Below are 41,562 nucleotides of genomic sequence, written 5' to 3'. Positions count from 1 at the left end.
GTGGATAGTAAAGTGAGAATGTACCTGCCAACGGCGGTGCTTCTCTTTGTAGTGTGTAACTGTTAATAAACAAAAAGCCCCGGCCGGATGGTCGGGGCTCCTTTACTGTGCTTGTGGTACTAACTGAATCTTGACGACTGTCTGCATAGCCCCGAACACCTTGCGTAGGGTATCGAGGGTCACATTCGAGGCGTTACGCTCCAGCTTGGAGATCTGGGCCTTCTGCACGCCTACCCGTTCGCCGAGTTCGGCTTGAGTGAGGTTATGCTGCTGGCGATACGCTTTGATGGCGCTCGGGATCATCGCAAGTTCGAGGGCCGCATCATACTCCGCCCGGTCGGGGGTGCCGGGTGCTCCGAAGAGTTCGTCCTCCAGATCACTGAAAGCGATTGTGCGGAGGTCAGAAATAGGAGCAGATGGAGCAGGAGGAGATGTCTGTTTCTTGTGTTTCTTTTGAGGTGAAACCATGGATGTTCAGGAAAAGGTGAGATGAGGCCTTTGTGATTGATAACAATCAAAACACAGCCAGAGTGACGATTTATGAACCGTCAGCAAAATACTGTGAGCGGATGCGTTCGGCCCTTTTCAGGTCAGCAGCCGGTGTTTTCTGGGTCTTCTTGTCAAGGCCATGTGTGCACACAATGAGCGTGTTGGCTTTGTTTCGTTTATCCCAGAAGGCAAAGAGGCGGTACGTGTGGTTGGGAGCATCAACCCGGAACTCGTAGAGATCGGTGCCGACTAGTTTCTTGAACCAGTCGCCAGTCTGGCCGTCCTGCGTTCTACGGATGGAAACCCCGAATTTAATCCGGACTTCCTTTTCTAGTTGGTGAAGGAAGGTGCGCGCGTCGTCCGTTAAGCGGACGCTGATGGTGTTGGCCATGGGGCGGAGGGTATAGATTTTTCAAGTTGAACATGACATTGTGCGCTTTAGATGAACTGATATGATCGATGTGATGACTGTTGGTTGACAGTACAAATATACGTAAAGTTTCCATATAAGGATACTGTATCTGCATTAGAATTACTGGCGCATTGTGTAGTTTTGGTGCAACTAGTTAGACTAATACTGATGGTTAAACTCTACTCTCTGCTGCTCTTTGGTAGCATTCTATCCCTTCACGAGGCTTGCGCTCAAACCAAGACCGCTACCGCTGTCACCACTCGGCAGGACACCATTTATTTCGATCACGACTGGGAGCAAACGATGGAGCCACAGGACCGGGTGTATGCACGCATCGCCCGACGTAATCCAGAAGGCAAGACGGTTGGTACTGTCCGAGACTACTTCTACCCTTCGTGGAAGAAGCAGTTCGAAGGCAAGGTGGCCAGTGAGAGCCCGGATGTGGCCACGGGTCTGTGCACCGGGTGGTATGAAAACGGCCAGCTGCATTTCAAGGGCACGTTTGCCCAGGGGCAGAAGGGCAGCGACTACCGAGAATGGAAAGAGGACGGTAAGGAAATCAAGCTGACGTATACTTGGCAGGAAGTGCTGAGTACAGACGGTGTGAAGCTGCATTCCTACTACAACAATGGCAGCTCACGGCAAGTCATTCCGATTGACCTGCCGGAGGGCACAGTCGGCGTAGTGTATAAGTTCGATATCCGGGACGAAGACCAGCCGCCCGTGAACTGGACAACGGCCATCACTCTGACGGCCGCCCTGGCTAGTGCCCCCACCGGGCTGGGCCCCGCGTTGATGTTGTCAGCTGGGGCAAAGGCACTCAGTACCGAGCGCCAACCGGCTGCTTCCGTCGCAACCAAGTGCCGGTTCTTTATCGTCGATGATGAGGAGTTGACCCAACCGTTCCTCACGTACGCAACAAAGGGTACTATGCCAGCTCCCGCACAGTGTTATCAGCAGGCCGTGAACCGGGCCCAGGAAACGCGGGAGCTACTGGTTCCTGCTGGTACCAAGCGGCTATACTTCGCAGCACAGAATGACAACCTGCGCACTTCTGCTAAGCTGAAGCTAACCGTGAGCGCATTGGTGGCTAGTCGGCAGTAGAAGGTATTAATGCAGTATTACTGGCAGATGCACTAAAAACGAGGACTCGACGGTTAGTACAGCCGCGAGAATCTGTTTATACATGTTACTAGAATAAATTCATGAGCTTAATAGCTAAGCCCGTTTCGGTATCCATTCCCGTAAGTGCCCTGCAACCCATCGTTTGCCATGTGATTGGTTTTAGCCAGGATCTAGATGGGCCGATGCCCAAGATTAGTCAAATGCGGTTCAAGGCAGATATAACGATCCTGCCTCACGAAAGATCGAAAGACACGGCATCAGTGGCATTCCTTATCATAGGCTATCACCTCGTTACTGACGGCCAGATGAAGGAGTTCTTTCATATCTCGACAACCACGGAGTTCATGCTGCTGGACTTGGAAGCCAAGCAAGTAAGCATGCCCAGCTTCCTCGATATAGAGATGGAACCGTTCAGCACTTGTGTAAGCTTGGCAATTGGGCTGACTCGTGGACATCTGCTGACCCGCTTTCAAGGTTCCCTTTGGCCTGCTTTCATCTTGCCAGCAATAAATCCAGATGCGCTAATTGCGGAAGTGAAGAGACGGGATACTCCATCTGAACAACCTAGCAAGAAAGCCCGTCCATCCAAAAGAAAGCCCGGTGGGCTCGCTGATGAAGTCATCAAACCAACGGATGATCTGACGTAATTACAGCTTATGAAATACCTATACCCTTTTGGATTGGTCTTATTTCTCTCCACCACTACTCAGGCCCAGGACTGGCTCACCTCGGAGAAGCCTAAGTTCTTGACTGATACTGCGCGCTTCATTACAGCCACTGTCGATACTGTTGCAGATGCTCCTGCTTTAGCTGGCTTTTCAGCCGAAATGGACAAGCGGTATGGCTTTCGTGGGTTACGTTTTGAGACTCCTGTTGCTCAGGTCAAGGGCCTAAAACTTGTAGGATCGAGAGACGGCATTTCCATCTATGAGAAAATAGCAGAGAACAAAATATTAGGTAATGCGAGGTTGAAGGCGATCCAGTATTGCTTTTATAAAGGACAACTCGCCAATATCTACATAACAGCAACTGGTTCAACCAATGCCCAGGAAGTGGTGAAGGTGCTGATGGAAGCGTACGGCATTCCTTATAGTCCCCAGAGTGATGATGAGAGTGATGATGAGAGTGATTTGGAGGAAGATCGTGATTATTTGTGGTCAGGAAACACGATGACCATCTTACTATCGGTTCATGCGTACGAGCCAGATTTTACTGTTCTGTTCTCCAGTATGCCGATGAGCGATAAGCAACGGCGTGATAAAGAGATGCGCGTGAAGCAGGCAGCAGAGAAGCTGTAGAAGCTGGTGAGATGAGCTAAAAACGGCAGCGTGCAGTGTACTTGGGATCATCAGCGCTTACGCCCAATGCGCTTAGGTACTTCAGGGGTGTTAGCGGTAGGAACCTCTGGCATCTGTTTGGGAGCGTACTTCTGATCGAAGAGCACTTGCAAATCTATGATCGGCAGGATGTAATTTCTATAATAGGTGGGGGCCAGGTAATTCACTAAGTAGCCTCTTGCTACACCATAGGCAACACCTAGCCCACTGGAGAAAAAATGCCATTTTTGCTCTTCAACATCCGGGATGTTGAACGGTGTTGAGCCTGTCCGACACTCAAACTCAGTGACCAAACTGATAGAGAAGGAGAGACACGTATTCGATTTGCGGCTGTTAGGCATGGCCACCGTCAGGCGGACATAAAACCGTGCAGGATTGTCGCCCCGCACAATGTCGAAGTCACACATTACAGGTTGGATAGCCGCATCGAAGCGAGGCTCGCCATAGTAAGCATTGATTTTGACGTCTCGAACCTCTGATACTAACAGTTGTAGAGTGTTGTGTGGCACTTGAGTAGGATGGGTAGCGTGTTGATCTTCTGTAGAAGCCATAGGAAAAGATGTTAGTAGTATCGGTAGGTAATGGAGTAAGACAACGGCTTCAGTAGCTTCTTTGGTATCGGCTGATCACTGTAAATAGAAAGCCCCGGCCAATTGGCCGGGGCTTTCTATTTACAGTGATCAGCCGATACTATATCTTTTGGCCTTTGTTCGATTTACGCTCTGTAGGGTCCCATAACACGCGCACATTCTCAACAGAGACTGTTCTACGTGCTTGGCAAAGGTCATACAGCTTCTGTAAATCGAGCCAGTACTCGGCTGTAGTATTGCGGAAAGCAGCTGCTAATCGCAGTGCCATTTCAGGGGTGATGCCCTGCCGCTTGTTGATGATAGCTGACAGTGTCTTGCGCGTAGTGCCAAGTCCATCGGCAATTTCTTCTATGGTGTGTCTCTGTCCTGTCTCCTTGTATAGTCCAGCGAGGGTTTCGCGGAGGAGATCACCAGGATGAGAAGGAGTGAACATAAACATGAACTCCTTTTGGTTAAAATTGGTGTTGATCAATGGTAGTCAATGTACTTCACATCAAAGGCGTTGCCATCTTTGAAACGAAAGATGATCTTCCAGTTAGCTTTGACTTTGACGGAATAAAAGTTCTTCAGCTTGCCTTTCAATCGGTGATAATCACTGTCTGGCATATTCATTTGCTCAGACATCGTTGCCGCATTCAACTGCGACAGTATTGAATTGATTCTAGGGATGTGATCCGCTGTCAATTTCGATGTATCGTTCTTATAATAGTACAATTTTAGGGCTTTGCCCTTTACTGATTGAATCATAGTAATGTTGAGTTAAGAATAACGGTCTCATAGGATATTGCTTTAGGCTCCTAATGTACGATGCTTTTGCAAATGTAACGTGTAACGTTCCACGTTCCAAATTTCTCTGAAAAATAAATTGATGTATGCAGCAATCAGGTCAATACACCCGCGTTGGCTTTCAAATAATCTACGACGGCCCTAGCCTACGCGAAGGCCTAATGGACACCCGTGACCTAGCCCCAGTCTTACTTGCTCTGAGCAACCTGGTCGAGCAGATCAACCACCGGCTCAGCCACGACAACCCACCGGTGCACCTGCACTTTCGGGCCGCCAAGCGGGGCTCCCTAACGATCAACCTGGACCTGCAGACTACAACCACCCCAGTAGATGCTACTCCTCTTTTCGCCGGCACTGACACGAGCACGCTCAGCCGCATCCTGGATATTCTCTGGGATGGTGGCCACACGCTGGGTCTATTTCAGCTGCTCAAGTTCCTCGGTGGCCAGGCACCTCAGGAGACAGAGCGCACCTCCATGAGCAGTGTGCAGGTAACGAATGCGTTCGGCAGTACGGTGCGTACGAGCCCGCTGGTATTGCAGCTGGCCACTGACGCTCGTGTCAAAACCGAGTTGCTTGACGGCGGTAGCTTCCCCGGTTTGGCAGAAGCCCGCCTCGAACTGGCGCACTACGTTGCTTATTATAACGGTGAGCGGCGCCGCTCCGCTCTCGCTTACCGCTCACCTGACTACTTCCAAACCCATCTCCAACCCACATCCGAAAAGTGTCCAGCTTAGCTAGAGCACCTCATATTGATACTTAGTGTTTGGTAATTATTTAGGCTAAATATACTAGCAAAGCCTACCTTTGGCCTATTGGCCAAAAGCTGAGAACCCTTGCCAAGAAGCGAGTACCCCTTATGGGAAGTAACTGACAACACTTGTGGATATAACTAATAAGCTTTGGAATTTCTGCCACATACTCCGTCACGATGGGATGGATTATGCCGATTATGTTGAGCAATTAACTTACCTTCTCTTTTTAAAAATGGCAGACGAAGGGTCCATTGAAGTCCCTGCCGACTGTCACTGGCGCGACATGCTGACTTTGAGCGGTAAGGCTCTAACTGATTATTATGACACAGCTCTTAATATTTTGCGTGGTGAGCCCGGTATACTAGGTCAAATTTTTCAAGAGCCCATTTCGAAAATTAAAAATGCAGCAAGCCTGAAAAAGATTGTCGAAGGGATAGAAGAAATTGGGTGGACAAAACTGGGTAAAGATGTACAAGGAGAAGCCTTTGAGGGCCTGTTAGAACGCACGGCTAACGAAGGTAAGAAAGGAGCTGGTCAATTCTTTACGCCGCGTCCTCTCATTCAGGCCATTGTAAATGTAATGCAGCCTAACCCACTAGAAGGGCGGCGAAGCAAGATTGCAGATGTAGCATGCGGAACTGCTGGATTTTTAACAGTGGCAGCAGAATGGAGTAGATTACACAGCGGTGCAGTCAAGCAGGCTGATAAAGACTACATTAGACGCAGTGCTTACTATGGACAGGAGCTGGTGGTGAGACCCTTTCGGCTAGGACTAATGAGCATGTTCCTGCACGACATAGAAGCCAATATTAGCCTTAAAGACTCTATCTACGATGGCGACTTACTAGGGGAAGAGTACGACTGCATCCTTACCAACCCTCCGTTTGGGTCTCGTGGATCCATCGGCATACCCAAACTAAGAAATTTTCCAGTAGAAACGAGTAATATACAAATAAACTTTATTCAACATATTTACGAGGTCCTATCCGAGCACGGCCGTGCAGCTATCGTCCTTCCTGACAGCGCTCTGACAGATGCCAAGGCCCGAGAGGTGTGGCAAATACTAATTACGGAGAATCTGTGCAGAGTTCACACTATACTTAAGCTTCCCAGAGGCACTTTTACACCGTATGCAAACGGCGTAAGAGCTTGCGTTGTCTTCCTACAGAAAGGGAGCGGAACTAAATCGCTATGGGTATACGATAGTCGCTCAAATGTTCCAGGTATCACTAAGAAATCACGTCCATTGGATTACGGCCAGCACTTTGCTGCCTTCGTTGAAGCATACGGTTCTGACCCCAATGGCAAAGGTAAGCGCACTCAGTCTGAACGGTTTCGCAAGTTTACATTAGCTGATATTGCGGCTAATAATTACAGTTTAGATTTTTCATGGATAGAAGACAATTCTCTCATTAATGACGGAGAACTGCAAAAACCCATCACGTACATTGAAGATACTTTGAGCGAATTGGATAGCTTGAACAGCATCATCGCCTCAATAAAGGACTTACTTGAAGGCAATTAATGGCGCTATATCCCACACACTGGCACAAGTTACCGCTCGCCGACCTGCTCATAGAGGATAAAGCAGGCGACTGGGGAAAAGATGCTAGGAAGCTAGCAAACTCTGAAGTGTGGACCTTGTGCCGCGTATTTAGAGCAACTGATATAGCTGATTGGCAACTATATAAAGGCAAGTATGCAACAACTAGGGCTATCGAGAAGCGTGTACTCGTCAACAAAAGCCTTCGCAGCGGTGACATACTGCTCGAAATTGCAGGCGGTTCACAAGAACAACAAGTTGGGCGTGTTTCCTTAGTTGATGAGCAGGCGCTGAATGCATCTGATCAGCCGTTACACTATTCCAATTTTTTTCGCGCCATTCGTGTCCCCCAAACCGTTTTACATCCCAAGTTCTTATACTATTTTTTCAAACATGCTTACCAAAACAATCTGTTAGAGCCGTTCCAAAAAGCTACTGTTTCTCTAAGAAACCTAAGCTTTGTTGAATTAAAATCTGCATTAGAAGTTCCTATTCCGCCTATGGCTGAGCAGGAACTTATCATTGCCAAAATAGAGAGAGTCGAAAAAGAACTGAATCTTGCTAAAAATAAGCTACAGAAAGTAGCCGCTCATCTAATCCGTTTTCGCCAATCTGTTTTGCAGGATGCAGTTACTAGTGAACTGCAGGAAGGCAGTGACGCGAACTTGACCAGTACAGGTGACATCTTCGAGTATGTCACGAGTGGAGCAAGAGACTGGTCGCGCTATTACGCACCTGAAGGAGCTTTTTTTCTTCGGATTGGCAATCTGGCCCGGACCTCGTTGCAACTGGAATTGGAGAACATTATCAAGGTTCAACTTCCGGACGAAGTCGATAGAGCGCGTACAGCTGTGCAAACTGGAGACCTTTTGATTTCTATCAGTGGTGAGCTAATCCTAATCGCGGTAGTACCTGATAATCTTGGCGAAGCATACATCAACCAGCACCTTGCTCTAGCCCGCCCCAAGAAGGAGTACTATCCCAAGTACTTAGCGTATGCCCTGCAGTCCAGTTACTGCCAAAGTCAACTTACCGATAAGCAGAGTGGTGACGCTATTATTGGACTTAGCCTCTCGGATATTAAGAGTATTAATATCCCTATTCCTTCTTACCACAAACAAGTAGCTGCTGCAGATAGAATCGATGCTCTTCTAGCTTACGCACGAGATGCTCAAGCTCAGCACGAGAAGGCAAAAGGAAATATTAAGCAGTCGGAAGAGGCATTACTGAACGCAGCCTTTGAAACTGATTTTGTTTCAAGACAGCAGCATCAATCAACCACCAGTGACATTGTAGCAGAGGTTGCAAGAGAGACAATTCTGACAAAGGAAATAAGAGAGTCGAATAAATTATTGCTTAAAAACTTACCTAAGTTAATCTCTTCAATGAAAGGCATCGAGCAAGAAGACATTAAAGAGCAAATTAAGAAATTTGCACTAGAAATGTACGAGTCAAAAAGTCATCTTAACAGAAGTGACATAGATGAACTTAGGTCTAAGATCAGTGGAAATGTACGCAATTTCGATTATGATGATTTTTCCTCGCTATTCCAAGAATTAGTTCAAGAACCATTAAATTCAGGGGAAGAAAAACCTTTCTTTTTATCTGTTATTAAAGACGGAAGTATTCACTTTGCACTCAATAAATAGAGGCATGAAACTGCAATACTTGAAGCTTATCAGTCGCTATAGGAGCTTAGAACCATTTGAGCAAGCTTTCCCAAAGCATAAACTACTAAAGGAAAACTTAGACCCTATTGGCCTTGTCGGGCTGAATGGCAGCGGCAAGTCTAATTTTCTCGAACTTATCGCAGATATATTCTTTGAAGTAGAGGAATATTTTTTAAGCGAAAATAGACTATACAAGCATTTTAAGCCAAATTATTTTGCATATGCCGACAACAAAAAGCAGGATTACGTGCTTTTTGAAATAAGGTACAAAATAACGGTTGAAGGCAAAGAGCATGAAGTTACGATATCTAGAAATGAAAATGATAAGAAAAACATCTTATTCTACAAGAAAGAACAGGTGCACGATTTGTTCAATAGTTTGGAAAATGTAATAATTCCTCTTGAAGAGGCGAGAAAATATATTCCCCTAGTCATTGCCTATACTTCTGGCCTTAATGACCTTTTGACGCTTCCTTTTGTTGACTTACAGGATTATTATGCTCGACAGGTGGCAAAAGCAGCTAGGGAAGAAGACCAAATAGAAGTTGAGCCATCCATTCCAAGTAATTTGACGGAAAATGAAAAAATTCCCTCTCCTAACCTATTGCTACTAAACTATGATTCAAACGCTGCAATTGTCGTGTCAAACTTTTTATTATTACCTAATAATAAATTAAAATCTTTCAGAGATACTGTGCGCATAAAGCGTATGAACAGCTTCAGAATAAACATAAAGTTAGACAATATGGCTGGCGCTGGCGCTGTTGAAGTAACCAGTGAGCTAAAAAGTTTTATAAAAGCTTTACAGGATTGCGCCTCAATAACCGAGATAAACAAGTCACCTAAGGGTGATACGTATATTTTGGATTTCATTGTAAATGACGCCACAAAAAAACTTTTCGAAGAAAAATTCCGAACAGCGCAAAAACTCTTTGATGCGTTGACGAAACTCAATTTATTGAATACACTATGTGTTCCAAGCAGCTATAGAAATACGTTGCGCAAGCGAAGAGGCAAAGGCCAGCTTTTACGCTTTCCTCAGATAGCATCCTTGGACAAGATTTTCAGTATTGAGAAAATCGAGCTGGTTATCACAGAGCCGCTAGTTAGAACAGAGTATGAAAAGCTAAGTGACGGCGAGCACCAATTCATTCATATCGTAGGCGGAATCTTATTATTTGATGAGAAATATCCAGCAAGAGATTTGCTCTACTTGCTAGATGAGCCTGACACACATTTCAATCCGGTTTGGCGTAGTACGCTGTTCTATGAGCTTGACAAAAGCCTTGTAAACAAGAAGATTGAGTTCGTCTTAACCACTCATTCACCATTCATTCTATCTGACATTCATGGTTATAATGTATTCAAATTCGAGCGAAAGGGTCCAGTTGTCAGCTTTGAGCGGTCTTCAAAAGAGACTTACGGTGCCACATTTAACAATGTCATCGATGAGGTTTTCCAGCAAGTTTCATCAGAAGTTGACCATTTTGAACAACAAATTGCGAAACGTTCATTCAATGATATAATAGCGTTATCAGACGAAATTGAGAAGGTCAATTCAGCAGACCAATGGGAACAAAAATGCAACGAATTTGAACAAAGAATTAGAATGCTAGGAGATTCTACGCAAAAGATATTTATTATCCAAGCTTACGAAAAGAAAGCATCTATGTTCAAGAAATAGTATCATGCTTTATTTTGTAAAACCTATCGAATCAGATATTGGCAAGCTGCATCAACTACTTGTGCACTTCTTTCAATATGTGCAAGATAATTCGCCAAGTAAATTCGATAAAAGTTCGCAGTTCCCAGAATGGTACTCGTATACCTCAAACTCATTGCAAGTATTAGAAAAAAGTCTTAAAGAATTTGTCGAAGATTTTGATATTTCAGAAAAAAATGATATTATATATGCTTTTACTTTAGCTAATAAAATTGAGCTATTCTTTGAGTCAATGACTGATGAGCAAGGGAATATGCTTAATATTCCCATAGCCAAAGATTTTCCTAAGCGTGAGTTGTTTTTGAATAATTTATTTTTACACTTGTACAAAAGCCAGCTGTCATCAAAAACAAGCACATTCTTTGAAAAAATTGGAGATGTAAGTTTCGGGGAATATTTCACAGAAATTAAGAATTCAGAATTTTCTACGAAGGGCTCACTATTGGTTTGCCCTTTCTGCGGTATTCATGATTATAAATTAATAGAATCAGAGGGTCGCCCACCATTCGATCACATTCTACCTAAGGGAGATTCCTTATTCGTTTTCTCTTCAATAAATCTAAAAAACTTAATACCTATTTGCGATGCTTGTAATACTATAAAGGATACTCGACCCTTACTTTATCTAGACAAAAGCAGGAAAGTGAGAACCCTAGCGTTCTATCCCTATTCCACTGGTGATGACCCTTACAGTTTTTTCGTTTTTTCCTTAACATGCACATTGCCTCCTGCAGGAGTCCAAGGCCAATGGACTGTTAATATGTCTTGCAATCATCCATCGGACCCAAATTTTTCAACTAGAGCAACTACTTGGCTTAACGTTTTCAATATATTGAGCAGGTACTCTGAATACATTTCAAATAAAAGCAACTACTATATAGGCCAGTTATCGAAAAAGATAAAGGGCCAAACTTTACAACAAGCAGAAGATATTGTCGACGGTTACATCTCAAATGAGTGTAACATTACACCTTTTGCTTTAAGAAACGCGACAGGTATTTTGTTGGAAAACATTTTTCATAAATGGATACTACAAGACCAAAGCTTTTTATCTAATCTAGTGTTGACTACTTCCTCTCCTTTAGCCACTAATCCTAACCCACTTATAAACAGCACAGATTATGATTGACAGTATATGACCTGTTTTAACAGAGTGAAAAGGTTAGGAAATTTGGCGGTGGTCTAATAAATGGTGCACCGTCGATTATGCTCGTTAATGACGAGTTGAATGCGGACGTGGTGCATGGCTAGGGAGAGGCTGAAGGAGCAGGACTTGCGCACGAGCACGGCGTAGCGCTGGCGCAAGGAGCAGTTAATGGCTTCGACGATGCTGGTCTGCCCACTGGCTTTGGCGCTGGGTTAATGGGCGCGTTTGGGCAGCACGTCCTGGTAGGCTTCCCACTCGTCGGTGTAGTACCACGTGCCGGTGTGGTAGTGCTTAGGCAGGGCCCGCCACAGGCGCCGAGCCGTGGCGCGGCCGCGTGAGCCAAGCACTCAGACCACGATGAGGCGCGAGTGCCGCTCGACGGCCAGCCACAGTCATTTTTTGTGCTGTTTGCGGACCACAAACGTCCACAGCTCATTCGCTTCCAGTTCCTTCATCCGCCGCGGCAACGGGGTGCTGGGGGGGGCTTGACCTGCGCTTTTTTTGCCAACTTGGCTACGGTCATGCGGTCTATCCCAGTCAGGCGCACGCGGCCCGTTGCGAGACACTTTCGAGCAGTTTCTTCTCTACGTGCGCTTACTGCGCTGCTTTGCGCGGGGCCGCCGGCGCAAACACGGCTTGGTGGCGACAGAACGTGTACAAGCACTTGGCTTTGTCATTGCTCGTCCCGTTCTTGCGCAGGGCGCTGCTGCCACATTTAGCGTGCATCAACGTCATCTGCATCATCTGCATCATACCACCAGTATACACGAAAACCACCTTTTAGACCGCCGCCTCACAGACGAATCTTCGGCCGGTCAAAGAACTCCTCTACCCGCCACAGACTCTGTATCTGCTGCCGTTGCACTGGTAGGAAACCAGCTGCAGGATTCTGAGCATACAGAGTGAGCAGGTTGCGCGTGAACAGCTCATTCTCACGCACAGCCTTTATAGTAACTGTGTCGTCGTATGCCACCACGCATACTTGATTATAGACCTGCTCCCACTTACCTTCTGGAACCTGCCAGGCAATGACCTTTTCCCCAGTACGGAGAAGTGGCTCCATTGAGTCCCCTTCCACTTCGAAGACTAGCGCGCCGGTATAGCGCGCTGCATCCTCCTCGCTATTCACATATAAGCGTAGCGTCTCGAAGTTGTCGGGATGCTGAACTCCCATACCCAGTTCTATAAAGGAAGCGCGGGCACGGAAGGAAACAAAGGGAAGGTCAACGGCAACCATGTCGGCCAGGAAGCCCACCGCTTGCACATTGTTTTGATTTTGCTGATGCTTCTTGAATGCTGCTACAGCAGCATGGCGAGAGTCACTAGTGTTACTGCCTGTCAAGATTTCCTCAACAGTAGAGCCAAGAGCTTCCGCGAGTAAGCTAAGCGTAGATTGACGGGCTCCGTTCTTGCCTTTCTCAATATTTGAGATGGCCGAACGTGTCAAGCCAACTCTCTCTCCCAGTTCAGCCTGTGTGAGTCCTGCTTGCTCTCTTAGCTCTTTGAGAAACATGTTCTTAGCAAAATGTTGATAAAAACTTGCCCTTGCTAAAGAAACTTGCTTTTCTTGTAGAGAAATGCTGTCGTTGCTCTTGCTTGTCAAGAATTTCTTGCGTATGTTTGGTTTGTCAAGTGAATGACGGGCAAAAGTAAGTAATTCTAGACACCATGCAAGACAGAGCACAGAAACTCTCGGATCTACTCCCGCGTGGCTCCCAAAGCCAGATCGCCGAAAAACTCAACATGAGCCGGCAGGCCGTCGGGGACGCCCTTAAGCGTTGCAAACCCGGTAATCCAGTCGTGATCGAGGCCATGCGCATTGCCCGCGAGTGCGGCGCGCTGGACACGGCGAAAGACCTGGCTACCCTTAACGCGGCCGCCTAATGAACGCGGCCCCCATCCCCTTCGCCTTCAATGGCGTGATCATCCGCCGCGACGACTCCGGCCGGGTGAGTATGACCGACTTGTGGAAGGCCGCCAAAAGCCCGCGCAAGAAGAAGCCGGCCGAGTGGCTGGCGCGCGAATCCACCCAGGAACTGCTGGAAGTGGCCCGGAATCTAATTACCCCACAAATGGGGCAATTAGAATTGATCGCCTCCCAGGCCGGCCGCTACGGTGGTACCTACGCCCAGCAGACGTTGGCGCTCTCCTACGCCAAGTGGTTGTCCCCGGAACTGCACCTAGCCGTCAACCAAGTCTTCTTCGAGCGCCAGGCCGAGCAGAAGAACCCCGACAAGATCCTGGACCGGGCCGAGGCGGCCTACCGCCGGCGCGGCTTCACGGAGGCACAGATCCGGGCCCGCTTCCTGGGCAAGGCCACTCGGGGGCGTCTGGTGTCGGTACTGGCCCGCCACGGCGTGCAGAAGCACGGCTACCGGCTCTGCACCAACGCTACCTATAAGCCGCTGTGGGGTGGGGAGGCTGCTGACATCCGGGTGCGCAAGAACCTGCCGGAGAAGGCCAACCCCCGCGAGCACATGAGCGAGAAGGAGCTGGTGGGCCTTCACCTGGCCGAGCTGTTGGCGGCCGAAGGCATCGAGCGGGTGCAGGCCCGCGGCAATCAGCAGTGCGCCGATGAGTGCAAGCGGGCGGCGCAGTCGGTGGCCCGCATGATCACTTCCCACGAGGAAGGCAGCCGCCCCCGCTCTTCGGGCTCCCCACAATAGACGAAGGGTGCCATCCCGACTGGACGTCACCCCTCTCGCTGCCTTCGCCTGAAGGAAGCATGCGGCAAAGGTGGCCGGTGCCGGCGAGCACACCTAGCACTGGCTACTGATTTCATCAAAGCATAACGCAGGCTCTGCCTCCTTCTCTCCCCTATCAACCTCCAATCGCATCCCATGAAAACGATTCATCAGCAATTGCAAAAGCTGGGCGAGCAGACCCATGCGGCCCACGAGGCCAACTTCTTCCCCCGTGAAATCGCCCGGGCCCAGCAGGTACTGCGCATGCTCCTGGACTTGCACGAGGATATCTGCCATGCCCAGGACGAGGGCATCTACGAGGTAACGATCCGCAGCCAGACCCGCGAAGTCACAGTGCGCGTGGATGAGGAAGCCGCCCATCAGGTAGCCGAAGACCTCTACACGCTGGTCGGTAAGCGCTGTGATCAGCAATCGACCGTGATCGTCCGCACCCACGAGGCCCTGCACAAGGAAGGAGAAAGCCTGCGGCGCATCCAGATGCTGAATCTGCTGCTGACGCCGGTCGGCCACACGGGCCTGCCGATGACCGAAGCCGTCATGCGCCCGCTCATCCCGGCCGAAGAAGCGCTGGCCGAACCCAAAGGCCGCCGCCGGGCTACGGCCGTCGGCCAGATTCCGGAAGAGCGCCAGCGCATCAGCTGATCAGCGCGAGTTCGAATCCGCTCGTCACTTCTATCCCATCTACCTCATCGACTCCATCCAACGCATGAAAAAGCCCCAGTTCACCGCCGTCGAGCTCCTGCAGCACCAGCAAACCAAAGGCTTTCACAGCCACCACGTGCACACCTCCGCCGACCAACTGGCCGATTACCGGGCCCGATACGCCCAGAAGCTCGAACTACACAAAGCCCTGTTTGAGTGCATCAACCCCGGAGAGCTCGTTATCCGCACCCAGCACCAGAAGGTGCGCCTGATGGCCGATACCGGCCTGATGGAGAAGATTATCCTGGCTGCCATTGAAGAGGTAGAGCAGGACCTGAGCCGCCTGGAGATGTGGATTCTGGAGCAGGCTGCCTACGTGGAGCGTGGCGTCGATGAGTGCGGCATCGAAGTCAGCCCGGAGGAGTGGGCCGCCGTGGCGCTGGTCAAGCAGCCGGTTTCGCTTCCCCAGGCTGCTTAACAGCCGGGCCCGATGAATTACCTCAGTCTGATCAATCAGTTCTGGGCCAAGGATCTGGAGCATTCCTTCACCCCCAATGACATCGCCGTGTACTTCAGACTACTGGAGCGCAGCAACGCATTAGGGTGGAAGAATCCCTTCAACTTCTCAGTAGACGAACTGCTGATGAAGCTGCGACTCAAGACCAAGGACCCATTCACTACGGCCCGCAACCGCTTAAAGCAAGCCGGCCTGATTGACTTTCGGAACGGGGACGGCCGGGGGCGCACGACGACCTACTATCTGCTGGATGCGGAAGAGCAGCAACAGGAAGAAGAAACCGAAAGGGGTAAGAAAAACACCCCCCTTATGCCACCCCTTTCCCCTACCCTTTCGCCACCCCTTTCCCCCCCTGGAACCCCGCTACTACATAAAACTAAACTAAACGAAACAAAAGAAAAGACAGCTAACGCTGTCACGGCGAGTGAGCGTGATCCAAGTTTTGATTTGGAAGAAGGTGAGGGTCATCCACCCAGAGACTCCTGTCGGGATCGAATCGGGGAAGAGCAGACAACCAGCCTGGAGCAGGAGCCCTCCTGGGATCGAACCGGGGAAGAACAGGCTGCCAGCCCGGAACCCGTTTCCTCCCCACCGCCCCGAAAGCCCCCGACTACCTCTGGCAAACGACCCAGCAAGGGCCGCGCCGCCCGGTCGGTGCCAACCACGGCCCCACCACCACTCCACTCCCGCTGGCCGGAACTCGTGGCTGAGCTCGACGACGACGGCCGGACCACCTGGGAGAAGTTCGTGACCTGGGAACAGGACAACCCCTTGCCCAAGGTCTTCTCGATGGCCGAACCCCTGCTACCGGCCCAGCTGGTCAAGCTGACCCGCCAGCACGGCAGCGGTGAAATCACCGGCGTGCTGCTGGACATGCAAAATCGCCGGACTCTACTCACTGACTACGAATCAGCCAACCTCACCGTGCAAAGCTGGCTGCGTAACCGCAGGAAGCGCGAAACGGCCGCAAGCTAGCCACTACCCCGCCCAAAGGCCTCTGAGGCTCACAGCGGGCAGAAAAGTAGCCTCTACGGCCCTGTCCATCTTTCCACCTCATCCCCAACCGCCCGTGAACTACGAAATCGTCCGCGGCGCCCTCACCAACCGGGGGCTCGTGCAACCCAAATCCCAGATCGAGCTGACCCCCACCGACGAGGAGTTCTACCTGAGCCTGTTCGGCTTCGATAACTCCATCTACGAGCACCTGGAAGTCAACCGCGACCCCACAACCGGCAAGAGCACCGTCTCAGGCTTTGCCGGCAGCTACTTCGCCGAGTTCCTGTACTTCGACATCGACCGGGACGGCGACCTGCCCGGCAGCCTGGAAGCGACTCGGGACCTACTGCGGCGCCTCTACAACCGCTTCCAGCTCTCGCCTAAGCAGCTGTTCCTGTGCTTTTCGGGCAGCAAGGGCTTTCACGTCGGCCTGCACCAAAGCCTGTTCGGCGGGTTCGCTCCCTCTCCCCAACTGCCCCTGCAGCTCAACGTGCTCGCTGCAAGACTGCTGGCCGAGTGCCACGAGCTCACGCTCTCGGAGCTCCAGACGAAGGCCTACGAAGCCAAGCAGGCCGGCAGCCAGTTCGCCGACGTGGATCTGGGCATCTACAACAACAACCGCCTGTTTCGGGTCATCAACTCCCGCAACAAGAAGGGCCGCTACAAAGTCGGTCTGACCAGCCAGGAGCTGCTGACGCTCCCACTGGAGCATATCCTCTCGCTGGCGGATGCTCCCCGGCCCGACTACAAGCCCGAAGCCAAGCTCACGGCCCAAACCCCCATTCCCGACCTCGCTGCTTTGTGGGAGTATGCCCGCACGCTGGACGTGGCGGCCTTCACCAAGGCCACCGTGGGCAGTAAGTCAGCCGGCCGCGGCAGCGGGCCCATTGACCGGGACTTCTTCGCGCCCCCTACCCCGGGTAATCGCAACAACGACCTGTTCCGCCAGGCCTGCCACCTGTTCGACCACTCGGAGCTCTACGAAAGCCACGTGCTGCAGCTGGTGCAAAGTGTGAACCTCTCCGGTTCCGACCCTCTGCCGGAAGACGAGGTGCGCCAGATCGTCAAGTCGGCCTTCACCCGCACGACCCGCACCAAGGGCCAGGCCGCCGCCACAGTACTCACGCCCGAAGCCGCCAGCGGCGACAAGGTGGAAATCTGGTCGGACTGGACGGAGGAGTGGCTGGACTACTACACCCAGGCCCCCAGCCCGATGACCTGCCTGCTGCCGGAAATCGACGAGGACCAGGAGATGAGCCTGAAGGGCAAGCTGGCCGTGCTCATCGGCTCCGGGGGAACGCGCAAGAGCTACTTCCTGCAGAACATCATCGCCCAGAACGTGCTGGGCTACGGCAACCGGTTCCTGTACTCCAGCATGGAGATGGGCAAGCCCGAAACCGTCAACCGCTTCTTGGACATGTACTTCGAAGCCGAAGACGGGATATCGGCCAGCCGGCACCTGCAGACCATGGCCCGCGGCAACAAAGAGCAGACCCGGGAGCTGCTACGGATGGGTTCGCAAACCGTAGCCGACCAGCTGATCCTGACCAGCAACGGCGGCAAGACCACCCAGGACTACGAGCGGGACATCCAGCGGACGATCGAACTCTACGGCTCGCTGGACGGGCTGGCCATTGACGGGCTGTCGGCCATGGGAGGAAAGGGCGAAGAGACCGAGCGCTACAGCCGCGCTACGCTGGAGCTGAAGGAGCTGGCCAAACGCTACAACCTCTTCATCCTGCTGATCTGCCACACCACCAAAGCCTGCGCGGCCCACACCCGCGACGCCAGACCGTTCGTGCGGGGCTCGGAGAAGATTCTCGACAACTCCGACTTCAGCATTTGCTTTGCCAACATCATCGATACGATCCGCAGCACCCCGGAAAACATCCAGTACTGCTCCCACCTGGCCCACGTCAAGTACTACAACAAGCGGGGCTCGGGCAAGATGCTCAACCAGCTGCTGGAGTTCGACGGCTTGCGCAAGTCCTTCGCCCCCTCGCCGGCGCCGCTGATCAACTACCCCGACCACGACGCCTTCCTCCGGGAATACAACAAGAAAGCTCGCCAGGCGGCCAAGGACGACGATCCCTTCTAGGCCTTCACAGCACCCAGGTAGTCCACGAGCGTGGACCACTTCCCAACTTCCATCATACCTCATTCTACCCATGCGCCACCGCATCCTCGAACCCCTGACGGCCACCGACAACCTGGCCTTACTCTTCAACGCCTACCTGCGCGGACTCTCCACCTTCGACATGGTTACGGTCCCCCGCGAGTCCATGCGGGCCTGCAACGCCCTGTTTACCCAGCAGGAAGCAGGCAAACTCCCCAAGTACCCCATCTCCGACCAGGCCCGCCGCTACTACGAGATGACAGTGCTCAGCAACTCCCTGCACGGGCTGCACCGCAGCGTGACCGGGGCCCTGCAGCTGCTGACCACCTTCCTCACCACCTACGAGCTGGATCTGACCCGCTACGCGGCCGAGAACCGCATGCGCACCATTGACGAGTTCGGCAGTGACGACGAATCCGACTGGGAGCCCGACGGCTTCGACGAGGAAGGACAAGTCTGGAAGGTCGCCTACAAGGACGATCCGGAGAGCCTAGCCCCCTACACCCTGCACCACGACCTGGCGCAATTCTTTGCCAGCAGCGACGAACAGGGGGAACGCATCGGCACGAGCCGCGCGCAGGACTACGCCGTCTACACCCACGCCGTGGCCACGCAGACCGAGCTCTCGCTACGCAAATTCTTCTCCCAGGTCGTGGGCAAGGACATCACGATCACCCAGGTGCAGCCCGACGGCGAACTGGTGCCGATGTCGCTGGCCGACCAGATCGAGGACGAGCTCAACGAGGACATCGTCAACGACAACCTGACGGCCGAGTTCAACGCCGTGCTCACCAAGTGCGAGGAGCTGGCCCAGATCTACCACACCATGCCCCAGGATTCTCTGCCTCTTTACCTGCAGCTGCACGGCTGGCTCAACACGATCGTGCACGAAATCCCCCGCTTCGAAGCCCCCCGAGGCTTTGCCGGCCTGGCAGAGTAATTCCCTTCACTACAAAACACAACCCTTCCCATGAGCAAGATCAATCACCTCGAAACCGTCTACGGCCACCTCGCCATCCGCGCCAACTACTTCGTCAACCGCCTGCTGCGCCTGGACCAGTACGAGTTCACCCCGGAGACCTTCGACCACTATACCAAAAGCGTCGGGCAGGCCACCATCCTGCAGGCGGAAATCGACGACCACTGCGACAGCCTGGACCACATTGCCCAGGCCTGCCGGCACGGCCTAGACGGAACCGAGCCGGAGCATTACCAGGAGTTCGGCTACGAGTTCACGGAAGAGATGGAAGTGCCCGAGCTACCCTACGACCCCTACACGGATATCCTGGGGTATCTGACCGGCGGCGCCAACATCTCCTGCCGGACCCTAAGCCCAGCGCTGCTACGCTTTATCGAACTACTACCGGAAGTAGCCGCCGATCGGGCCGAACGCGACGTAGAGGCCAAAGATGGGGTATTGCTCTACCTCAACGACGATGGGACCAGCCGGCCCATGACCCGCAGTGAGCTGCTGCGGAAGGGTAACCGTACCGTTATGGAAGCGGCCGAGCAGAGCTTGTTTGCCACCACCTACGCGGAGGATATGGCGCGCGTGCAGCATCTGGCCAGCACCCGGGGGAGCTTGCAGGAGATGTTGGACCTGTTATAGTCCTCATAGTCCTCAGGGCGTCTAGGGCCTGGAAGGCTTCACGAAAATCAGCGTGCTTACCGTGATGTTGGCGGTAGGTGCCCCCGCAATAGTGCCCTGTAGGATATACCCGCTTTGGTACAGCTTGGTCAGCACATCATAGTACGATCTGTTGACGCTGGCCGCGCGATCATCGGTTACCCCGGATTCGAATTCCATCACTTCTGGCTTATCCGTGCCGCGCTCGATGATCAGGTGAACCGAGCCGACCTTTTCCAATATGCGAACCATCACGATAGGTGGATCAGCCACTGCCGCTACTGCGAGCTGGCCGCTTAACACGAGTAAGCAGCTCGCCAATAAGACTAGTTTTTTCATAGGTCCCGAAGGTACTCGCCCTCCCGAGACTCCACAACTTCCCATTTATGCCTCAGCCCACGTCTTCTACCACGCCGGTAGCTCAGGCCGGCCATATCACCATCTACCGAGACGGCCGGGTACGGCTGACAAAAGCCGCGGCCGCGCACTTCAACATCGGGCCCGTGGCTGAACTCCGCCCCGGCTCGGCCACGGAGCCCTGGTGGCTGGACCTGCGGCCGGACGCCCCCCAGCCCGTGAGTGAGAACCGCGCCACCTGGCAGTTTCGTAGCGGCTACCGGCTGGAGCGGGTGTTCCCCCACAACTCCCCCAAACAGAAGATCGTGTTGGTGCCGGCCGATGCCCCCTCGCCCACGCCGGGCCTGTTTGCCCTCCGGCCCGCTGCCTGAGTCGGCGGGGAAATACTAGCGGAGCGGTTGTACGGAAGTAAGCCTCTGCAGACTGGTAACCGCCTGAGGCTCTTCGCACCTTCGTGTACTTCCTTCCAGTACTTCTCGAACGGTTGCCATGAAGCTCTACTCCCATCCTACCGGTCCACGCCCCCAGGCTTTCTACCTGGAAGTGCCCACGCCCGCCTCCGCCTACCGCCTGCAGCAGCAACTGCTTCAGGCCTACAACGAGCAGCTGTACGGGTGGTGGCATCCGGACGACCTCTACCTGGCCTGCTTCGGCGATTACGGCACGCGCCAAACTCGCAAAGGCACCCCGCCCCCGCAGGCCGTGGTGAACAAACGCACCCAGGCGCTGGAAGACCGGGTCGGCTACGAGGTGCCGGAGCTGATCGGCCGGATGACCCTGGAAGAATTGGAGCAAGCCGCCTCGGTACTGCTCACCGAAACGCTACCGGGCTTTATCACCCATGTGCTGGGCCAGGAGCGCACGCTGCAATACCGCCTGGATGATCCGTCATGGAATAGACTGCAGGACGAGGGCCACGCCCGGGCCGCCGGCTTAGGCAAGAGCAAACCAATGACTGGAAGGCTGCCTGTACCGACTCTGCCGGAAGTCACGCCAGTCAGCACCCAACCGGTAGCCAATCGCCCGATGCCGCTACCACCTACCCCTGTGCTGCGGCCTGCCCCGGTTTCCTCCGACACACCCACCCTGGTGCGCCTGCGGGTAAACCGGGCACAGGAGCGCCGCCGGCTGAAGCGCAAGCGTCGGTAGTCTCCGCTTCTTCCTCTCCCTCCTTCTCTGGAATTGCTTTCCGCCATGCCTGCCCCTCGTACTCCCTCCGCTACTGCTGGCCGCCCGTCTTCCTACTCTGCCGAGCTGGCCGAAACCATCTGTGACCGTTTGGCCGAGGGCGAGTCGTTGCGGGCCATCTGCGCCAGTGAGGGGATGCCGCACAAGAAGACGGTGCTTCGCTGGCTGCGCAACGACGAAGCATTTCGCGCCCAGTACGCGCAGGCGCGGGAGGAGCAGGCGGAGCACCTGCTGGATGAAATCTTTGCTATTGCCGACGATACGACCAACGACACCGAGCACGGCGACGCGGGGCCTAAGGCCAACACCGAATGGATTGCCCGGTCCCGCCTCCGTGTCGATACCCGCAAGTGGGCCATGAGCAAGCTGGCCCCGAAGAAGTACGGCGACAAGCTGGACGTAACCAGTGCCGGGGAGAAAGTGGCCCCGCAGTTCTATATCCTGCCCGATGGTAGCCGAATCGAGTTCTAGCGCAGTCAACACCCTGTTCGACGTGAGTGACTTCCCCAAAGCCGGGGAGTTCATCAACGCCTGCCTGTCGCAGAAGTACTTCGTCATCTGCTACGGCGGTGCTATTCGGGGCGGCAAGACCTTCAACAGCCTAGGCGGGCTGGTGCTGCTGCACCGGATGTTCCCCGGCTCCCGGTCCGTTATCGTGCGCGATACCCTGGAGACGCTGAAGAAGAACACGCTGCCCTCCGTCACCAAAGCCTTTCCCTCCAACTTCATCAAGGACTTCAACGGCACGGACTACCAATGGCGGTTTACCAACGGCAGCAACTGCATGTTCATGTCGGAAAATGCCGAGCGCGACCCGGATATGGACCGCTGGAACGGCTTGGAGTACAACTTCATCCTGCTGGAGCAAGCCGAGGAACTGCGGGAGAAGACGTTCTTCAAAGCCATTGAGCGGGCCGGCTCCTACGTGTTGCCTAGAGGGCAGAAACAGCCCCGGCCCATCATCCTGATTACGGTCAACCCCACCGATACGTGGGTCAGGAAGCAGTTCTACGAGCCCTACATGAACGGCACCCTCCCGGAGGGGTGGCTCTACATCCCGGCCCGGATTGATGACAACCCCCACATCCCCGACAGCTACAAAGAGTCGCTGCTGCAGATGAAGCTGGTGAACCCAATTCACTACGAACGCTTCGTCAGCGGCAACTGGGACGTGAAGGAGGCAACGGGCAACGAGTTCTACGCCGCCTTCTCCCGCACGAAGCACGTCCAGCCCACCGCGTACCTGCCGGGCCTGCCGATTCTTAGCAGCTGGGATGCCAACGCGCTGCCGTACTCCCATACCCTGCTGTGCCAGCCCGAGCGAGTAGGCGAAGGGTTGGTACTGCGGTTCTTTCATGAGTACGCCCTCACGCCTCCCAAGTCCGGTATTGCCAATACGGGCAAGCAGTTTCTACTGGACCGCACCGCCAACGGCTGGCAGAGCAGCGCGCTGTTCCTGACGGGTGACGCCACGCTGCGCAACGCCAAGATCGGCGAGCAACGCGGCGAGAGCCTGTTCAACGACGTGCAGGCGGCGGTACTACCGGCCCTGCACAGCGGATCTGCCGACCTGTGGCCCCGCAAAAACGCGGGCGTGATGCGCCGCGGGGACTTTCTCAACTACCTGCTCCGGGGCGGGGTACCCGGCGTATCGGTGCAGATCGACCCGTCGCTCGTGCGGCTCATTGAGGACCTGGAGCAGGTGCAGAAAGGCGTGGATGGGAAGGTGAAGCCCAAAGTGAAGGACAAGGAGTTGGGGGCTACCTACGAGCGGCTTGGTCATGGCGCGGACAATTTTGACTATGTCTGCCTCAGCCACCCCCTGATAGCCGCAGCATACGAAGCATTTAAAAATGGCCGGGACGATTAAGGCCCGGCTATCCACTCTTTCTCCATCAAACGATGATTGACCACTCCGAATCTACCGACCCGCATTCCATTGTTATTCCCGCCGCGACTACGGATGAGATGCTGCATGCGCTCAGCGCCTCACTCATCATGCAACAGGCCACGGTTAACCTCATGGCGGGGCTGCTGGTGCAAGTGTACTGCCAGGTGACCCAGGTGCCCATCGAAGCCGGGGAGGCCCTGCGCGAGCGGCTCTTTTCTATGGGCGTCGCTTCGGCTAATGAAGGCTTTATCGGGTCTCTACAGGAACGCCAGCAGCAGGTGAAAGACATGCTGTTTCACTAATCCTTCTTTTCTACTCTTCCCCCTCCCTACCATGAGTGACGTCGGCGTTGTTTATAAATTGGATATGACCGAGGCGTTCGCCGCCCTGGATAAGCTGGCGGCCCGCGACGAAGCGTTCCGGGAAAGCGTGGTACGGGGCGAACAGGAACGCCGAAAAAGTATGGTCGATGCGGCGCGTGCCAGTATCGAGGCCCAGCAAACCGAGGCCACTGCGCTGCTTGCTGCCAACCAAAAAAGGCAACAGGCAGTGCAATTGGTCAAGGCGCTCACTGCTGCCCAGAATGAGCTGATAGCCGCGCAGCTCAATGCGCGTAACTCCTCCGAGCGAGAGGCAGCTAACAAAGCCCTCAATGACAATATCCGGCAGGTCAAAGCAGCCCGCGCCGAAGTCAAGCAGCTGGACGAGCTCGTGGCTCAGGCTACGGAGCAGGCCCGACAGGAAACGGAGAAGCTGACGGCTGCCAAGCGGCAGGCAGCGGATGCAACCAAGGCAGAGGCCGCCGCCGGCAAGCAAGCCGCCGCCGCGGCAAAAGAGCAGGAGAAAGCTGCAGCAGCAGCAGCGAAAGAGGCGGATAAACAAGCCCGGGCCGCCAGTGTACTTGGCCGCCTGGAGGCGCAACTGCTCGATTTGACGGAGCGCCGGGCCAAAGCGCTGTCGGGTAGTGAAGCGAAAGGTTATAACAAGCAGATAACGGATGTGACCAACCAGATCAAGGGGTTAAAGTCCGCTGGTGGGACTAACGTCACGGGGGGCTTCTTTTCCTCGTTGTTAGGCCAGGTCACGGGCGTAGCCGGCGGGCTGTTTACCTTGGACAAGCTCTTTCAGGGATTCAAAGACGGCCTACGCAATGCAGCCGACATTGCCGGCGTCAAGGGTACGTTCAATGCCTTGGCCGGCGGGGCTGCCGCGGGAGCCTCCGAAGTACGCTTTCTGCGCAAGGAGACGGATGAGTTGGGCCTGGACTTTATATCTACGGCCAATTCCTACAAGCTGCTCTACGCCGCCGGGAAGGAAGCAAATCTGGCTACTTCAGACACTCGCAGCATCTTCGAAGGGATTGTGGCCGAGGGCAAAGTGCTGGGCATCAGCAACGACAAAGTAGCTTCTTCCCTGCGCGCCGTTAGTCAGATGCTGGGCAAAGGAACTGTCAATGCCGAAGAGTTCCGGGGGCAGTTGGGGGACGTGTTGCCGGATGCGGCAGCCATTGCCGCGCGCGCGCTGGGTGTTACGACTGAGCAGTTCGATGTGATGCTGCGCAAGGGCCAGATCGTTTCTAGGGACTTCCTGCCCAAGTTCGCGGCCGAGATGAAGAAGACTTATGGCGGAGCCAGCAAGGACGCTGCCATAGAACTGCAAGCCAACCTCAACCGGATTGAGAATGTGTACGTGAGTGTCAGTTCGACTGTCGTCGGGGCTTCCGCGCCACTGATTCGCGCGTTTGCCAACCTGTTGGAAGGCAACAAAGGGCAGGCCGAAATAGCCGAGCAGGCATCGGCTGCTTATGAACGGCAGAGCGCTGCTATTCAGAGTCTCAATAGTACCATTCCGCAGCTGGTGAAGCGTGGGGAGGAGCTCAGTGAGCGCACCAACCTCAATAAGGAAGAACAGGCTGAACTGGCAAAAATTATCGCGACGGTGGCTGACGCCATCCCCGGTGCCGTGACGAAGTTCGATGAGTACGGGAAGGCCCTGGGAATCAATACCGATGCCGTCGCGGCTTTCCTGCAAAACAACCAGAAGATCACCAACCGCGCCCGGGAAGTTGCCCTTCGGGAGAACCGTAAATTTCTAGATAGTCTGCTCAACCAGCAACAAGGCGTGGTGGACCAACTCAACGACGTCGTAATGGTCGAAGGGGTGGCTCGCTTGCAAAAGGCTGAAACGCTGGCCGTCGAGGGGGTATCGGTTGAGTACAAAACGCCTTTTGGTACGCAGGAGGAATCCGACGCCAAGACCAAGGAGTTGAACCAGCTCAACCTGGAGCTACTGACCAAAATCGCCGATACACGCGCCCTGTTGGATAGTTATGCAACGGGCGGGAAAGTGAATAAAGGCGACGCAGGTACAGTCAGAAACCTGTCGATCATTCTGGAGCTGCAAACCAAGATCAAGGACCTGACCGCCAAACGGGACGCCGTCACACCGGGGGCCATTACCAAGGATAACCCCAACGGTGGTGGAGTGTCAAAGATCCAGGAGTACAACCAGCAGCTGGAGGAGCTGCAGAAGCAGTTGGACGCGCTGCTGGGCAAATCAGAGAAGGGATTGAAGGATCTGCTCAGCAAACGCACCGCTGCGTTAAAAGCCCTGTTGGAAGAGCAGAAACGCCTGCGGGGTGAATTTGAACGGGCGGAACTACAGAGCCTCAAGGATGCCGGCCAGGCCCGCGCGCAGGAGCAATTACGGCAGGACTACAACGCCGTTGCGCAGATCGAAAAGAACCTCAAAGAGCGGGAGGCAGCTTACCGCAAAGTAGGCGGCACCGGCAGTCAGGCTGACGGACTGATCGATTCGAAGGATCAGGAGCGATTGGACGGACTGCGCATGCTGGCTGTGCAGCGCTTCCAAGAGGAAATCGAACGTATCAACCGGGAGAACAGCCGGCGCATCCTGGAACTGCAGAAGGATTCGGATGCAAAGGAACTGGCCCAGTTGCGCGCCAAGTTTGCGGAGCAGATTCGGGAGGTCGAGCAGTCGGGTACCGGCCTGCAGGCTGCCCTGGACAAAGCCTTGCTGAATGGCAACCAGGTGCAAATTGACGCGCTGGCCAGCGCAAAAGCAAGCAGTGATCAGCTCCTGGACTCTTTGCGGGAAGCGCAGGCCGAGCAGGAACGGTTGCTGCTTCGGGCGCAGGCGCTGAAGGATATCGATATGCGGCAGCAGCTCAAAGTAGATGGGGTCAATGCCGGGGTACCTATGGTCGAGCAAGCAGTGAACGTGACAGCCGACGATACCAGTGCGGCCCAGGCCAACGCGGCTGAGCGGCTGAGCTTCGTGCAACGCTTGATGGACAAGCTGTATACGTTGGAAGTAGATGGCGAGAAGAAGCGCCAGAAGGCTATCCTGCAGGCGCAGATCGACGGCAATCAAGAGCGCATGCTCCAGTATGAAAATGATTATAGCGAACAGGCTATTGGCATAAAGTCCAGCTTGGCGGCGATGCAACAGGGGCTGTACGACCAGCTCAATGCCATCGGGGAGGTTGAAACCAAGAAGATGAAGAAGCTGGATCTACTGGAATTGTTGGGCGTTGCTCCCGCTGATCGGGAAGAGGTCAAGGTTGCTATAGCCAATGTAGCTGACGCAGTTACTTCGGGGCTGACGCAGATCTACCAAACGCAACAGCAGCAAGCCGAGAACCGCGCCAATAGTGCCACTACGGCCATTTCCGAACTCAGCTCCCAATTACAGGCTGAAGTAGCCCTGCGCAAGGAAGGCAGTGCCAGTAATATCGCCACCCTTCGTGAGCAGATACAGGAGCAGAAGAAAGTGAGAGCTGAAGCGGTCAAAGAGCAGCGCAAAGCGGCTCAGGCGCAGGTGGTGATTGATACCCTCACACAAGGCAGCAGCGTCGCTACAGCAGCAGCTCAAGCGCTGGCGGCGCTCACTCCTCTAGGGCCCTTTGGCTTCCTGTTGGGTATTGCGGCGGCTACCACCATCGTAGGGGCCTTCACGGCAGCGAAAGTAAAAGCATTCCAGGCGGCCGGTAAATCTGGTAACGACGGTGGTGGGGGCTTCTTCAAAGGCGGGTACACCGGCGACGGCGACAAACACACAGAGTCAAACAAACTGGGTGATCGGGGCTATACCTACCACAAAAAGGAGTTCGTCATGAACAACGAACTCACCAGCCAGTACCGCTACGCCCTGCTGGAGCCCCTGCATCTGGGGCGGCCTCAGGATATTGACTGGCAGGCTCCACAAATGAAGGCACTCCTTCCGGATCTGGAATTGCCGAAGAAGCTGCAACAGGAGCGGCAAGCAGCTATCGAGCAACGACTTACTGTACAATTCGCGCCCATGCAGGCGCAATTTCAAGCCATGCAGCAGGAGCTGGCAGCTATCAAGAAGCATGTTGGCGTTACAGCCGCACGCCCCGACGTAGTAGCCATGCCCGACGGGTCTACTATGCAGATAGACCCAGTTACGGGGAGTAGCGTGCGCCGCTACACGGAGGGTGCGAAAGTGCCGGGAGTTGCGTAAAGGGCTTGCGACGTGTAAAAAGCCGGCAAACTTCCGGCCGGGAGTAAAGTCGCCTTTTAGGTGGGTTTTTCCTACTTCGAACCGCTTTATCACAATACAGCTCTGGAATCCTTTCTTACCTTTGAGGCATTACGCATACGGTGGAGTTCACTCCCCACCTTGCCACCTTACTGGGTACCGTAAAAAGAAACGCCGGCCTGTTGCGAGCAGGACGGCGTTTTGAAGAAGTAGGTGGGGAAACACCTAATCTTCTACCCTATGAAGAAGCGGCGTAAAATCGCAGGGACCGGCACAGCCCGGCCCTGCGTCCTGCTAGAGCTTGCGAAAGCAGCTGTATCAGGCATTATGCGTGCAGTGGCCACCGTTTGGATAAACGACCACTGGTAAGAGAGTAAGCGGGGGCGTCCTTCGGGGCGTTCCCGCTTATTTGTTTCCGATTGCCACTTGCTACCGGATTAAAGCATGTAGAGCTTTAAACGTGTTGCAAAGGTCAGAAAGTTGCGGAATAAGTCAATAGTCTTTGACCATTATTTTATCTGAACGGGGTTCTGAGAACCTTAACGACGTTACAAAGTCACTATCAGCAGCGGTAGTCGGGTTAAAAAGACACATTGCGACTTTATTAGTGTGTCCCCACCCTATGTTGACCACACTGGAGACAGACAGCCCTATTTCTGAGTAGAATGCAAAAACCCGCTTGGAGGCCAAGTAGGCTTTCTTTGCCCAGCAGCGTTACCTATTAATCGGCTGCTAGTGCGGGGTATGCGGTAATCTGCCTTAAATAATAGATGGGTCTCTCATCTCCCATCGGAAGCAAGAACGCTGCCCGCTTACCGTAGGAGTAAACCCGGAGGGAAGCCTCCTCAAAATTGACTTGCAAACTGGCAACAGGACAACCTATCAGTTATCTTGAAGAAGGTAGGTACAAAAACGTCCCACTCGTTGCCGGGTGGGACGTTGTGTTGCAAGAGGTGCCGCTCTATTCATCCGGCCACACACCTGTAAACCGGATAAGCGAGGCAAACCTACCGAATCCAGCTGGAAATAATCATCGTTCAGTAGGTTGCCGACATGGGATTCGGGTTGTATAGCACAGGGGATTTCCGGATTTCTGGAGGATTTCCATCGGAAATCCGGTGAAAACCCTCCAGAAATCCAGGTGGATTTCCAAAATAGCAGCGAGGAAATCCACCTGGATTTCCTCAGGCCTCTACTCGTTTCAGCAGCCGCTGGACGGACATGGAAAAGAACTCCTTTCCACGTCGGGTGCGGTAGCCGGACTCGTTCAGCTCCCCGGCAATCTGCTGCAGCGTGTGGCCCTGCGCCTGCAGCAGCGAGGCCAGCCGGGCGGCCTGGCGATTTGCCTGATGGGTACGAGCATTCTGCTGGCGCACCTCCTTCCCCCTGGCCACCGCCTCGGCCGTCAGGTTGGCCGGCGTACCGAGTTTGGCCCCGCGGGCTTTCTTGGCCGCCAGCGCATCCTTGGTGCGTTTACTAATGGTCTCCCGCTCGTGCTGGGCGATGACGGCGAACAGGCCCACCGTGAGCGTATTGGCATCGGGCATGTCGCAGCACACGAAGTCCACGCCCGAGTCGCGCAGGGCGAAGATGAAGCCGGCGTTACGGGAGAGGCGGTCGAGCTTGGCGATGAGCAGCGTCCCCCCTACCCGGCGGGCCTCGGCCATGGCGGCCGCCAGTTGGGGCCGCTGGTTCTTCTTGCCGCTCTCCACTTCTACGAACTCTTCTCCCAACTGCCCCCCTCCTACCGCGAAGCTGTGCACGGCCGCGCGCTGGGCTTCCAGGCCCAGGCCGGACTGGCCCTGCTTGAGGGTCGAGACCCGGTAGTAGGGAATATACTTCTTCATAGTGGGGGCGGTAGGGAGAAAACGGACCACAAGATACCCTTTATAACGTTTTCTAAACGAGCGTTTGGAAAACGTTATAAACCCCAAAGACGAGGTGCCTCTACGGGCTGGTGAAGGAACTCAACCCGCAGCTGGAGCAGGAAGCGCAGCGCCAGGTGGCCCAGCAGCGCATCCACCAGGCCGGGCAGCAGCACAGCCGCGGCGGTGGAATGGGCATGTGATTAGCCTTTGCTATGGATTGAACATGCCCCAGCTTAAGTATGCCCGAATAGAGAATATATAGCTTCCCCATAGGAGAATGGGTAGCACACAGAGCAGGAATTTTATCGTGGGAGCAGTTGGGAAGGTTGGTAGAGTTGAATTCGTCCGCAGCAGTGCCCTTCCCGTCCAATAGCTACTAAGCAGAACAAGAGTTGCTGGCAGAACTGCTAGAAGTAAAGGCCAACTGAGTTTCGCATCTTCAACAATCCCGGCTATGAAGACCAAACTATAAGGCAACAGTAGCAAGCAGCCTACTGAGCCCAAGTACAGGCCTGCTTTCATGTGATAAACCAGTACAGGAACTGCTATCACAAACAGCATCATTGCGCCAACCAGCGCCAGAATGGGTACATAGCTTGCAAACCCAGCTGAGACGCCATAGTAGAGCATTATGAGGTAGAAAGTCAAAAGCCCCGCTAGCAAATACCCGATATAAATTCTCATTTCTCTTACTATAAAATTTATAGTACCTGTCGCAGAAATATTCTATGTGAATAGCGAGAATGAAGCAGGCCTAAATTTACTCTTATTCCAAGGCAGCGGGTATAACTTGCTTATGTTAAGGGACGATTCCCAGACAAGCGCAGGACTATTTGCACTTCTCCACTGCCCCTAAAATCCTGTTTAACTAGGCCCGGGAAAGGCCGTGGTTGCGAGTTTACGAAACTCATCCCCTCGGCCCGTTTCGTAAACGTTGAATCGTAGACGAGTTTCTTAAACTCGCCGAGCGCTGCAGCGCCCTACTGGCACCTGGTGCGGGGCAGTTGCTCGCCGTTTAAGAAAGGGAGCGTTACTTTACTGCCATGGACCACTTAGAAGCATTCTTACAGTCTTTCGTAACCAAACGAAGCAAAGAACGCTGGTTGCTGGCGCTGGCGAAGGTCAAGAAAAACGAAAACTTGCTGCGAGGAATGGATGCTCTTTACCGAGACTTGGACGAGCAATTTTGCATTCCTGTACCAAACGGAAGCCAACAACAGGAAATCGATTTTGTGCGGCAAGCACTCCGCAAATACAAGCTCACGAACTGCTATGTGCTGTCCGCTGATGACAGTTTTCATCAGCAAACTTTGCCTATTGAGGAGGCACTGCAGCGCATACTAGGCACTAATTCAACCTCTATTCTTTCCTTTATCCCCGGAAGGGTAGCCTTGTTTGAAGGCCATTCGACCGGAGACAGATACTTGTGTGTTCGAGAAGTATAGGGCACAGCCCACGTGTGCAGTGAAACGGTGGTTTAAAAAAGGCAGGGCTTTACATGCCTATCCCACCGTCACAGTTGTGCTACTGTCCGGTCTAGTGGATGCGTTGTTAGACCATTTGACACTGCCCCTCCTCTCCAGTTGTGGGGTAGGTGGTAGCAAAGGGCTATCGCAACGGCTCTTGTAGTAACTCAGTGTTACTCATGTTATGCGTGTTATAATGACTTATAAAAAGTGGTTTTTCACGATTAGCGTAGTCCTTGCATTTTTAGGAATAACCCCCCTGGATTGCGATCTGCCTTCACTTTTTCGGTTTTGAGCTTGTATATGAACTTGAACAACTCATCCACCAGCTTGCTTGAACTCAGTATCTGTTGCACAAGTTCGGGTTGTGCTATACCAAGCGTATCCAGGTGCTGATGGGCTAGTTGGGTGCGTGTGTCGTCGTGGGTGTCGGTAAACGGAATCGGGAGTTGCTGAGGCTGTTGCTTCCGCACGTAGAAGCGTACGCCAGTGAAGGCCCTCCCCTTCTTTTGCAGCTGGTAGTCAATCTGCAGGTCGGTATGCTCGTTGATCTGGCGCACGGCAATGTCCAGCACCCGGGCCTTGAGTTGGCTGATATTCTGAAACTGCTCCGGTTCTTTGCCGGTAGGATCCTTGAGCTTCAGCATTAACTTGAACTCATCCAGCTCATATGCTTTGGTTTCCCCAATATCCTTCCACTGCGAGGCCAGTTGGTAGATGCGTTTAGCATACTTGCTGGTCAGCTTGAGCGCCGAGTGCAGTTGATACGACGTGAAGTTGTCCTTCAATTCGTAGAGGTAAGGCCGTATATGGCGGGATAACTCAATCTCTAGGTACCCTTTGCCCTTGATGTACTCTACTTTCTGAAACATCCATATCTGTTTGTACACCTGGGCATTCTCTACCTCGAACATGCGGGAGCCCATGTCGGCTGTTGCTTCACGCAGTTGCTGGTAATTCCAGGTTCTGCCCGTCAGGTTCTCAATATCCTTTACGTAGATACAGTACTGTGTATCGAGGCTGTCGTCTTTCTTGAGCTTGGAGAGTACGTAGAACAGGATATCCAGCTGGCAGGCAGAATAGTCGTAGCGCGCCGTGGTGATGGCGTTGTGCTGACGAATGGCCAGCGAGGTCAGCGGAGTAGTATCTTGTTGCATAGGGCTAACGAATGGTTAAATATATCAAAAGAGATGGTATAAAAACCACTGATACTTTTAGACGTGGTTTTACGCTTATAAAACGTGGTGGATAGGCTTATAAAACGTGGTTTTACGCTTATAAAACGTGCGTTTACGCTTATAAAACGTGGTATAAAACTTATAAAACGTGGTTTTATACTCTTATATGCTTCTGTATATCAACGAGTTACGATCCCTGCAAATAGACAAATACTACAAGTTTTCACAATATTGATGTTAGTCTCTGACAAAAGCTTTCAAGATGTTGGTTCGACTTATAAAACGTGGTTTTTCAAAACGAGCAAAAAGCACCAAACCCGAGAGTAGATATGCGCGATTGTAAGTAGTGATTGCACTTTTATAAGTATTAGATGACTTATTAGTAGTTAATCTCACGTTTTATAAGTGAACTCTCTTAAAACCACGTTTTATAAGTACCTGACTTATCCTCCTGCCTCCAGTTTACCTACTGGAATGGCCAGAATGAGGTGACGTATCCCGTAGAGTATCAGTAACTGCAAAACCAATGCTACCAGATGAAGCAACACTAGTTTCGGTTGACGTTGTGCGAGTTTCACAATGGACAAGACCAGATTGGTAAGGACGATGGCCACAGAGATAGAACCAGCAAGTGCTACCAACACCAGTAATGAACCGAGGCCCTGAAGTCCAAGAAGACCAATAAGGATAGCTACTCCGAATGTGATGATAATAGCTAACAGAAAGTAAGCATTAAGCCTAAGCGGGGCGATATAAGCAGGGTTGATACGCATCGTACTAAGTAATCAAGTCAAGCATAAAGTAACTCAAGTATACAGACTAGAAGTTGAGCGATCAGGTTAAAGTAGATACGGTATGCTAAGCTTTCCATACTTCTTTGTGTAACATAAGTAATACTAGTAACACTCATAACAATAGTAACAGTGGGCTATCGCCATAACATGAATAACATGCAAATTCTGTTGTAGTATTGCTGCATGAGCAAGATCATCGCTTTTACCAACCAGAAAGGAGGCGTAGGCAAGACCACCTCTACTGCCAACATTGGCGCCGGGCTGGCCCGGGCAGGCTACAAAGTACTGCTTGTGGACCTAGACCCCCAGATCAATCTGACGAGTGGCTTGGGGCTAACTGAAGCCGAGTTCAACGTCTACGGGGCCCTGCTGCAGGAATACAAAGTAAAGGCCTATCCTATCCAGGACAACCTCGCATTGATTGCCGGCTCACCTGCCCTCTCTAGCTTCGAAAAGGTGAAGGGCGATGAGCTTGACCGTGAGTTTCTGCTTAAAGACTTGCTGGAGCCTTTGCTCGAACGGTGCGACTACGTGCTGCTAGATTGTCCACCCGCGTTGGGCTTGATTACCCTCAATGCCTACGCGTGCGCCAACGCCCTCTACATTCCCTTAGAAGCGCAATTGTATGCCACGGACGGGTTAGAGAAAGTACTGGAGATGGTGACCCGGGTGCAGCGTCGTCTGAATCCTACGCTAGTGGTAGGTGGGATCTTCTTCACCCGCTTTGATCCGCGGAAGGTGCTACGGCGGGAAACGGCGGAAGTCGTACGTGACAAATACCCGGACCTGGTACTCACCAGCACGATTCGGGAAACCATCGCCTTGGGGGAGGCACCCCACTTGGGACAGGATATTTTCACCTATGCGCCCACCAGTGCCGGCGCCATGGACTATGGGCACTTGGTGCAGGAAATTCTGACTCGTTAAGCATTCGACTATGGCCAAATCCTTCAAGCAACTCGCCACTAAACCGGAAGCACCGAAGCGCACTTCCGAAAAAGATATCCTTGATTTTCTGGAGCAGGACCAGCCTGCTTTATCCTCGGCTCCGGTAGTCGAACCAGTACTTGGTAACAGTAGTAACACTAAAGAGAATACTCGGAAAGATGCAGGTAGTAACATCAGTAACACAGTACTGACTTCAGAGAAAGCGGTAGCCAATGTTACCGGTGTTACTGATGTTGCCGATGACGATGTCGATGTGCGGCAGACGTTTATTGTTGGGCAGCGCTACTTGGATCGACTCAAGGATTACGTACACACCAAGCGTATGTCCGGGCAGTACGAATACACCCAAAAGCAAGCCTTGCATGATGCCTTGGATAAGCTCTTCGACGGAGCTACCATAGAGTCGCGCCCGGCTCATATTCGGCAGCAAGAGGAAACGCGTAAGCAACGTATTCGGCGGGGAATCCCTAAATAAGGGAACGGTAAGCTGCAGTTATAAGGATCCGAGGCGGGGGTGAAGCCGTACATATCTTTTGGTACTTTTCTTTACTGCTATGTCCAGCTCTTATTTTCCTGGTCCCTCTAGTTCCCTTTCCCCCGCTGAGCAGCAAGGCTGGTTGGCGCGCATGGTGGAAGCAGAATGTATCGTCGGTATCACAGAAGCGGGCATCCCGCAAGTGAGTGCAGAGACGCTCGGATTGTGGCAGCGATATGTGCAAGGAGAATTGACATTAGAGCAGCTTAGGATTCTGCAAGGCCATCGCTTAAGAAGGGACTCGCATTAAAGAATATAGACCGCCGCATAGGTGTAGTATAGAGATAGCAACTAATACACTTCCTTCGGAAGAGACTAATACTACACAGCAAGTAAGCCCGTTATAATGAAGCGGCCAGATCACCCTAATGTATAACCCACTACACATTGGAAGAATAGCAGCCCCCACTATTTATTCTTACGCTAACGCATTACGCAATGGCATTTGCTATCATTCGTGTCACGAAAATCGCCAGCCGTGAACAGGCGCAGAGTGCCGCCCACCACAACTACCGGACGCAGGATACGCCTAACGCCGACCCTGCTTTGCGACACCTCAACCACGAGCTGATCAATCACGAGCAGCGCAGTTACTGGGACTTAGCCACGGAGCGTATCGCTGAGCTACAGCTGCCACGCCTGCGCAAGGATGCGGTCCGGATAGTGGAAGTCTTACTCACCGCCAGCGAGGAGAAGTTTCCCAAGGATGCGGTAACCGGCCAGCGAGCCGACATCTGGAACTCAAAATGGGTACAGGACAATCTGGACTTTTTACAGAAGCGCTACGGCGCTCAGAACGTCATCGGCTGCATGCTGCACCAGGACGAGAGCACTCCCCACCTGCATGCTATGGTCGTTCCGATTACTCAGGAGCAACGCCTACATAAGGGTGAAAAGGTAGGGGCTACCGAGCGGCTATCGGCCCGGGATTTGTTCAGCCCCGTCGCCCTGCGTCAACTGCAAACCGACTACGCCCAAGCTATGGCGCCCTATGGCCTGAAGCGTGGTGTGATGTATAGCACCGCCATTCATGAGGATGTGCGCCGCTACTACGGGGCCCAGAAAACCAGCCAGCAGGAACTGGCGGAATTGACTAAGCCTTTGACCCACGTCCCCTTCCAGCTGCCGGCCATGAAGGCACTGGAGCGAGTCAGCCCGCAGGCATATCTGGAGCGGGAGCAGGCCCGGTTGAACGAACATGCCGCCCAACAGGTGGCCGCTGTCAACGCGAAGCTGGCGCAGGTCTCGACCATCGCTACGGCCAACATACTGGCGCAGGAACGGGTGCGCATTCTGGAAAAGCAGCTGGCCACCAGCAAGGAGCACGAGCAGCGGCTGGCGACGGCACTGCGCCAGCAAAACCAAGCACTTGAGACCAAGACGGAAGAATTGACTGCCCTGCGGGGACGGTTCCACCGATTAATCGTGCAGACGGCGCAGGCAGACCCGTTGGCCGCCAATCTAGCGGAGTGGGCTGGCAAACAGAAGGAGCAAAGCCGGCAGCGCGCGGAAGACGTGGTGGTCACAACACTGCAGGGCCCCATCACGGCGGTCAAGGATGTAAAGCAGGCGCTCCAGCAGAATGGCTTCACGATCAATAGAGACCCAGATGGGCAGCTGCTCGTACGGGAAATGCTAACTGCGGTGCGGTTTCCGCTCACTGACCTGCATCCCAACGGCCAGCCCATACATGAGCAAGTAGAGCAGGCTATCGAGCGTACCCGGGCCGAGCAACAGCAGGAGAAGAGGATGCAGATTGCGAATGATCCACGCTCGCTCAAGGCAACGATTACGGTGGTGGATCCTGAGAAGGCAGAGCGCATCCGGGCCGCGTTCGAGGAGGCCGGAGCCAGCGTGTGGCAGGTGCGCGTACTGGAAGACAAACGCACGTCACTCGGCGTGGCCTACAGCTTCGACTGGAAAACGATTGAGCAGATCAGCGCGGCGCTGAACAAGGCACAACGCTCCGAGGGAGTTGTCGTGGAGGAAACCTACGGGAACCAGGCCACACGTACGGGGGCGGTGCGTACGCTGGAGCGAGACCGGCAGCCCCCGAGCCGGGAACAAGGTATCTCGATGTAAACGGGTTAGCGGGGGATACGGGGCCGGCGCTTCCGTTCGGCGGGCAGTTGTGCCGTTGGGCTGGCCGGTGCCAGAGCAGGCGGTACGGGTGGTGCATCCGGAATGGATACGCTTTCTTCTTCATATAGCCGCCCCTGCATCAGGCGGGACAGCTCATCCGACTCAGAAGAAGGGGCCTTGCTGCTGCCACGCAGGGTGCGCTGCTGACTGGCCCGCCAGCGCAGGATGCTGTCGGCCAATTCCTCCACGGCCTGGGCAACGCCTTTGGGGAGCGTACCGGTGGAGGTAACTGGCAATACGGTGGACAGTGCCGCGGCGAGTTCGGTGACGAGGGCTTGCTTGAGTGGTTTCACCTGCCTACCTACTGGCAAATTCAAAACAGGTTGCACCCAGGCAAAAAGCCAATCTCAACGGCTTGTTCGTTCCTACCTCATACACGCAGTTTTCAAGCTGTATCGAGGGCTCACAGTCTCACTGGTATAGCTGGTTGCCCCGCCTTGCACTGTCATCTGCCGGCAGCTGCTACGGGCTGCCTCGGTGGTATCTGTAGGGATATCACCGAGGCAAGTCACAGTACAATGCATTAGTCTTTTCCACCACCCAGCATACTGAGCTTGTAGCCCAGGCCAAAACCAATCCATGGCTTGTTCGCATATACCCAGCGTCCAGACCGACCAGTTACAGGGTGGTCTGCCCCGAAGAATAAACCGAAGCTTATGTCGCGATAGGAATACATCGTGGCCAGCGCCGTGGTAATGCCCATCTCGTCTGATTTAGTTTTGACTTCGTTCCGCGTGTTGGTAGAGTCGATGGAAATAATCGTAGGCGAGAGCATAAACCCAATCGTAAAGGCCGCGCTATTGTGGTTGCGCTCTTTATCGGCGTAGAAGCGGGTACGGCCCCACTTGCGCCCGATATACAGGCCGGCACTGATGTCGGATAGCAGTTGGTTGGAGACAATCTTGCTGGTGTTGCCGAAACGGTATTTGAACGGAACGGTGGCAGCCCCGATTTCCGTGGCAGCATAGGGAATGGAAACGTAGCTAACGGCTGTGTTTAACTGCTTGCGCTTGCCAACCGTCGTATAGTAGTAATACGTCTTCGTGCCAGTTGCGTCTGGGTGGTCACCCAACAAATCAGCTGCTTTCACGCAGGTAGCACAATTCTGTGCTGGATCAGGGTTACTAGTGATACCCCAAAAATCAATCATCAGGGTATCGCCTTGTGGCTTAACGTCAGCTCTGAGCTTTTTACTGTGGAGTACTCGATCTTCGTCAGTTCGCGTGGTAGCCCCTGTTTTAGGCTTTGTGACTGTGGCGTACTTTAAAGCAAGACTAGAGCCGTGCTTGGGCTGTTTCAGAATTTTATAATGAAAGCCGCTTTTAAGCTGAGCCTTGGCTTGGTAAGTGTTCAGGCAGGCACTTATCAAGAGAATCGAAAGTAGAGTTGTTTTCATAGCAACAAGAGGGTGGATTGATTTAACTAAATAGAATAAATTATATACAATATTATATCCGTGCTAGCCCGTATTTTTATGGCCATTTTCTGCGGGCTGGTACGGATGACTCCTAGTCGAAGAGTCAAGGATTCTTCAGACCAGCAGTTGTAGAGGCTGGAAAAGTAAGCGTCCCGACCAGATGGCCGGGACGCTTACTTTTATGATTATGAGCAGGGGATTTAGTGCACAACCTGTATAGTCGTGCGCACTGGTTTTTTCCCTGCTTCAGCAGGCGTCACAAGTTGGTACAGACCAGCCGGTAAGTCCTGTACATCCAAGGTCGTCGTCTTCTGGTTCGCGCGTACTTTCCGCGCTACATTTCCCCGGCCATCGAGCAGATAGATGAACCCGGTAGTGGAAGGGGTTGTAACCTCCACGTTGAGCGTTGCTGCCGCCGGGTTGGGGTAAGCAGGTGTAGTGGACGTAAAATATGGGTCTTCTCCACCACTACAGCCGCCGGGCGGGCAACCTGGTACATGCAGGTATTTATATGCTGTAGGGGAAACGTTGCCACAGGAGTTACTGGCTACCACGGTCGTGTGATACCAGGTTTCGCCGATCAAACCCAATACGAAAGTGGAGAAGCCAAAACCATCGTCGTTCACCGACATGATTCTATTGTCTGCAGGATTGCCATTTTGCAGATTCAGCGTGAAGAATTCGACACCGGGTGTGTTAAGAACCTTGATGTTGAAAGTGGCATTGCTGTTAGACGTGTTAGGCGTTTGTTGCACTAAGTAAAAAGTAGGTGCATCCGTCAAGGCCGGACAAGGCGGGCACACGTTGACCTTAACCGATGTGGTGTGGGTACTGCCATCTGGTAGCCGGACCGTTAATGTATAAGTAGTTGTGGTAGCAGGTTGGACGTTCCACTGCAGAGTAGTTGCTTGTACTGTAGCGTTTCCACTTTGGCGCCACGCATAGGTTGCTCCTGGAATCGCGCAGCCTTCGCCAAGTTGAACCCCCGTACTTGAGCAGGCCCGGTCGGGACCAGCGGTAGGTATCTTGTATAGTTCAACGTCGTCTACCAATATATAGGTATTGACAAGATTAGTACCTACTGGCTGAGCATAACCAGTTGGGTTGAACATGCCTATTGTAACCCTGTTTTCCGTGCCTGATGCCGTGAACTGTCCGCTAACTAAGCGCCAATCGTTGAGGCTTGTATTCGTTCTCGCAATAGGTCCACTTAGAACAGTTGGACCATTGATTGTGATAAAGTCTCTGAACCCATTATTTGCGGTCGGTTGACCATTGGAGAACAATAAACCAAATCCATTGCTCACGGCACTGTTAGCGGCAAGTGTGTTGCTGGATAGCTGCGCCTGAAACTGAGCATAATACCGGCTTCCTGCAGTAAGTGTCGGAATTGCGGCGTTTATGTATTCAGATACGTCATCAAAACCGGTATTGCCCCCCCTACGTGAGAACAGACCTACCGCGCCTACCCCTGAGAAGGGGCTAAAACTTGCGTAAGCACCTGTAGCTGGGCGTATGTTTGCTATGGTGCCATTGTTCGCGTAATATTCAGGGGTAGCTTGAGAATTAGAAGACCAAGATTGCAATTCTGAAGCGGCAATAGGAGCTTGGTCTCCAGGCCATCCTGGTACGCCTCCACCTAGGTTGTTCAACTGGGTTGGACCCGTGCTGCCAGTTGTCTGTGATTCAAAATCGCCGTTTGGGATGAGTTCGCATGGCCCTTTCATTATAGTTGTAGGACGAGTTACAACTAATGGAGGTACGCTTGGTTTACTAGCGCTTCGACGTTGCTGGAGAAGCTTTTTAGCCCAAGGTTCATCCTCCTGTGCATAGGCAGTATGCTGCCCCAGCACTAAGCTACTGGTCAATGCCAAAGCAGAAATAGCTTTGAAGAATAGAGAGTGTTTCATGATTATAGAATGGAAAGGAGTGGAGGATGCGTAAACCTACCCTTCCTTTATAGCCAACTCAAGGACTTATTGCGCTACATTGTGACATTCAGATAATATGGTATAAATCATGGCTTTCACGCGGGGTTGTTCTTCTGACCAAAGTGCTACTGAGAAGTCAGTAGCACTTCATAAGTCACTGCAATCCCAGGCCACGCGCCTCACCCGTACCGTTCACCTTCGTCGCGTAGGTGCACCGGTTCGTCGCCGAGCAGCTCTCACTACTGTGGTAGACCTCCGTGCGGCCGTTGTTGCAGATGTACACCTTCGGCCCTGCAGAAGCTCTCGGAGTTGTCCGACGTGCGGCCGGCCGGGCTGCAGCTGCTTGCGGTAGTGCAGCCCGGACCTCCACGGCGCTCACGTTCGTGTAGTCCGCTCCGCCGGCGGCCTCCACCAGCGACCAGTCCACCGACTCGGCCGTGACGTCCTGCTGCTGCTCGACCAGATACTCGGACTTGACGTAGCCCAAGTGCTCCTCGATCTGTACTTTGCTCCAGCCGTCGGGGCGCTCGGTGAGGACCGTTACCCGACTGGCACCGTCGATCTTGGCCAAGGCTAGTGCATAGGCAGACGGGAGTGCGCGTAGGGTAAGAGAGGAGGCGTTGACGTAACGGTAGGGCTGGGCTTGCTCCTGGAGTTCCACCTGAGCCGTGGTGTCGGCTTCTTGGGCGGAGAGAGCAAAGGGGAGCAGGCACAGGAGCCAGAGGAGTAGGTGTTTCTTCACGGAAGGATAGGGTTGTCTGAGCCCTAAGATAGAAGAAGCCCCGGCCGGATGGTCGGGGCATTGGGTTTTGAAGGAACATATCCATCCAGCAGTCAACTGGGCAGGATCACATGGCTATTTAGTACTGTACTCAGTTCGGCAAAAGCTTTATCCCACGTTTCACTCGAAACGCATTTAACCTCGACATAGCGTCCCCCTTTTAAGTATGCACGAATCACATATACTTGCCCGTCAGGAGTGATATATCCCTTATACTGGTCCCGATTGTCTTCCGTGATATCGATGGTATAGCGTGCGATAGAACTGATTTCTGCTGTGTTGAATATGGAAGCAGCATGCGTGCCCATCTGAATGAAGGGAGGTATGGAAGACGTGCTGGGAGCCGTTGGCGTTTTCATATA

43 protein-coding genes and 1 pseudogene are annotated in these 41,562 nt (G+C 53.3%); 26 read left to right on the top strand and 18 right to left on the bottom strand.

Annotated elements, in window-relative coordinates; translation table 11 throughout:
- Positions 1 to 102: 102 nt before the first annotated feature.
- On the bottom strand, positions 103 to 468 hold the full coding sequence (locus HSW_RS00205) for a helix-turn-helix domain-containing protein (protein WP_081768183.1): 366 nt from the start codon (positions 466 to 468) through the stop codon (positions 103 to 105).
- Between the two features lie 70 nt (positions 469 to 538).
- The gene (locus tag HSW_RS00200) at positions 539 to 880 is read right to left on the bottom strand and encodes a type II toxin-antitoxin system RelE/ParE family toxin (protein ID WP_044000287.1); all 342 of its coding nucleotides are present in this window, start codon (positions 878 to 880) and stop codon (positions 539 to 541) included.
- A gap of 189 nt (positions 881 to 1,069) precedes the next feature.
- On the opposite strand from HSW_RS00200, the gene HSW_RS00195 reads away from it, so the two are divergent.
- From HSW_RS00195 to HSW_RS00185, 3 genes are all read left to right on the top strand, one after another.
- Positions 1,070 to 2,005 (top strand): toxin-antitoxin system YwqK family antitoxin, encoded by a 936-nt coding sequence (locus HSW_RS00195; RefSeq protein ID WP_044000286.1) that lies wholly within the window; start codon positions 1,070 to 1,072, stop codon positions 2,003 to 2,005.
- Between the two features lie 101 nt (positions 2,006 to 2,106).
- The gene (locus tag HSW_RS00190; RefSeq protein ID WP_044000285.1) at positions 2,107 to 2,673 is read left to right on the top strand and encodes a hypothetical protein; all 567 of its coding nucleotides are present in this window, start codon (positions 2,107 to 2,109) and stop codon (positions 2,671 to 2,673) included.
- 9 nt (positions 2,674 to 2,682) lie between these two features.
- The gene (locus HSW_RS00185; protein WP_044000284.1) at positions 2,683 to 3,324 is read left to right on the top strand and encodes a hypothetical protein; all 642 of its coding nucleotides are present in this window, start codon (positions 2,683 to 2,685) and stop codon (positions 3,322 to 3,324) included.
- A gap of 50 nt (positions 3,325 to 3,374) precedes the next feature.
- Here HSW_RS00185 and HSW_RS00180 read toward each other — a convergent pair whose 3' ends face one another.
- The 3 genes from HSW_RS00180 to HSW_RS00170 form a co-directional block, all read right to left on the bottom strand.
- On the bottom strand, positions 3,375 to 3,914 hold the full coding sequence (locus HSW_RS00180; protein WP_044000283.1) for a hypothetical protein: 540 nt from the start codon (positions 3,912 to 3,914) through the stop codon (positions 3,375 to 3,377).
- A 139-nt stretch (positions 3,915 to 4,053) separates the two neighbouring features.
- A complete protein-coding gene (locus HSW_RS00175; protein WP_231501277.1) occupies positions 4,054 to 4,425 on the bottom strand; it encodes a HigA family addiction module antitoxin in 372 nt (123 codons plus the stop codon).
- Entirely contained in the window at positions 4,422 to 4,700 is a 279-nt protein-coding gene (locus HSW_RS00170; RefSeq protein ID WP_044000282.1) for a type II toxin-antitoxin system RelE/ParE family toxin, read from the bottom strand. Before HSW_RS00170 ends, HSW_RS00175 begins: the two co-directional genes overlap by 4 nt.
- Positions 4,701 to 4,825: 125 nt before the next feature.
- Between HSW_RS00170 and HSW_RS00165 the strand changes: the two genes are divergently transcribed.
- The 5 genes from HSW_RS00165 (at position 4,826) to HSW_RS23920 (ending at position 11,559) form a co-directional block, all read left to right on the top strand.
- Positions 4,826 to 5,476, top strand: coding sequence for an integrase core domain-containing protein (locus HSW_RS00165; RefSeq protein WP_044000281.1), 651 nt, complete (start codon positions 4,826 to 4,828; stop codon positions 5,474 to 5,476).
- 145 nt (positions 5,477 to 5,621) lie between these two features.
- Positions 5,622 to 7,019, top strand: a complete 1,398-nt coding sequence (locus tag HSW_RS00160) for a class I SAM-dependent DNA methyltransferase (protein WP_071883027.1) — start codon at positions 5,622 to 5,624, stop codon at positions 7,017 to 7,019.
- Positions 7,019 to 8,686: a restriction endonuclease subunit S gene (locus HSW_RS22270; RefSeq protein ID WP_052345926.1), complete on the top strand. Its 1,668-nt coding sequence runs from the start codon at positions 7,019 to 7,021 to the stop codon at positions 8,684 to 8,686. The genes HSW_RS00160 and HSW_RS22270 overlap by 1 nt, the downstream gene beginning before the upstream one ends.
- A gap of 4 nt (positions 8,687 to 8,690) precedes the next feature.
- Positions 8,691 to 10,391: a restriction system-associated AAA family ATPase gene (locus HSW_RS00150; protein WP_044000279.1), complete on the top strand. Its 1,701-nt coding sequence runs from the start codon at positions 8,691 to 8,693 to the stop codon at positions 10,389 to 10,391.
- A 4-nt stretch (positions 10,392 to 10,395) separates the two neighbouring features.
- Positions 10,396 to 11,559: a hypothetical protein gene (locus HSW_RS23920; RefSeq protein ID WP_155832728.1), complete on the top strand. Its 1,164-nt coding sequence runs from the start codon at positions 10,396 to 10,398 to the stop codon at positions 11,557 to 11,559.
- A 53-nt stretch (positions 11,560 to 11,612) separates the two neighbouring features.
- Here HSW_RS23920 and HSW_RS24905 read toward each other — a convergent pair whose 3' ends face one another.
- From HSW_RS24905 to HSW_RS22265, 4 genes are all read right to left on the bottom strand, one after another.
- Positions 11,613 to 11,735, bottom strand: coding sequence for a hypothetical protein (locus HSW_RS24905; protein ID WP_262489374.1), 123 nt, complete (start codon positions 11,733 to 11,735; stop codon positions 11,613 to 11,615).
- 54 nt (positions 11,736 to 11,789) lie between these two features.
- Positions 11,790 to 11,924 (bottom strand): hypothetical protein, encoded by a 135-nt coding sequence (locus HSW_RS24900; protein WP_262489373.1) that lies wholly within the window; start codon positions 11,922 to 11,924, stop codon positions 11,790 to 11,792.
- Positions 11,925 to 12,171: 247 nt separating this feature from the next.
- Positions 12,172 to 12,330: a hypothetical protein gene (locus HSW_RS23910; protein WP_155832726.1), complete on the bottom strand. Its 159-nt coding sequence runs from the start codon at positions 12,328 to 12,330 to the stop codon at positions 12,172 to 12,174.
- Positions 12,331 to 12,370: 40 nt separating this feature from the next.
- Positions 12,371 to 13,180: an XRE family transcriptional regulator gene (locus HSW_RS22265; RefSeq protein WP_155832725.1), complete on the bottom strand. Its 810-nt coding sequence runs from the start codon at positions 13,178 to 13,180 to the stop codon at positions 12,371 to 12,373.
- Positions 13,181 to 13,245: 65 nt separating this feature from the next.
- Between HSW_RS22265 and HSW_RS00135 the strand changes: the two genes are divergently transcribed.
- From HSW_RS00135 to HSW_RS00100, 8 genes are all read left to right on the top strand, one after another.
- On the top strand, positions 13,246 to 13,461 hold the full coding sequence (locus HSW_RS00135) for a helix-turn-helix domain-containing protein (protein ID WP_044000278.1): 216 nt from the start codon (positions 13,246 to 13,248) through the stop codon (positions 13,459 to 13,461).
- On the top strand, positions 13,461 to 14,243 hold the full coding sequence (locus HSW_RS22260; protein ID WP_052345924.1) for a KilA-N domain-containing protein: 783 nt from the start codon (positions 13,461 to 13,463) through the stop codon (positions 14,241 to 14,243). Before HSW_RS00135 ends, HSW_RS22260 begins: the two co-directional genes overlap by 1 nt.
- Positions 14,244 to 14,417: 174 nt before the next feature.
- Positions 14,418 to 14,924 (top strand): hypothetical protein, encoded by a 507-nt coding sequence (locus tag HSW_RS00125; protein WP_044000277.1) that lies wholly within the window; start codon positions 14,418 to 14,420, stop codon positions 14,922 to 14,924.
- Positions 14,925 to 14,988: 64 nt separating this feature from the next.
- Complete coding sequence (locus tag HSW_RS00120; protein ID WP_044000276.1) at positions 14,989 to 15,402, top strand: hypothetical protein; 414 nt, start codon at positions 14,989 to 14,991, stop codon at positions 15,400 to 15,402.
- Positions 15,403 to 15,414: 12 nt separating this feature from the next.
- Complete coding sequence (locus HSW_RS24480; protein ID WP_044000275.1) at positions 15,415 to 16,416, top strand: hypothetical protein; 1,002 nt, start codon at positions 15,415 to 15,417, stop codon at positions 16,414 to 16,416.
- Between the two features lie 94 nt (positions 16,417 to 16,510).
- Positions 16,511 to 18,535 carry a primase C-terminal domain-containing protein gene (locus HSW_RS00110; RefSeq protein ID WP_044000274.1) on the top strand — a complete coding sequence of 675 codons (2,025 nt, stop codon included), beginning with the start codon at positions 16,511 to 16,513 and terminating at the stop codon, positions 18,533 to 18,535.
- Between the two features lie 160 nt (positions 18,536 to 18,695).
- The gene (locus tag HSW_RS00105; protein ID WP_155832724.1) at positions 18,696 to 19,493 is read left to right on the top strand and encodes a hypothetical protein; all 798 of its coding nucleotides are present in this window, start codon (positions 18,696 to 18,698) and stop codon (positions 19,491 to 19,493) included.
- A gap of 30 nt (positions 19,494 to 19,523) precedes the next feature.
- Positions 19,524 to 20,162 (top strand): hypothetical protein, encoded by a 639-nt coding sequence (locus HSW_RS00100; protein ID WP_044000272.1) that lies wholly within the window; start codon positions 19,524 to 19,526, stop codon positions 20,160 to 20,162.
- 21 nt (positions 20,163 to 20,183) lie between these two features.
- Here the strand turns inward: HSW_RS00100 and HSW_RS00095 are convergent, their stop codons facing one another.
- A complete protein-coding gene (locus tag HSW_RS00095; RefSeq protein ID WP_044000271.1) occupies positions 20,184 to 20,519 on the bottom strand; it encodes a hypothetical protein in 336 nt (111 codons plus the stop codon).
- Positions 20,520 to 20,566: 47 nt separating this feature from the next.
- On the opposite strand from HSW_RS00095, the gene HSW_RS00090 reads away from it, so the two are divergent.
- The 6 genes from HSW_RS00090 to HSW_RS00065 all read left to right on the top strand — a co-directional run bounded on the left by HSW_RS00090 (position 20,567) and on the right by HSW_RS00065 (position 28,122).
- Positions 20,567 to 20,908 carry a hypothetical protein gene (locus tag HSW_RS00090; RefSeq protein ID WP_044000270.1) on the top strand — a complete coding sequence of 114 codons (342 nt, stop codon included), beginning with the start codon at positions 20,567 to 20,569 and terminating at the stop codon, positions 20,906 to 20,908.
- A 118-nt stretch (positions 20,909 to 21,026) separates the two neighbouring features.
- Positions 21,027 to 21,686, top strand: a complete 660-nt coding sequence (locus tag HSW_RS00085; RefSeq protein ID WP_044000269.1) for a hypothetical protein — start codon at positions 21,027 to 21,029, stop codon at positions 21,684 to 21,686.
- 45 nt (positions 21,687 to 21,731) lie between these two features.
- Positions 21,732 to 22,196, top strand: coding sequence for a terminase small subunit-like protein (locus HSW_RS00080; RefSeq protein WP_044000268.1), 465 nt, complete (start codon positions 21,732 to 21,734; stop codon positions 22,194 to 22,196).
- Complete coding sequence (locus HSW_RS00075) at positions 22,174 to 23,595, top strand: phage terminase large subunit (RefSeq protein ID WP_044000267.1); 1,422 nt, start codon at positions 22,174 to 22,176, stop codon at positions 23,593 to 23,595. Before HSW_RS00080 ends, HSW_RS00075 begins: the two co-directional genes overlap by 23 nt.
- A 32-nt stretch (positions 23,596 to 23,627) precedes the next feature.
- Positions 23,628 to 23,918 carry a hypothetical protein gene (locus HSW_RS00070; RefSeq protein WP_044000266.1) on the top strand — a complete coding sequence of 97 codons (291 nt, stop codon included), beginning with the start codon at positions 23,628 to 23,630 and terminating at the stop codon, positions 23,916 to 23,918.
- A gap of 31 nt (positions 23,919 to 23,949) precedes the next feature.
- Entirely contained in the window at positions 23,950 to 28,122 is a 4,173-nt protein-coding gene (locus HSW_RS00065; RefSeq protein ID WP_044000265.1) for a tape measure protein, read from the top strand.
- Positions 28,123 to 29,324: 1,202 nt separating this feature from the next.
- Here the strand turns inward: HSW_RS00065 and HSW_RS00060 are convergent.
- The gene (locus HSW_RS00060) at positions 29,325 to 29,987 is read right to left on the bottom strand and encodes a recombinase family protein (RefSeq protein WP_044000264.1); all 663 of its coding nucleotides are present in this window, start codon (positions 29,985 to 29,987) and stop codon (positions 29,325 to 29,327) included.
- 1,064 nt (positions 29,988 to 31,051) lie between these two features.
- Here HSW_RS00060 and HSW_RS00050 point away from each other — a divergent pair.
- Positions 31,052 to 31,453 carry a hypothetical protein gene (locus tag HSW_RS00050; RefSeq protein ID WP_044000262.1) on the top strand — a complete coding sequence of 134 codons (402 nt, stop codon included), beginning with the start codon at positions 31,052 to 31,054 and terminating at the stop codon, positions 31,451 to 31,453.
- A 245-nt stretch (positions 31,454 to 31,698) separates the two neighbouring features.
- Here HSW_RS00050 and HSW_RS00045 read toward each other — a convergent pair whose 3' ends face one another.
- Together HSW_RS00045 and HSW_RS00040 are read right to left on the bottom strand one after the other, a co-directional pair.
- On the bottom strand, positions 31,699 to 32,631 hold the full coding sequence (locus HSW_RS00045; protein ID WP_044000261.1) for a replication initiation protein: 933 nt from the start codon (positions 32,629 to 32,631) through the stop codon (positions 31,699 to 31,701).
- A gap of 464 nt (positions 32,632 to 33,095) precedes the next feature.
- A complete protein-coding gene (locus HSW_RS00040; protein WP_044000260.1) occupies positions 33,096 to 33,425 on the bottom strand; it encodes a hypothetical protein in 330 nt (109 codons plus the stop codon).
- Positions 33,426 to 33,629: 204 nt separating this feature from the next.
- Between HSW_RS00040 and HSW_RS00035 the strand changes: the two genes are divergently transcribed.
- From HSW_RS00035 to mobV, 3 genes and pseudogenes are all read left to right on the top strand, one after another.
- Complete coding sequence (locus HSW_RS00035) at positions 33,630 to 34,373, top strand: ParA family protein (protein ID WP_044000259.1); 744 nt, start codon at positions 33,630 to 33,632, stop codon at positions 34,371 to 34,373.
- 10 nt (positions 34,374 to 34,383) lie between these two features.
- The gene (locus tag HSW_RS00030; RefSeq protein ID WP_044000258.1) at positions 34,384 to 34,869 is read left to right on the top strand and encodes a hypothetical protein; all 486 of its coding nucleotides are present in this window, start codon (positions 34,384 to 34,386) and stop codon (positions 34,867 to 34,869) included.
- A 498-nt stretch (positions 34,870 to 35,367) separates the two neighbouring features.
- A pseudogene (mobV, locus tag HSW_RS25115) lies at positions 35,368 to 35,970 on the top strand (MobV family relaxase); the annotation flags it as partial.
- A 1,046-nt stretch (positions 35,971 to 37,016) separates the two neighbouring features.
- On the opposite strand, the gene HSW_RS00020 reads toward mobV, so the two are convergent.
- The 5 genes from HSW_RS00020 to HSW_RS23900 all read right to left on the bottom strand — a co-directional run bounded on the left by HSW_RS00020 (position 37,017) and on the right by HSW_RS23900 (position 41,559).
- Positions 37,017 to 37,364, bottom strand: a complete 348-nt coding sequence (locus tag HSW_RS00020; protein ID WP_044000256.1) for a hypothetical protein — start codon at positions 37,362 to 37,364, stop codon at positions 37,017 to 37,019.
- A 230-nt stretch (positions 37,365 to 37,594) separates the two neighbouring features.
- Complete coding sequence (locus HSW_RS00015) at positions 37,595 to 38,467, bottom strand: hypothetical protein (RefSeq protein WP_044000255.1); 873 nt, start codon at positions 38,465 to 38,467, stop codon at positions 37,595 to 37,597.
- Positions 38,468 to 38,688: 221 nt separating this feature from the next.
- Positions 38,689 to 40,398, bottom strand: a complete 1,710-nt coding sequence (locus HSW_RS23905; protein ID WP_155832723.1) for a T9SS type A sorting domain-containing protein — start codon at positions 40,396 to 40,398, stop codon at positions 38,689 to 38,691.
- Positions 40,399 to 40,573: 175 nt separating this feature from the next.
- Complete coding sequence (locus HSW_RS00010) at positions 40,574 to 41,161, bottom strand: SH3 domain-containing protein (protein ID WP_044000254.1); 588 nt, start codon at positions 41,159 to 41,161, stop codon at positions 40,574 to 40,576.
- A 92-nt stretch (positions 41,162 to 41,253) separates the two neighbouring features.
- Positions 41,254 to 41,559, bottom strand: a complete 306-nt coding sequence (locus tag HSW_RS23900; RefSeq protein WP_155832729.1) for a hypothetical protein — start codon at positions 41,557 to 41,559, stop codon at positions 41,254 to 41,256.
- Positions 41,560 to 41,562 lie beyond the last annotated feature (3 nt).

The organism is Hymenobacter swuensis DY53 (assembly GCF_000576555.1).
Classification (GTDB): Bacteria; Bacteroidota; Bacteroidia; order Cytophagales; family Hymenobacteraceae; genus Hymenobacter; species Hymenobacter swuensis.
Note: the sequence above shows the minus strand (reverse complement) of the source record. Positions and strands in the feature narration are given on the sequence as shown.

Excerpts from the sequence above, each read along its gene's own strand:
- HSW_RS00205 (WP_081768183.1), bottom strand. The coding sequence starts at position 468 with ATGGTTTCACCTCAAAAGAAACACAAGAAACAGACATCTCCTCCTGCT.
- HSW_RS00200 (WP_044000287.1), bottom strand. The coding sequence starts at position 880 with ATGGCCAACACCATCAGCGTCCGCTTAACGGACGACGCGCGCACCTTC.
- HSW_RS00195 (WP_044000286.1), top strand. The coding sequence starts at position 1,070 with ATGGTTAAACTCTACTCTCTGCTGCTCTTTGGTAGCATTCTATCCCTT.
- HSW_RS00190 (WP_044000285.1), top strand. The coding sequence starts at position 2,107 with ATGAGCTTAATAGCTAAGCCCGTTTCGGTATCCATTCCCGTAAGTGCC.
- HSW_RS00185 (WP_044000284.1), top strand. The coding sequence starts at position 2,683 with ATGAAATACCTATACCCTTTTGGATTGGTCTTATTTCTCTCCACCACT.
- HSW_RS00180 (WP_044000283.1), bottom strand. The coding sequence starts at position 3,914 with ATGGCTTCTACAGAAGATCAACACGCTACCCATCCTACTCAAGTGCCA.
- HSW_RS00170 (WP_044000282.1), bottom strand. The coding sequence starts at position 4,700 with ATGATTCAATCAGTAAAGGGCAAAGCCCTAAAATTGTACTATTATAAG.
- HSW_RS00165 (WP_044000281.1), top strand. The coding sequence starts at position 4,826 with ATGCAGCAATCAGGTCAATACACCCGCGTTGGCTTTCAAATAATCTAC.
- HSW_RS22270 (WP_052345926.1), top strand. The coding sequence starts at position 7,019 with ATGGCGCTATATCCCACACACTGGCACAAGTTACCGCTCGCCGACCTG.
- HSW_RS00150 (WP_044000279.1), top strand. The coding sequence starts at position 8,691 with ATGAAACTGCAATACTTGAAGCTTATCAGTCGCTATAGGAGCTTAGAA.
- HSW_RS23920 (WP_155832728.1), top strand. The coding sequence starts at position 10,396 with ATGCTTTATTTTGTAAAACCTATCGAATCAGATATTGGCAAGCTGCAT.
- HSW_RS23910 (WP_155832726.1), bottom strand. The coding sequence starts at position 12,330 with ATGATGCAGATGATGCAGATGACGTTGATGCACGCTAAATGTGGCAGC.
- HSW_RS00135 (WP_044000278.1), top strand. The coding sequence starts at position 13,246 with ATGCAAGACAGAGCACAGAAACTCTCGGATCTACTCCCGCGTGGCTCC.
- HSW_RS22260 (WP_052345924.1), top strand. The coding sequence starts at position 13,461 with ATGAACGCGGCCCCCATCCCCTTCGCCTTCAATGGCGTGATCATCCGC.
- HSW_RS00125 (WP_044000277.1), top strand. The coding sequence starts at position 14,418 with ATGAAAACGATTCATCAGCAATTGCAAAAGCTGGGCGAGCAGACCCAT.
- HSW_RS00120 (WP_044000276.1), top strand. The coding sequence starts at position 14,989 with ATGAAAAAGCCCCAGTTCACCGCCGTCGAGCTCCTGCAGCACCAGCAA.
- HSW_RS24480 (WP_044000275.1), top strand. The coding sequence starts at position 15,415 with ATGAATTACCTCAGTCTGATCAATCAGTTCTGGGCCAAGGATCTGGAG.
- HSW_RS00105 (WP_155832724.1), top strand. The coding sequence starts at position 18,696 with ATGGTTACGGTCCCCCGCGAGTCCATGCGGGCCTGCAACGCCCTGTTT.
- HSW_RS00100 (WP_044000272.1), top strand. The coding sequence starts at position 19,524 with ATGAGCAAGATCAATCACCTCGAAACCGTCTACGGCCACCTCGCCATC.
- HSW_RS00095 (WP_044000271.1), bottom strand. The coding sequence starts at position 20,519 with ATGAAAAAACTAGTCTTATTGGCGAGCTGCTTACTCGTGTTAAGCGGC.
- HSW_RS00090 (WP_044000270.1), top strand. The coding sequence starts at position 20,567 with ATGCCTCAGCCCACGTCTTCTACCACGCCGGTAGCTCAGGCCGGCCAT.
- HSW_RS00085 (WP_044000269.1), top strand. The coding sequence starts at position 21,027 with ATGAAGCTCTACTCCCATCCTACCGGTCCACGCCCCCAGGCTTTCTAC.
- HSW_RS00080 (WP_044000268.1), top strand. The coding sequence starts at position 21,732 with ATGCCTGCCCCTCGTACTCCCTCCGCTACTGCTGGCCGCCCGTCTTCC.
- HSW_RS00075 (WP_044000267.1), top strand. The coding sequence starts at position 22,174 with ATGGTAGCCGAATCGAGTTCTAGCGCAGTCAACACCCTGTTCGACGTG.
- HSW_RS00070 (WP_044000266.1), top strand. The coding sequence starts at position 23,628 with ATGATTGACCACTCCGAATCTACCGACCCGCATTCCATTGTTATTCCC.
- HSW_RS00065 (WP_044000265.1), top strand. The coding sequence starts at position 23,950 with ATGAGTGACGTCGGCGTTGTTTATAAATTGGATATGACCGAGGCGTTC.
- HSW_RS00060 (WP_044000264.1), bottom strand. The coding sequence starts at position 29,987 with ATGAAGAAGTATATTCCCTACTACCGGGTCTCGACCCTCAAGCAGGGC.
- HSW_RS00050 (WP_044000262.1), top strand. The coding sequence starts at position 31,052 with ATGGACCACTTAGAAGCATTCTTACAGTCTTTCGTAACCAAACGAAGC.
- HSW_RS00045 (WP_044000261.1), bottom strand. The coding sequence starts at position 32,631 with ATGCAACAAGATACTACTCCGCTGACCTCGCTGGCCATTCGTCAGCAC.
- HSW_RS00040 (WP_044000260.1), bottom strand. The coding sequence starts at position 33,425 with ATGCGTATCAACCCTGCTTATATCGCCCCGCTTAGGCTTAATGCTTAC.
- HSW_RS00035 (WP_044000259.1), top strand. The coding sequence starts at position 33,630 with ATGAGCAAGATCATCGCTTTTACCAACCAGAAAGGAGGCGTAGGCAAG.
- HSW_RS00030 (WP_044000258.1), top strand. The coding sequence starts at position 34,384 with ATGGCCAAATCCTTCAAGCAACTCGCCACTAAACCGGAAGCACCGAAG.
- HSW_RS00015 (WP_044000255.1), bottom strand. The coding sequence starts at position 38,467 with ATGAAAACAACTCTACTTTCGATTCTCTTGATAAGTGCCTGCCTGAAC.
- HSW_RS23905 (WP_155832723.1), bottom strand. The coding sequence starts at position 40,398 with ATGAAACACTCTCTATTCTTCAAAGCTATTTCTGCTTTGGCATTGACC.
- HSW_RS23900 (WP_155832729.1), bottom strand. The coding sequence starts at position 41,559 with ATGAAAACGCCAACGGCTCCCAGCACGTCTTCCATACCTCCCTTCATT.